We start from the raw sequence: 55,754 nt of genomic DNA on the forward strand, positions 1-55,754 counted from the left end.
TCCTGGGTGGTCTCAATCGGTCAGTGCAACGGTGAGTAGTTGTTGCAGTTTCTCACGTGGGGTGAGGGCGTTGAGAGTTTCGCGGGGTCGGTCGTTGAGGAGGTTCTGGACGTGGAGGATCTCGGCGTCGGTGATCTGGGCGAAGTCGGTGGGTTTTGGCCAGAAGTCGCGGATCAGGCCGTTGGTGTTCTCGTTGCTGCCTCGTTGCCACGGGCTGTGGGGGTCGCAGAAGTAGACCTGGGTGTGGGTGGCGAGGCTGAACGTGGGGTGCTCGGCCATCTCGGATCCTTGGTCCCAGGTGAGTGACTTCATCTGCATCTGCGCTGGCAGGGTGGCGGCCATGGCGATCAACGCGTCGACAACGGTGGTGCTGTCGTGTTGGTCGGGCAGCCGATGGAGCAGGACGAACCGTGAGGCGCGTTCGACCAAGGTGATGATGGCGGTCTGGTTGCGTGCTCCGAGGACCAAGTCACCCTCCCAGTGGCCCGGGATCGCTCGATCGGCTGCCTCGGCCGGTCGTGTGGAGATGTGATGACCCTGCAGCCATGGTCGTCCCGTCCGGGGCGGTAGCTTCGAGTGGGGGATGCGGTGGGTCCGTCCGGATCGCAGTGCCTTGTCGATCCTCAGTTCCTCGCGCAGGGAACCCCTGCCCTGGACGTAGAGGGCCTGGTAGATCGTCTCGTGGCTCACGGAACCATCTTTGCCATGCTGCGCCGCCAGACGGATCGACACCTGCCGGGGCGACCAGTGAGAGTTCAACCCCTCGACGACCCGTTGCCGCAGCACGGGATCGTCCAACCTTGACCGTTTCGGACGTCCCCGACGGCCCGCGGCCGCGGTCTCGGCAGCCTCAGCCCGATACCCGGTCGGTGTCGAGTTGCGGGCGATCTCTCGGCTGACCGTCGACGCCGACACCCCCAGCTGGCCGGCGATGCGCCGTAACGACCACCGCTGGACCAACCCGACATGGATCAACGTCCGATCCGCCAACGACAACCGGGCCCCGTGTGACGGCGCCGGGTGCGGCAGCACCGGCCGTACAACCTCGACCTCAACAACCAGACCGCCATGACGACCACGCTTCAGATCCATGCCAGCAGCATGCAACCAACCAGCAGCCGTCCCCGCGCTCACACCCACCTGATCCGCGGCCCTCTGCGCCGAGTACCCCGACGCCGCCAACCACAGCACCCACTCCCGCATCCACCCCGGGTAACCCGGATTCCCACGACGCATGCAACACCTCCGAACAACGTGTTGCACTGACACCCTGACTCCACCCTGAGGGCCGCATGTTTTGGTGAGAGTTTGCAATCAGTCGGTGGAGAACGGGTCGCGGTCAGTCGGCGGAGAACGGGTCGCGGTCAGCCGGTGGAGAACGGGTCGGCGGTCACTTCTGGTTCTTGAGGCGGTTCTGCTCGGCGAGCACCGACTGTTGCACCTGGCGCTCCCGCACCAGCCACTGTGGGGGAGCCGCCAGCAGGGCACCGATCTCGTCCGCGGTGAGAGCCTCGGTGATGCCCGAACGCGCCAGCCCCGAGTTCGAGACCCCCAACTTTTGGGCCACGACGTCGCGCGGGAAGGGGCCGTTGCGGCGCAGGTCCGTCAGCCACTGCGGCGGGTTGGCCCGCAACTCGTCGACCTCGGCGCGGGTGATCGGGGTCGTCCGGAACTCCTCGGGGGTGGCGGGCAGGTAGATGCCCAGCTTGGCCGCCGCGGTCGCCGGCTTCATCGTCTGACTCATGCGGCGCAGCCTAGACCGACTAGCCTCGGCGTGTGACCTCCGAGCCCACCGCCAGCCCCCGCGGCCCCCTGCGGATCGGCTTCGTGCCCGGGGTGACGCTGACCAAGTGGCGACGCATCTGGGACGAGCGCTTCCGCACCCCGCTCGAGATCATCGACCTCACCGAGCCCGACCAGCGCCGGGCCGTGGTGACCGGCGAGGTCGACCTGGCCTTCGTCCGGCTGCCGATCGACCGCGCGGGGCTGCACCTGATCCCCCTCTACGACGAGGACCCCGTGGTCTGGCTGAGCAAGGACCACCTGCTCGCCGAACTCCACGAACTGACCGCGGACGACCTCGCGGACGAGCGGGTGATCCACGACGCCGAACCCGCCTCGATCGAGCTGGCCACCTACTCGGCCGCCGTGCTGCGGGTGCCGCTCTCGGTCGCCCGCACCGGCAGCCGCAAAGACCTCGTGCACCGTCCGTTCGTCGGCGGCGAGCCCACCACCATCGGGTTGGCCTGGCTGACCAGCTCGGACGCCCCCCTCGTCGAGGAGTTCATCGGCGTGGTGCGGGGTCGCACGGCACAGAGTTCGCGCAGCCAGGCCGAACGGGAGTCTCGCCAGCCGGCGAAGGCGCCCGCCCAGACCCCGAAGCGCCCCGCGCACAAGGGCCAATCAGGGGCGAAGGGTCAGGCAAGCCCCAACGGTCAGGCAGGCAGGGGTCGGAACGTCAGACGAGGCGCAGGCCGACGCGGACGGTGATCGCCTCGCGCTGTCCGCCGACGTGCACGATGTCGTCACCGTCAACGGTCAGTTGGGTGCGGTGCTGACCCAGGGCCCGCCGGACGACGTCGAGCTTGTCGGAGAGGTCGAGCCACTCCACACCCTCGCCGATCGACCCCTCTCCGAACCGCTCCGAGTGACCGGACTGGAAGACCTCGGCCAGCGGCAGCCCGAGCCGCTTGCAGGCCAGCTCCACCGCCTCGCGGGCGGTGACGTGGTCGGGGTGGCCGTAGCCGCCGAGTTCGTCGTAGGTGACCACCAGCTGCGGATCGACGCTCTCGAGCCAGGCGGCGATGTCGGCCGAGACCTCGTCCAACGCTGACAGGCTGAACGCGTGCGCGGGGGAGTCGAGGGCCGGCCCGGCCACTGACGGGGTCACCCAGCGCATGCCCGAATCGGAGTAGCGGCGCTCCTCGAGACCGGCCGCGCGGGCGGCGCCCTGGCCCAGGAACTCGGCGCGCTCCACCCCGAGCGTGGCCAGGGCTCGTCCGAGTTCGCGTTCCCGCTCGGTGTCGAGTGCCTCGGCGTGGTGCAGGGCGTCGGCGTCCGAGACGTCGAAGGTGCCCGGCACGATCTCGCCCTGCTCACCGCGGGTGGCGGTGAGCACGCGCACGTCGACACCCTGTTCGCGCAGGTGGGCGATCAGGGCGCCGGTGGCGATGGTTTCGTCGTCGGGGTGGGCATGGACGAAGGCCACGCGGCTGACGCCATGGAAGAAGGTCGAGGTCACGGGCACTCCATCGGGGGTGGGGGCGGCTTGGCTGCGTCGCTGCAGGTCACGGTAGAGCTCGACCAGGGCGGCGGCGGTGTGGTTCCAGTCGAACCGTCGGGCGTGGATGGGGGCGACGGCGCTCATGCGCTCGTGCAGCCCGGGGGTGGTGAGCACGTGTGTGATGGCCTTGCCCCAGTCGGCCGGGTCGCGCGAGTCCATCAGTTGGCCGGTCTCGCCGTGCACGACGGCCTCGCGCAGTCCACCCGCGGCGGCCGCGATCACCGGAACCCCCGAGGCGGCGGCCTCGAGGGCGATCAGTCCGAAGGTCTCGGAGTGCGACGGCACCAGCATCAGCCGGGCGCCCCTGATCAGGGCGGCCAACTGGTCGCGGTCCTGGCCGCCGACGAATTCCACCTCGTCGGCCAGACCGAGGCGGTCGACGAGGGCGGCGAGGTCTCGTCCGTAGTCGGCGAAGTCGGCCGAGTAGTCACCGGCGATCACCAGCCGGGGGCGGATCCACTTCTCGACGTGGGCGAGGGCGCGCATCGCCAGATCGGGGCCCTTCAGGGGCTGCAGGCGGGCGGCGAAGATGGCGTACCCGTTGCCGCCGTCCGACTCCGCGTCGGCGGCGAGGCCGGGGAAGAACTGGTCGCGGTCGACGCCGGGGGCAATGATGTGCACCCGCTCGGCGCTGGCCCCGCAGCGCTGCACCACGGTGCCGGCCTCGGCGGCCGAGATGGCCACGACCGCGTCGGAGGTCTGCGCCGCGACCCGCTCACCGGGCACCCGCGCGGGTGACTCCGGGGGCTCACCGGACGACAGCGGCGACCCCGGCAGGGCGGCCACCGAGTGGAAACTCTGCACGTGGGGCACGCGCCAGGCGCGGGCCACGTCGAGGGCGGCCACGCCCGACATCCAGTGGTGGGAGTGCACGATGTCGGGGGCCTCGAGGGTGCGCAGACCCTCGCGGAACTCGTCAATGTGGGCGTCGATGGCCGACTTCGCCAGCGGCGCCAGCGGACCCGCCGGAAGGGTGATCAGGGTGATGGTGCCGGTTCCCGTCGCCGACTCCGCGGACGACTCCGAGGCCAGCTCTGAGGACGGCGTGACGTCTGAGGTGTCGGGGTCGTCCGGCGAGGTCTTGCGCGTCACCAGGGTGACGTCATGGTGCTGACGGGCCAGCGCGGTGGCGATGTTCCACTCGACCACGTTCATGCCGCCGGCGTCACCCGAACCGGGGATGGCCACCGGTGAGGTGTGCATCGAGACGAACAGAATCTTCACCCGTCGAGCCTAACCAGCGGCGTCTGGGGTGTCAGGACTCGTCCGCCGAGGGCACAATGCGCTGACTAAGCCCTGCAGCACCCGCACCACGACGTCGGCGGCTGCGGCACTCACCTTCTCGACCGTCGCCTCGTGATCGGCAGCGGCATCGACGCCGCACAGGTCGGAGATGCCGCGCACCGAGACGAAGCCGACCCCGAACGTGTGCGCCACCTGGGCGATCGCCGTGGCCTCCATTTCGACGGCCACCGTGCCCGGGAAGTCGCGCTGCACCGCCTCGATCCGGTGGCCGGCGACGAACACGTCGGCCGAGGCGTGGGGTCCGACCACCACCCCGGGCATGTCGCCGACGGCGGCCAGCGCCGCCGGATCACTGGGGAAGAACGCGGGCATGCCCGGCACCTGACCGAGCGCATACCCGAAGGCGACGGCGTCGGCCTGGTGGTAGCGGTGCTCGCTGCCGACGGCCACTTGCCCGATCTCGACGGCGCCCGCGAACCCTCCGGCCGACCCGACCGAGACCACCAGCGAGGTCTCGACCTGTTGCAGAGCCACTGTCGTCGCCACGGCGGCGTTCACCAGCCCGATGCCCGAGCGCACCAGCAGCACGTCGTGACCGGCCAGCGTCGCCGGCTGCAACCGGGCCCGACCCAGCTCGACGGCCTCGCCCGTCAGCGAGCCGCGGGCGACCAGCGGGGCGAACTCCGACTCCATGGCCGCCACGATGACGGCGCGCACGCTCGTCCGCTGCGACGACGCAGCACTCACGCCGTGACCTGCGACCACTCGGAACGCCGGGCGAGGAAGGCGGCGGCCGCGGCCTGGGCGCCCTCAAGGGTGTGGGAGGCGGCCCAGCCGCACTGCACCTCGTTGGCGGCAGGCACCTCGGTGGCGGCCACCACGTCTGACAGCGCCGCCGCCAGGGTGTCGAGGAAGCCGTCGAAGCCACCGCGGTCGTCCTGGTTGACGACCAGCACGTAGAACCCGGTCTGGCAGCCCATCGGCGAGACGTCGATCACGTTGTCGACATGGTCGCGGATCTTCTCGGCCAGCGTGTGCTCCAACGAGTGCACCGTCGGCATCTCGAGGTGCTCGCGGTTGGGTTGGGTGAAGCGCACGTCGTACTTCGTGAGCACGTCACCGCCGGGCAGGGGCTTGGTGTCCGCCACCCGCACGTACGGGGCGGCGACGGTGCGGTGGTCGAGGTTGAAGCTCTCGACGTTCATGCGTGCGGTCGCGGGCTGCTGCCCGGGATTCTGGGGTTCCGACATGGCCCCAGCCTAGGCTCCCGGCCCGTGGGCGGTCGCCTCCACGATCGGACGAAGCTCCAGCCACCACTGGTCGACGGGGCGACGGGTCTTCATGTCCATCACCTCGTGGAAGTGGGCGAGGTTGCCGGTCTCGATGCCCGCGCCGGTGAGGCCCACGTACAGGCCGTCGTGCTTGCCGGTCTCGAACTGACCCCGAATGACCGTGATCGCCCGGCTGACCAGGCGCACCGCCAGCAGCCGGTCGAACGGGGTCGGGTTGCCACCCTGCTGCAGGTGCCCGAGCACGGCCTGGCGCACGTCGAACAGCTCACCGCCGCCCTCCTCGAACAATCGGGTGAGGAAGTCGGTGGTGTAGTGGTCGTTCGCCCCCTCAGACCTGACCGCCAGGAACAGGCGTCGTCCGGTCGAGAAGGAGTCCTTCATCCATTCCAGGTCTCTCACCAGCATCTCGAGGGTGACGCCCTCCTCGTGCAGGTAGATGCGCTCGGCACCGCCCGCCAGTCCCCCGACGGCCGCCAGGTAGCCACACTGTCGTCCCATGGCCTCGACGACGAAACAGCGCTTGGTCGCGGTGCCCGACTGCTTGATGCGGTCGATCGACTCGGTGATCGCGTTCAGCGCGGTGTCGGCGCCGATGGCCAGCTCCGAGCCGGGCAGGTTGTTGTCGATGCTGGCCGGCACGCACACGATCGGAATGTTGAAGGCGGGGTAGCGGTCGCGCTCGTGGTTGAGCAGCCAGGCCCCCTCGTAGGCGTTGAAGCCGCCGACCACCAGCAGAGCCGAGATCTGGTGTTCCTCGATGGCGCGCGAGATCGAGTACAGGTGCTCGATCTCGGGCACGTCGCGCTTGGTGCCGAGATTGGCGCCGCCCTCGCCCATCCAGCCCTCGACGTCACCCCAGCCGAGTTCGGTGAGGTCGCCGTCGCGCAGCCCGTCGAACCCGTTGCGCACGCCCATCACCCGGAACCCGCGACTCAGCCCGAGCCGGACGGCCGCCTCGGCCGTGGTGTTCATGCCCGGCGCCAGACCCCCCGCGTGCAGCACCGCGATGCGCGGCCTGGTCGGTGACGACCACTCGACGCGCTCGGGATGGTTGAGTTCGTCGAAGATGTCGGCCATCTCGTGGAACGATCCGCCGCGCAGTGCCATCGCCTGGTCGAAGTCCTTGGCCGCGATGTGTTGGGGCACCTCGCGGGTGGTGCGCACCGCCTCGACCAGGTCGACCGGGGTCACCCGGTTGCCACGAATGCCGAGCACCGACCCGGGGTCGCCGGCTTGGGCGGCCAACACCTGGTGCACGGCCTTGTACCCCAGCCAGGTCGACGCCCACCGGTCGTAGGCACTCGGACGACCGCCCCGTTGCACATGGCCCAGGATCGTGACGCGGGCCTCCTCGTTCAACTTGTCCTTGATGACGTCGGCCACCCGCTGGGCGGTGATCGGGGTGCCGTCGCGGCCTTGGGCACCCTCGGCGACGATCACCATCGACTCGCGGCGACCCTGCTCGCGGCCTCGCTTGAGGGCGGTCGCCAGGCGATCCTCCCAGCCGTCGGCCGGTGGGTTCTCGGGGACGAAGACCCAGTCGCAGCCGCCGGCGATGGCCGCCATCAGGGCGAGGTAGCCGCAGTGTCGTCCCATCACCTCGACGACGAACCGACGCTGGTGGCTGGCCGAGGTCGACGACAGCGCGTCGAGCGCCTCGATGATGCGGTGCAGGGCGGAATCGGCGCCGATGGTCATGTCGGTGCCGACCAGGTCGTTGTCGATGGAGCCGACCAGCCCGGCGATCATCAGCGCGGGGTGGGCGTCGGCCTCGGTCTGGGTGATGCGCCCCTCGGTGACCAGTTCGGTGAGCAGGTCGGGCCATTCGCGGGCGAACAGGTCGGCACCCGACAGTGACCCGTCGCCGCCGATCACCACCAGCCGATCGATGCCGCGGTCAACCAGGTTGGCGGCGGCCTGCTTGCGGCCCCAGCGCTCCTTGAAGTCCAGGCTGCGGTAGGTGCCGATCACGGTGCCGCCCTTGTGCAGGATCGAGCCGACGTCGTCCCAGTCGAAGCGCTTGATGCCGTCGCCGCCCTCGATCATGCCCTGGTAGCCCTCGTAGATCGCGAACACCTCGGCGCCCAACGACAAGGCGGTGCGGACGACGGCCCGGACCGCTGCGTTCATGCCCTGGGCGTCGCCGCCGGAGGTGAGAATGCCGAGGCGGGGCACGCGGGTGGCCGATGGGGTCGGGGCTGGGGTCGCAGACACCCGTCCAGTCTCGCAGTCGGCCCGGGGGGCGGCCGTGGGTGGGCCAGAAGTTGTCTCGTGGGCCACCCAACAGAACCGGTCCACTCCTTGGAATCCCGACCCGCCCGCTACTAACTGAATGGCCGCTCTGTTTGAATGGGGTCAGGAATCATCGCCATCCTCCTGCGGGAGGCATCCAGTCAAGGAAGAGTGGACCCCATGAGCAATCTGTCCCTGCAGCTGTACACGATCCGTGAGGAGCTCGAGACCAATCGCGAGCAGGCCCTCGACGTGGTCGCCTCCACCGGCATCACCGAGGTCGAACCCTTCGGCATCACCGGTTTCCGTGAGTGGCTGCCCGAGGCCTTGGCCAAGCGTGGCCTGAAGGTCACCACCACCCACACCGACGTGCTGGGCGACTTCGACAACTCGGTCGCCGCACTCAAGGAGGTGGGCGGCACCACCCTCGTCCAGCCGTTCTTCGACCCGCAGAAGTGGACGACCCAGGAGGGCATCCAGGAGCTCGCCACTGCCCTGAACGCCGCCGCCAAGAAGGCCGCCGCCGAGGGCCTGAAGGTGGGCTACCACAACCACCACTTCGAGTTCTTCACCGACTTCGACGGCGTCAACTCCTACGACTACTTCGTGTCGCTGCTCGACCCCGAGGTCGTGCTCGAGGTCGACACCTACTGGGTGACCGTCGCCGGTCACGACGTGCTCGCCCTGCTCGAGCGTCTGGGCGACCGCGTGACCCACCTGCACGTCAAGGACGGGCCCGCACCGGTCACCACCGAGTTCTCGATGGAGAAGCACGCCGAGCAGCCCGCCAACCAGGTGCTCGGACAGGGCAAGATCGACCTCGACGCCTTGCTGAACGCCAACCCCGACAAGACGTGGGTGGTCGAGTTCGACAAGACTGACGGCGCCATCCTCGACGATGTCGTCGCGTCGATCAGCTACCTGCAGAACCGCTGATCGCGCTTCGCCCCAGCAGTACCCCCGAACACAGCATCACCCGCAAGCCAAGCACCACGAAGGACATTCATGACTGACACCACCGCCCCCGCCAAGAAGCTGCGCGTCGGCATCATCGGCCTGGGCTTCATCGCCCGCGGCAAGCACCTGCCGGGCCTCGCCTCGATCTCTGACGAGGTCGACATCATCGCCTTCTGCGACTTCGAGCAGGAGAAGTGCGACGAGTACATCGAGAAGTACGGCGTCGAGGGCAGCTACACCACCAACGACTGGAAGCAGGTCGTGGCCGACGAGACGCTGGACGTGATCCACGTCTGCACCTGGAACGTGAGCCACGCCGAGATCACCTGCGCCGCCCTCGAGGCCGGCAAGCACGTGCTCTGCGAGAAGCCGATGGCCATCTCGTCCGACGAGGCCAAGAAGATGGTCGAGACCGCCAAGAAGACCGGCAAGATCCTCTCGATCGGCTACCAGAACCGCTACCGCCCCGACGTGCAGATGGCCCGCAAGGCCGTGGACGATGGCCTGCTCGGCGACATCTACGTCGGCAAGGCGCACGCCATTCGCCGCCGCGGCGTGCCCACCTGGGGCGTGTTCACCGACGTCGAGAAGCAGGGCGGTGGCCCGCTGATCGACATCGGCACCCACGCGCTCGACCTGTCGCTGTGGCTGATGGACAACTACGAGGTCGACTCGGTCTCGGGCTCGGTCTTCCACAAGATCTCCGAGATTCCCTACGGCGATGCCGGTTCGGACTTCCCGCAGGACAACTTCTCGACCGAGGACTCGGCCTTCGGCTACATCAAGATGAAGAACGGCGCGATGATCTTCCTCGAGGCCGCGTGGGCGATCAACCTCGCCCACTCGCGCGAGGCTGCCGTCACCCTGGCCGGCACCAAGGGCGGCGTCGAGCTCGACCACGACGGTGGACCCTACGAGGCCACCATCAACAACGTGGTGGCCGGGCGCACCGTGCTCACCAAGAGCGACGCCGGGCGGTTCTTCTCGCCCGGGGCAGCCGCCGCCGGTGACGCAGAGAACGAGGCCAAGGCCTTCTACGGTGCCGTGCGGGGCGAGAGCGACCTGGTCGTCAAGCCCGAGCAGGCGCTCGTCGTGACCCAGATCCTCGAGGCCATCTACGCCTCGGCCAAGTCGGGCGAGCCCGTCAAGTTCTGAGTTCGGCACCGCGAGCCGGTCACTCCTGCGCCACCCGCGTGGCCAGTGGGTGACCGGCTCGCGGCATCACCGCCCTCGTCCACCCGCCTCACCACCCTTCGTCCCACACACACTTCGAGAGGAACGCACATGAAGCTGGGATTCCTGACCGCCTGCCTGCCGACCTGGTCGCTCGAGCAGATCGCCGACTACGCCGTCGAGCAGGGCTACCAGACCCTGGAGGTCGCCTGCTGGCCCGGCGGCCCCGCCACCCGTGACTTCGAGGCGTCGCACATCGACGTCTCGAACCTCGACGCCGAGGTCGAGCGGGTCAACAAGATTCGCGAGAAGACCGGGCTCGAGATCACCTCGCTGGCCTACTACGAGAACAACCTCAACGGTGACCTCGAGCGGCGTGGGCAGATTCGTGAGCACTTCAAGAAGGTCATCGACATGGCCGCCGCGCTCGACGTGAAGACGGCGGGCACCTTCATCGGCCGCGACATGGCCAAGTCGATCAACGAGAACCAGCGCGAGGCCGAGCGCGTGTTCCCCGAGATCACCGATCACGCCGGCGAGAAGGGCGTGAAGGTCGTCATCGAGAACTGCGTGATGGAGGGCTGGCACCCCGACGGCTACCCCGGCAACATCGCCTACTCGCCCGAGCTGTGGGAGTGGATGTGCAAGGAGCTGGGGCTGTTCCTCAACTGGGACCCCAGCCACCTGACCTGGATCGGCATCGACCCGGTCGAGACCATCGAGCCGTTCGCGGAGTACATCGTGCACGCCCAGGCCAAGGATCTCGAGCTGTTCCCGCGCAAGCGCAACGAGATGGGCTTCTACGGCACCATCAACAAGGGCGGCAACCCCTGGTACATGGGCTGGTGGCGCTACCGCGTGCCAGGCCGCGGCACCGTTGACTGGCCGAAGGTCGTCGACAAGCTCTACGAGGTGGGCTACACCGGCACCCTCTCGGTCGAGCACGAGGACCCGCTGTGGGGTGGTGATCCCGAGAAGAACATCGAAGGATTGCGGATCGCCTACAACCACCTGCGCCCGCTGATCGGCTCCATCGAGCCGAACCTGTCGCACCTGGCCTGAGCTGCCGGGTCGTCCGATCTGGCGCGGCTCGGGTCGTCCGATCAGGCCGGGTTGGTCGTCCGATCTGGCGCAAACTCCTAGGAAAACGTGCCGCCCCCAGGAAACTTCCTGAGGGCGGCACGTTTTCCTGCTGGTCTGTGGACGACGGCGTCGAGGCCGCGCGCCCGGACGAGCCGCTCCTCGCTCTCGCGCCAGCCGCCCCCTCGCTCTCCCATCTGCCGCCTCTTGCCGCGTTTGCACCATGCTGCACCGTGGGCAGATGCGAGCAGGGGCGGCAGATGCCAGCAGAGGCGGCAGCTGGGCCCTCGACCGGACCCTGGTGCGCGCGCCAAGGTGAACTTTGTCTGAACGGTGAGCGTCGGGGCTTCGGCTCGGATTGCGCGGAACCCGCACGGGGGCGCACCCTTCTGGTGTGACCGAAGTGTTCATCATTCTGGGAGCCGTGATCGTCGTCGCCCTCGCGTTCGACTTCACCAATGGGTTCCACGACACCGCGAACGCCATGGCGACCTCCATCGCCACCGGTGCCCTGAAGCCCAAGACCGCCGTCGGGCTGTCCGCGATCCTCAACCTGATCGGCGCCTTCCTGTCGATCCAGGTGGCCCTGACCGTCACCAAGGACGTGATCAGGATTCAGGACGACACCGGCGCCCCCCTCGCCATCGACCACACGGTGCTGCTGGGCGTGGTGTTGGCCGGCCTCGTCGGCGGGGTGCTGTGGAACCTGGTCACGTGGCTGCTGGGCATTCCCTCCTCGTCGTCCCACGCCCTCTTCGGCGGACTGATCGGCGCCACCATTGCCGGCTTGGGCACCTCGTCGGTCAAGTGGAGCGGCATCGTCGAGAAGGTGGCGATCCCGGCGATCGCGGCACCGGTGGTGGCCGGCCTGGTGGCGGCCTTGGCCACCTGGCTCGTCTACCGGATCGCCGCGAAGGTGCCCGACGGCACCCGCACCCGCGGCTTCCGCTGGGGCCAGATCGGGTCGGCCTCGCTGGTCTCGCTCGCGCATGGCACCAATGACGCCCAGAAGACGATGGGCGTGATCACCCTGGCCCTGATCGCGGCAGGTCAGTGGACCGTCGTGCAGGGCATTCCGTGGTGGGTGAAGGTGCTGTGCGCCGTCGCCATCGCCGCGGGCACCTGGTCGGGCGGGTGGCGGGTCATCCGCACCCTCGGCAAGGGCTTGGTCGAGATCGACTCCCCGCAGGGCATGGCCGCCGAAACCGCCTCGGCCGCGATCATCCTGTCGTCGTCGCACGCCGGCATGTCGCTGTCGACCACGCACGTGGCCACCGGGTCGATCCTGGGCTCGGGGGTCGGCAAGCCCGGCGCCCAGGTGCGCTGGGGTGTGGCCGGCCGCATGCTGGTGGCCTGGCTGATCACGCTGCCCGCCGCGGCCGCCGTCGGCGCGGTCTGCGAGTTGCTGGTGCGCTTCCTGCCCGGCCTGGCCGGCGAGGGTGCGGTGCTCGTGCTGCTGGCCGCGGCCGTCGTGCTGATCCTGCTGCGGGCCCGCAAGAACCCGATCCACCACGCCAACGTGAACGACGAGTGGGACGGTGGCCTGACCCCGGCCGAACTCGAGCAGACCCAGACCCAGAACGAGAAGGTGCCGGCATGACCCCCCTCGAACTGCACGCCGCCACGCTGGTGCGCGAACTGGCCACGGTGATGGTGGTGGCCCTCGCCCTCGGCGCCGGCATCCCGGCGATCTTCGCCGCCGGCATGCGCGCCACGACCATGGGGCGCACCGTCAGCGCCGACGGCCACTCCGAGACCGGCACGATGTCGGTCAGCGGCCGCGTGCTCAGCACGCTGTGCTTCGCGGTGGTGGCCCTCGCCGTGCTCTGCGGCGTCGCCTTCATCGTCGCCGGCAAGCAGATCATGAAGGCGTTCTGAGTCATGGGCGACTCGATCATCTCGAAGGTGGTGGGCTGGCTGACCGCCGGCTATCCCCAGGGCGTTCCGGCGCAGGACATGCTGCCGCTGCTCGAGGTGCTGCGGCGTCGCCTGACGCCCGGCGAGGTCGACGACGTCGCCCAGAGACTGGCCGAGGCCCAGGTGGTGCCCGTGACCGCCGAGCAGATCCGCGAGATGGTGCTCACCGTCGTCCGCGAACAGCCCTCGGACGACGACGTGCACCGGGTGGCGTCGCACCTGGCACTGGGTGGGTGGCCGTTGGCCACCGCCGACTTCGGACGACCCGAGGCCTGAGCGCCCCCAAACCCCATCGCCCACCGAGGCCCTGGGGCGGGTCAGTCGACCCCGTTCTCGAGGTCGGCCGCGAGGATCTCGTTGAGCAGGGCTCGGGTGCGCGTCTGCAACGACCGCAGGTGCTTGCCGCGCTCGCGCCGGTTCATGGTCTCGACGAGCGGCAGCTTCGCGCGGATCTGAGTGGCGCGGGCCTGCCACCCGGCCGCCTGAGCCTCCCGGACGAGCCTGGCGCCCTTCCCCTGCTGGGCGTCGGTGGCGTAGCGGTCGATCTCGTCGAGCTGGGCCCGCAGCGCGGCGACGGGGGAGCGTTTCTTGCCGGCGTCCTGCAGGTTGGTGACCATCGTGCGCACCTGGTCGGAGATCCGGTCGTCCTTGTTGAGGGCCTCCCAGACCTCGCCGGCGGCCTTGGTGGCCACGATGATCACGCTGGCCAGGGCGCCGATCTTGGCGGTGTCCAGCTTGTTGCTCTGCTTGTCGCCCGTGTTGTCGGCCATGGCGTCACTGTACGCAGCCGACGGGCGTGCACGGTGGGTTGGGGAGGCATGACAGTGACTCTCTGAACCCTTGACCCCCTTGAGCGGCGGCCCGAGAGTTGGTGCTGACCGACGAGGAGCCTGATGTCAGCCGAACCACGAACCACGCCCCAGCCCAGCACCCCCCAGCCCAGCACAGCCGAGACCGGCGCGCTGGCGCCGCTGCGTCGTCCGCTGTTCGCGCTGCTCTGGGCAGGCGTGCTGATCTCGGGCTTCGGCAGCTGGATGCAGAACGTCGGCGCCCAGTGGACCTTCGTCAACGCCCCGAACGCGGCGGTGATCGTCTCGATCGTGCAGGCGGCCACCCCCCTGCCGATGCTTCTGCTGGCGCTGCCGGGCGGAGTGCTGGCCGACAGCTTCGACCGCCGACACATCCTGATCGTGACCCAGATCTACTTCGCCCTGGTCTCGACCACGATCGCGGTGCTGTCGTTCGGCAACCAGCTCACGGCCGTCACGCTGATCGCCCTCACCCTCGCCGTCGGTGCCGGCATGGCGCTGCAGTTGCCGACCTGGTCGGCGCTCATCCCCGAGGTGCTGCCGCGCGAGGAACTGCGCGCCGCGGCCCGCCTCGACATGGTGTCGGTGAACCTCTCGCGCGCCGCCGGCCCGGCCGTCGCCGGGCTGGTGATCGCTGGCCTCGGCGTCTCGTGGACCTTCCTCTTGAACGCCTTCTCGGTGATCCCGATGCTGCTGGTCGTGGCTCTGTGGCGTCGTTCCCGCGCGCAGCGCTCGGGCCAGCGCGAGCGCTTCCTGCCCGCGCTGCTGACCGGGTCGCGGTACGTGCGACACGATCCGGTGGTGCGCCGCATCCTGGTGCGGCTGGGGCTGTTCGTCGTGCCCGCCACCTCGATCTGGGCGCTGCTGGCCATCATCGCGACCCGCCGGTTGGGGCTCGGTGCCGGCGGCTACGGGCTGCTCTACACCGCGTTCGGGCTGGGCCCAGTGGCGGGTGCGCTGGTGATCCCGCGGGTGCGCCGACTGGTGTCGACCAACGCCCTGTTGGTGATCACGGGCCTGCTCTACGCCGTCTGTCTGGCCGGCGTGGTGTGGGTGCCCGGCATCGTCGCGGCTGCACCGCTGCTGATGGTGGTCGGGGCTGGCTGGATGGCCGCCACCTCGACGTTCATCGCCGAACTGCAGCTGGTGTTGCCCGCCTGGGTCAGGGCCTGCGCGATCGGCATCTACATGATGACCTTCACCGGCTCTCAGGCCGTGGCCGCGCCGGTGTGGGGTCTGGTCGCCCAGCGCTTCGAGGTGCAGTGGGCGATCGTGGCAGCCGCCGCCACCGTGGCCCTCACCACGCTGATCGGCATGATCTGGCTGCCGCTGCCCGACACCTCACACCGCGACCCCTCGCCCGTCAAGTACTGGGGCGACGCCCGCCTGGTGCTGGCCGACGACCCGGGTCAGGGGGCCGTGATGGTGGTCTGCGAGTACACCATCGCCGCCGAGAACGAGACCGCCTGGCTCGAGGCGATGGAGCCGATGCGCCGCAGTCGCCTGCGCTCGGGCGCCTTCCGGTGGGACCTGTTCCGCGTCGCCGAGCATCCGGGGGTCTTCCACGAGGTCTTCGAGGTCTCCAGCTGGGCCGAACACGTGCTGCAGCACGAGGGTGGACGACTCACCCGCGACGACCAGCGCATCGAGGAGCGGGCGCTGGGGTTCTCGCACCCACCGGTCGTCACCCGTCACCTGGTGCCGCCCTCACCCGCATCACCGGTCGAGTCCTAGACTTCGGCGAATGGATCGTCCCACCCTGCACCTGACCGTCGGTCTGCCCGGCACGGGCAAGACCACTCTCGCCCGGCACATCGCGGACGAGACCGGTGCCCTGCGCCTCACCCCCGATGAATGGATGCGGCCCCTGTTCGGGGTCTCCGACGTCGACGGCAAGCGCGACGTGCTCGAGGGACGCCTGATCTGGACCGGCTTCCAGGCCCTGCGCGGCGGTCTCTCGACGATCCTCGACTTCGGCTGTTGGTCGCCCGAGGAGCGCTGGGCGATCCGTGACCTGGCCCGGCTCGCGGGGGCCGACTTCCGGCTGCACCACCTCACCCTTCCCGAGTACGAGCGCCGCGCCCGCTGCGACCAACGCTGGCTCGAGACCCCGCACGAGACCTTCGAGATGACCGCGGCCGACCACGACCTCTACGCGACCCAGTGCATTCCCCCGAGTGCGGACGAGCTCGCCGGTCACCCCATGCCCGCACCGGCCGACGGGCACGAGTCGTGGGCGGCCTGGGCCTCGTCCCGCTGGCCGGGTCTGCCGCGACTCGACCTGTCGACGGAGACCAAAAGCCGCTGACGAGCTGGCCCCGCCTGTGCCACAGTGGGCCCATGAGTAGCGACGAGAAGCCGATCGATCCCAAGGAAGCGATGCGGCGGGCCCTGGAGAAGAAGAACCAGGCCTCGCACGCCTCGGCCGCGGCCGGCCCGAACGCCGACCAGAAGCTCGCCGGGGGTCCGCACGGTCAGGCCGGCGGCAAGCGCGTGTTCCGACGCAAGTCGGGCGGCTGATGCCGGCCTCCAGCCCCGATCAGGAACAGTTCGACCGACTCGCCGCGCGCCTCGATGACCTCGAGGCGCGCGGTGGTGCTCTGCCCCACCCCGAGGCCGAGGACGTGCGCCGGCACGGGGCGGTGGGCGACGGCGCCACCGACGACACCGAGGCCGTCGAGGCGGCCTGCCGGGCGGCGGGTCGCGATGGCACGGTCTTCTTCGGGCGGGGCCGGTTCCTGGTCACGCGACGCATCGTGCTTCCCCTGGGGCAGCAGTGGCAGGGGCCCGGCATCGCCGAAACGGGGCCGGGTGAGGTGCCCACCCACGCCATCCTCACCCGCGTGCCCGACGGCCCGGCCATCGAGGCGTCGTACAACACGGTCTTCCGCTCGCTGCGCATCGAGGGCGATGGCACCGGCCACGGCATGGTGCTGCGTGGATCGGTGCGGTTCGACGAGGTCAGCCTGCAGGGCTACGACCTGGCGATCAGTTGCGACAAGCTCTGGTACGGCCATCTGCAGGGGTTGCGGCTGTACCGCAACCGCGTCGGCCTGCGCGTCGACATCGCCTACAACCTCACCCTGATCGCGCCGCGCATCAACTGCAGCGACGTCGACGGTGTTCCCGGGGTGGGCATCGAGCTCGCCCACAACGTCGACCTGAAGATCTTCGGTGGCGCGATCGAGGCCTACCGGGTGGGCATCCGCACCGGCAATCAGGACTCGGTGCACCTGCACTCGGTCTACTTCGAGTCGAACGCCCCCCGGCCCGAGGCGCTCGGCGACGACGGCGCGGTCGGGGTGCAGCTGAGCGGCACCCGGTCGACCACCGTCACGGCTCTGGGCTGTTACGTCTATCTCACCCACCATGCGGCCTGGATCGACGCCGACGTTGTCGACACCACCGGCAGCCTGGTGGCGATGGGGAACACGTTCAAGGGCGGCAACCCGCGCGGTGACAGGCGCAACCTGGCCTATCGCTGGGCGAACGGGTCGGCGATGCGGGTGTCGTTGACCGGTGACCAGTGGACGCAGGTGCAGCACAAGGACAACGCCAGTTACCTCGCCCCGGGGTCGGCGCTGCCGCTGCACGCCCAGGTCTCGCCGCCACCCGGGTCGCGGGCCACCGACCCTGTCAACCAGGTGCGGGCGCTGGCCTCACCCTTCGTCCGGACGATGGCGAGGGTCGGGCGACGGGTCGCCAACCGGCTCAGCCGGTGACCTTGACCAGCCAGCCGCGGGTGTCGGGCACTCGTCCGTACTGCAGGTCGAGCAGGTGCTGACGCAGCTCGGCGGTCACGCGGCCGACCGAGCCGTCGCCGACGGTGAGGTCGTCCCCGTCGGGTGAGGAGAACCCCGTGATGGGGGTGACGACCGCGGCGGTGCCGCACGCGAACACCTCGGTGATGGTGCCGTCGAGCAGGCGGGTGCGCACCTCGGCGAACTCGATGGGCCGCTCGCTGCGCCGCAACCCGTGCTCGGCGGCCAGTTCGAGCAGCGAGTCGCGGGTCACCCCTTCGAGGATGGTGCCGCTGGTGGCCGGGGTGAGCAGTTCGCCGTCGGAGGTGACGAACATGATGTTCATCGTGCCGCACTCCTCGACCCAGCGATGCTCGGCGCCGTCGAGCCAGAGCACCTGGCCGCAGCCGTGCTCGGCGGCCTCGTCCGCGGCCCGCAGCGAGGCCGCGTAGTTGCCGCCGCACTTGGCCGCCCCCGTGCCGCCAATGGCGGCGCGCGAGTAGGTGGGGGTCACCCACAGCTTCAGCGGCTGGGAGTAGTAGGCGCCGGCCGGGGTGGCGAGCACGCAGTAGGTGTACTGCTTGGCGGCGCGCACACCGATCAGCCGCTCGGTGCCGAACATGAACGGACGAAGGTAGAGGTTCTGCTCGCCGTCGGGTGCGGGCACCCAGTCGCGGTCGAGATCGACGACGGTCTGCAGCGAGGCGAGGAAGTCGTCGACGGCCAGCGGCGGCATCGCCAGTCGTTCGGCGGAACGCTGGAAGCGGCGGGCGTTCAGCTCGGGCCGGAACAGCCAGACCGAGCCGTCGTCGTGGCGGTAGGCCTTGAGCCCCTCGAAGATCTCCTGGCCGTAGTGCAGGGCAGCCGTCGACGGGTGCAGCTGCAGGGGGCCCTGGGCGACCACTTCGAGCTGGTGCCAGCCACGATCGCTCGACCACTGGGCCAGCGCCATGTGGTCGGTGAAGTGTTCGCCGAAGGTGGGCGCAGCCAGAATCTCGTCCCGGGCCTCGGGGGCGGTGGGAGAGGGGTGCTCGGCGACGACGAAGGAGCTCATGCGTGCAGGCTATTCCCGCCCGTCGCGCTCGTGACGGTCGGTTCGCACCGTGAGCGAAGTCCGGGCCGGGTTGTGTTGCCGCTCCAATCCTGAGAAACTCTAAGGGTTGTGAGGGTGGTGGGCTGCGGCCCGCGTGCTCTCCACTGTCATCCGGCCCCTGTCGTCTCGTCTGTGTGATCGCGAGTTGGGGCCCGTCCACCTGGAGGGAAGTTCGTGCGTTCTGCACTGATCGGCCTCGTCGGCGCCGTCATCTTCGGTTTCGGCGGCTGGCTGCCCGCTCCCCCCAGCGCGCTCCCGGTAGCCCCCTCGCTGACGTCGACCGCCGTCGACGGTATTCCCGATCCGTGCATCGCCAAGCACCCGTGGCCCGCCAGCGCGACACCGGTCGCCACCCGTCGGGCGATGGAGAAGGCGTTCGGCCTGCAGCTGTCGGGGTCGGGGTGGACGAACCCGGGCTCTCGTCCGTTGGTGAAGATCGTCTGGGAGACCCTGGACGCCCTCAACTGCACCACCTACCTGGACGACCTGCGGCGGAACGCGAAGCAGCCCGTGATCAAGATCCACGCCGGCCCGACCCGCAGCTGGGCCTGGGGCGACTGGGGGCTCACCAACCCCGGCAAGCTGACCTTCGACTTCGCCAAGTGGCAGTCCGCCTACCCCGCTGACAAGGGACGACTCGTGCGCATCGTGGTGCACGAGCTCGGCCACATGCACCAGATGGGTGCCAGCCGCGACCAGGCCAGCTTCCGTGGCCTCTACCAGCGCAACGGGGGCTTCTCGAAGTACGGCTCGTACTCGATGTCGGAGACGATGAGCGAGGTCATCGGCTACTACGTGGCCCGCTGCGCCCTCGAGAACCCCTACGACCAGGCCGGTCCCCAGGAGCGCGCCTACTACCAGTGGGCCCGCGAGACCATCTTCAACGGGGTCGAGTTCGGCCCGGCGGTGGGGCAGAAGCCCTCCTGCTGAGCCGCGGCGTCGACTGCCTGCGAGGTTGCCTGAAATCCGTCGGCGACCCCTTGACAGCGCACCACCGGATGGGTTGAATGCCCTCCCATTGTCGATACGACTATGGGAAACGCGCCCGTTGCCCACCGGAGCGCGGGTTGTTCGGTTTGGTCACGAATTGGTCACGGACAAACCCTTGCCAGCGACCCTGTGGCGTGGTTGGCTGATGGAGCAGTGCAACTCCAAGGCGGGTCCTGCCGCAACGGCGCGGGGACCGCACGACAACCTAGGGAGGCCACGGTGACCACCGTTCAGATGAGTTCGTGGGTTGAAATGGCTCGTTGCCGGGGTGCGGAGGATGACCTCTTCCCCGAAGGCAAGCAGCAGAAGCGTGCGGCAGCCGTGTGCGTGGGGTGCCCCGTGCGGGCCAACTGCCTCGCCGAAGCGTTGGACCACCGCATCGAGTGGGGCATCTGGGGCGGCATGACCGAGCGTGAGCGGCGCGCCCTGCTGCGTCAGCGTCCCGACGTGAAGAACTGGCACGAGGTGCTGGTCGAGGCGCCCCAGCACCAGGCCGAGGCCAGCTGAGCTCACACTGCTGAGCCCCACCACTACAGTGGGGCGCATGGCCACGATCGTCTTCCTGCACGCCCACCCCGACGACGAGGCCTCGGGCACCGCGGGAACAATGGCTCGTGCCACCCAATTGGGCCACCGCGTGGTCTGGATCTGCGCCACCAACGGCGAACACGGCACCGCCCCCGAGGGCTGCACCACGCCGCAGGAAGTGGCCGCCCACCGTCGCCTCGAGGCCGAACAGAGCCAGCGGGTGCTGGGCATCGACCGGCTGGTCTGGTTGGGCTACACCGACTCGGGCATGACCGGGTGGGAACAGAACGACGACGAGACCAGCTTCGCCCGAGCCAACCCGACCGAGGCCGGTCGTCGGGTCGCCGACGTGTTGGACGAGGAGGATGCCGACGTGCTCGTCGGCTACGACTGGCACGGCAACTACGGCCACCCCGACCACGTGATGGTGCACACCGTGATGAACCAGGCCGCCGCCCAGGCGGCGCGCCACCCGCGGGTGCTGCAGACCACCAGCAACCGCGACCGCCAGCGCAGCATGATCGACGAGGCGAAGGCGGCCGGGTTCGACATCGACTTCGACCCCGACGGCCCCGCCGACGACGGCAACCCGATGGGGACCCCGGCGGCCGAGCTGCAGTGGGAGGTCGACGTGACCACCCACATCGAGCAGAAGCGACAGGCGCTGCAGGCCCACGGCTCGCAGTCCGACGTGCAGATGCTGCTGTCGTTTCCCGAACCGGGCTTCACCCAGTCGTTCGGGTACGAGTACTTCATCGAGGAAGGCCTTGATCAGCCGATGACCACGGGCTGGCCCTTCTGATGTCCGAGGGGATCGGCGGGCTCACGTCGATCGAGCCCGCGGGCACGTCGCGGCGCCGTCGACGGCCTGCCAGCCACCGACGGACGCCGATCGCTCCCGAGGTGCAGCCGTTGCCGATCTGGCAGATCGTCGTGCGGGTGGTGATCGTGCTGGCGGTGGCCATGGCGGTCTCGAGCCTGTGCCTGTGGCTGGGGATCACCTACACGGGCGGTGCGGATGCCGCGGAGGGGGCCGTGAACGCCGGCACGCTGACGCAGTTCGTCTTGGCCACGGCGGGCGCGTTGTTCGGGAGTTTCGTGCTGCCGGCCCTGATCACCGTGCTGGCGGCCCGCTTCCACATGCGCAGGTCCAGACGAACGGCGTGGCTCGTGGCCAGCGTGCTCTACCTGGCCCTCACTCTGCTGACGGTGCTCGCTGGCCTGGTGGCGCTGGGCAGCGGGTTGATCGGCCAGGGCTTGAGGCTGGCGCTGCCGGGGCTGCTGGCAGTCGCCGTGCTCACGATTCCGCCGGCACCATGGCTGGTGCGCCCGGTTCGCCGGGCCGGTGGCAGTCGCCCGTCGCGCGGCTGAAAGCTGCCGGGTCAGGGCCCCGGTCTGCACGGCAGGGCTCAGGCGGCCCGGCGTCGTCCGCGGGCGAGCAGCCACCAGAACAGGCCACCCGCCGCGAGCACCGGCACCCCGAGCACCAACACCCCACCGAGCACGCGCCCGGGAGTGGTGTCGCGCTGCCAGATGACCTCCTGGTGAGGAGCGTCAGGAGTCTGCTCGAACAGGTAGTCACCGGTGATCCGGTCGGGGTCGAGCGTCGCCTCGAACGCCGTCAGGTACACCCGCGGCGACCCCTTCGCCGTGGAGTCGCCGAGACCGGAGGTTCGTCCGACGACGGCGGGGTCGACCTCACCGGCGAACACGGTGCGCAGCGGGTTCGCGGACGACGCCTCGGTGGCGACCTTCACCTGGAACGGCGCGGCCACGAACAGCCGCACGGGCTGCCACCGACTGGCGTGCTGGCTCAGCGCCATCGGGTAGACGATCTGCTGGGTGGGGAAGCTCATGCGCAGCGGCGGCAGGCTGCCGCTGAAGGCGCCGGATGCCTCGGGCAGCAGTTCGACGGCCTGGATCGTCCAGCCTTGGTCGAGGTAGCGCTGGAAGGTGGGCAGTTGCTCGTCGGCGGTCGGGAAGTCGTGCTCCTGCAGCCATTGCGTCACCGATGAGGCGTCGGTGCCGCTCAGGGTCGACACCCGGAAGTGGCCGACCTCGGTGGTGGTGACCTGCACCTTCGAGCCGCTCGGGGGAGCCCCCGCGGCGGCCCGATCGCCGTCGTCCCAGGGCAGTCGGGGAGTCCAGTCGAGACGCGTGCGGGTGACCGGACGAATGGCCGCGCTCAGTTTGTCGACATCGACGCTGCCCAGCGCGAGGGTGGTCGACGGCGGAGTCGGCATGATCCAGGCGGCGCGGTCGGTCGGCCGCGCCAACCGCAGCAACAGGTCGACCTGCTCGGTGGTTCCGTCGAAGGTGATCAGCGACTGTTCGCCGTCGACCTCGGCACCGGGGGCGGCCCCACAGGCGCAGGCGCGGGCGGTCAGCGGCGAGGCGAGGCTGCCGAGCAGGGCGAGCGCCACTGCAGCGACAAGGGTGAGCAGGCGTCGCGGAAACATGCCCCCACGGTAGGGCGCTTCGGGGTCGCGGACGAGGCCCGAGCTGGCCGCTCGGGCGAACTCAGAAGAGGCCGTCCGGCGGGGGCGGCGGGGCGTAGGCCGGGTCGACCCCGCGGAACAGCTTCGAGATCGACCGGCCCTCGTTGATGCGGCGGATGGCGCCCGCGAACAGGGGCGCGACGCTGCGCACCTCGAGCGCATCCCAGTTGTCGGGGCTGGGCACGGTGTTGGTGGTGACCACCTCGGTGATCATCGGGTGGTTCGAGAGCCGTTCCACCGCCTTGCCCGCGAACAGCCCGTGCGTGCAGGCCACACTCGCCTCGGTGGCGCCGAAGTCGGCGAGCCGATCCATCAGTTCGACGATCGACCCGCCGGTGGCGATCTCGTCGTCGAGCACGATGGCCTTCTTGCCCGCCACGTCGCCGACGATCGAGTCGATCACCACCTTGTCGTCCGCGACCCGTCGCTTCGAACCGGCGGCCACCGGCAGGTTCAGCAACCGCGCGAACTGGGTGGCCGTCTTGGCGTTGCCGAGGTCGGGGGAGACGACGATGTGGTCCGACAGGTCCTTGCCGCGGTAGTGGTCGGCCAGCACGCCGATCGCGGTCAGGTGGTCGACCGGGCACGAGAAGAAACCGTGCACCTGCGGGGCGTGCAGGGCCATGGTGAGCACGCGGCTGACGCCGGCGGTGACCAGCATGTCGGCGACCAGCCGGCCGCCCAGCGAGATGCGTGAGGCGTCCTTCTTGTCGGAGCGGGCGTAGGCGTAGTGCGGCATCACGGCGGTGATCTGGTTGGCCGAGGCGCCGCGGGCGGCGTCGATCATCATCAGCAGTTCCATCAGGTGTTCCTGGGTCGGAGGCACCAGCGGCTGAATGATGTAGACGTCCTTCTTGCGGCAGTTCGCCAACAACTGGGCCTGCAGGCAGTCGTTCGAGAAACGACTGATGGTGGCCCGGCTCAGGGGTACGTCGAGGCACTCGGCAATCTCGGACGCCAAGCCCTGGTGGGCAGAGCCGGAGAACAGGACGACGTCTTTCATGCCCACCCCTGTGGTTGAGTCGTGTGGCCGGTGCTGGCTGCGATGGGCACAGACTAGTCGCCCGAGCGCGGTGTCGAGGCGTCAACCAATCGGACGACGGGCCCGGGCGGCATCGTCCGTGGCCACGGGCCTAGGCTGAGGTCATGACTCAAGCCGTTGCTGACGCCACTGTCTCGCCCGCCACCAAGCGTCTGCGGGTCGCCGCGATTGCCGCCCTCGTGCTCGTGGGGCTGCAGGTCGTGCTGGGCGGCGCGCTGGCCGCGCAGATCACCGCCATCGAAATCGTGCACGCCATCGTGGCCTACACGCTGTTCCTGGTCACCATCGTGATGGCGGTGCTGGCCTGGGGTCACGCGAAGGCCGTGGGCCGCAAGGGGGTCTTCTTCCACGGCGTGGCGATCCCGGTGTTGATGGTGGTGCAGATCGGGCTGGGCTCGATGGAGGTCACCATCGTCCACATGATTCTCGGCCTGGCGATCGCGGTGGCGATCGGCGCGCTCTACGCCATGGTCGCCAAGGTTCCCGGCGAGCCCGACCCCGAGGACGAGGTCGACCTGATCGAGGAGTGACGACCCGCTCAGAAGCCGATCCAGCCGCGCACCCGGGTCGTCCACTCGGGTGACTGCGGCATCGGCTGCTCGTCGAACCGGGTGACCGGGGCGGCTCCGCGCACCGACGACACGAACCAGGCGGCGTCGGCGGCGCACACCTGCTCGGGGGTCTGCAGCACCAGTTCGGTCGCCACCCCCTCGGCCTCGGCCGCCTCGAACAGCACCGCCTGGGTGATGGAGGCGAGCACCCCGGTGCCCTCGATCGGGGTGCTGCGCAGCACCGGACGATCGTCCGCGACCCCGTGCAGGGTGATCAGCGCCGCATTCGGACCCTCGAGCACGTACCCGTCGGTGCTGGTCAGCAGCACCTCGTCGCACCCGCGGCGGGCCGCCTCCCGCTTGACGGCCATGTTGACGCCGTAACTGAGGGTCTTCACCCCGCCCAGCAGCCAGCGGGCGTCTCGGTGGGAGTAGGCGGACGACCCCCGCGACAGCAGGGTGACGCCGATGCCGTGGCGCAACCGCAGGGCACCCTCGCTGATCGGGGTGATGGTCAGCGCCTGCGTCGGCGCCGAACCGAAGGACTCCTGGCCGCGGGTCCACATCATCTTGACGATGGCCTCACCGGGAACGGTCCAGGCCGTGACGGCCTCGTCGATCAGGGCCCGCCAGGTGGGTTCGTCGAGGGGGTCGCCGTCCATGCCGGCGATGCTGCGCGCGAACCGGGCCAGATGGCGGTCGAGGTGGTCGACGGTCGAGGTGCCGTCGGGGGCGGTGACCAACCGAGTGGCGTCGAAGACCCCGTCGCCGCGGGTGAAGCCGAGGTCATCGACGGTGATGACCTCGGCGTCTCGGTCGCCGGGGAGCGGCGCGAGGTGGGGAGGGGTCGCTCCCGAGACGATGCCTCGTCCGACGATGCTGACCAGTTGAGCTGGGCTGACCAGGTGGGCTGCCATGACGACAGCCTATGACCGCTCAGCTGGCGCGCGCCGCGACCTCTTCGACGAGGTGCAGGTTGACCAGCCGGTCGACCGTGTCGTGCCAGCCGGTGAGGTAGTCCTGACGGCCGGCGGGCGAGGGCTCGGTCATGGTGTGGGTGATCCGCACGGCGGTCTTGCGGCCGCGTGGGGTGAACGTGACCCGAACGTGGTCGGTGACGGGCGGGCCGTCGTCCTCCCAGATCCAGCTGAACTCGAGCGCCCCGAACTTCTCGACCACGATGTAGTCACCGTGCACCCCGATGCCGGCCGCGGCGCTGGCGAAGCGGTAGCGGTGGAACGGGCGCGGGTCGATCTGGTAGGTGGTGTCGCGCAGGTGCGGCCACCACCACTGTGACAAGCCGTCCTCGGTCGTGCACAGGGTCCACAGGTCCTGGACCGACAGAGGAACGACAACTTCGATGACCATCGGATCAGTCATGACAGGCCCCCTTCGGCTGGTCTCCAGTCTCGTCGCTGGCGGGCGCTGGATCAAGGGGTGCGAGGGACTGCGGGTGTGAATTTCGAGACGTCCACGGCCTGTCGGCTTGCGGAACCGCTTCTTGCAGCGCTGCAATTCGGCGGCTTTGGGTGGGTCGGGTTTCCTGGCTCTCTGGCGCGCCGGCCCGTATCTGCCCACCTTTCGTGCATCTGCCGCCTCTGCAAAGGTGGCAGATGCACGCAAGGTGGGCAGATGGCAGCAACGTGGGCAGTCGGCAGGGCGGAGGGGCGGCCATACAGACGTGCGAGACCCCCGGACGACGGCGGTCGTCCGGGGGTCTCGTGGTGATCCCGCGAGGCGGGAAGGGGTCAGGCGGCCTGCTTGATGGCCGAGACCTCGAGCTCGAGGGTGATGTCGTCGCTGACCAGCACGCCACCGGTCTCGAGGGCGGCGTTCCAGGTCAGGCCGAAGTCCTTGCGGCTGATCTTGGTCGAGCCCTCGAAGCCGATGCGCTCGTTGCCGAAGGGGTCGGTGGCGGCGCCGGTGAACTCGAAGGGGATGGTGATCGAGCGGGTCTCGCCCTTGACGGTGAGGTCACCGGTCACGACCAGGTCGTTGCCCTCGATGGCCACGTTGGTCGAGGAGAAGGTCAGGGTGGGGTGGTTCTCGACGTCGAGGAAGTCGGCGCTCTTCACGTGACCGTCGCGGCCCTCGTTGCGCGAGTCGAACGAGGCGGCCTGGATGGTGACGTTGATCGAGGCGCTGGCCGGGTTCTGGCCGTCACCCGAGGCGGTGCCCTCGAACTCGTCGAACGAGCCGCGCACCTTGGTGACCATCGCGTGGCGGGTCACGAAGCCGATGCGGCTGTGGGCGGGGTCGAGAACGAAGGTGCCGTTGAGGTCGGTGAGAGCGGTCATGGGGTTCTCCTTGGGAGGTGGGTGGTCGTGACGTTGGAGGGTTGTTCAAGTTTCAACTACCCGAACACAGCCTAGAACGCCGACGGCGCCCGAGTTTGTTCCCGGGTGAAAAAACTTCTTCAGGTTCGGAGGTGCCGATGAGCGGTCCACCGGCTGACCAGCGGGGTTGAGGGAATGTCGCCGCGGTTGGTTACCCTCGTAGCTCCCATGACTGATCTCCCCGGGCTCTCGGAGCCGACGCCACCCGACCGCGGGGCAGGAGTGTCGTCCGGGGCGAGCACCCCCGCGACGGGCGGGCCGGGCGCTGGTGGGGTCGGGCAGGCGTCCGACTTCGACCACCTGTCGCCGGCCTTCCCCGGGCGCGCCCCGTGGGGCACCGCCAACCGCCTGCGTGCCTGGCAGGCCGAGGCCCTGGGGCAGTACCTCGAGACCAAGCCGCGCGACTTCCTCGCGGTCGCCACCCCCGGCGCCGGCAAGACCACCTTCGCCCTGCGCGTGGCCGCCGAACTTCTGCACGACCGCACCGTCGAGCGGGTGATCGTCGTCTGCCCGACCGAGCACCTGAAGGTGCAGTGGGCCGACGCAGCCGCGCGCGCCGGCATCCAGCTCGACCCGGGCATGGGTGGCTCGTCCCGTCGCGGGCGCAGCAAGCAGTACGTGGGCCTGACGGTCACCTACGCGGGAGTCGCCGCCAACATGTTCGGCTTCCAGGCGCGCGTGGCGAACTTCCGCACCCTGGTGATTCTGGACGAGGTGCACCACGCGGGCGACGCCCTCAGTTGGGGTGACGCCATTCGCGACGCGTTCAAGCTGGCCCGCCACCGGCTGATGCTGACGGGCACCCCGTTCCGGTCGGACGACAACCAGATTCCGTTCGTCACCTACGAGCCCGAGGCCGACGGAGGGCTGCGGTCGCGCGCCGACTACACCTATGGCTACGCCGATGCCCTGCGCGACCACGTGGTTCGTCCAGTGGTGTTCATGAACTACGGCGGGCCGATGCGCTGGCGCACGAAATCGGGCGAGGAGATCGAGGCCAACCTGTCGGAGGCCCTCACCAAAGACCTGACGGGCCACGCCTGGCGCACGGCCCTCGACCCGGCCGGCGAGTGGATCCAGTCGGTGTTGGCGGCCGCCGACCACCGACTCACCGAGGTGCGTCGCCACGTGCCTGATGCGGGCGGCCTGGTGATCTGCACCAATCAGACGGTGGCCCGCGCCTACGCGCGCATTCTCGAAGGCATCACGGGCATGAAGCCCACCGTGGTGCTCTCGGACACGCCGGGGTCGTCCGCGAAGATCGACGACTTCTCGGCCTCCGAGGAGCGCTGGCTGGTGGCGGTGCGCATGGTCTCCGAGGGGGTCGACGTGCCGCGGCTGGCGGTGGGGGTCTACGCCACCTCGACCTCGACGCCGCTGTTCTTCGCCCAGGCGGTCGGGCGCTTCGTCCGGGCACGGCGCCGCGGCGAACTGGCCACCGTGTTCCTGCCCACGGTGCCGATCATCCTCGCCCACGCGACCATGCTCGAGCGGCAGCGCGACCACGTGCTGGGGCGCAAGACCCGCGACGAGGACGGGTTGTGGGACGAGTCGCTGGTCGAGCAGGCCAACCAGTCCGAATCGGCCTCGGACGACCTGCTCGGCCAGTTCGAGGCGCTGCAGTCGCGGGCCGCGTTCGACCACGTGCTGTTCGACACCCAGCAGTACGGCTTCGTGGCGGACGAGGGCGACACCATGACCGGGGTGACGGCCGAGGAGCGCGACTACCTGGGGTTGCCCGGGCTGCTGGAACCCGATCAGGAGATGGCGGTGCTGCTCGCCGAGCGCCAGCGTCGTCATCTGGCCCGCCGCCAGCGGCAGGAGAAGCGCGAGAAGGTGCCCGACGAGGTCTCGCTGCACCGGGCGTTGGCCACCCGGCGCAAGGAGCTGAACACGCTGGTCAGCGCGTTCGCGCGCCAGTCCGGACGACCCCACTCCCACGTGCACGCCGACCTGCGGCGGGAGTGCGGCGGGCCACCGCTGGCCAAGGCGACCACCGAGCAGGTGGAGGCCAGGATCGAGCGCGTGAAGAAGTGGTTCGCGGCCTGAGCGTCAGACCGACAGGCGCACCGTGGTGGCGTTGGACTCGCCGGCCATCGTGAAGGCCAGCTGGAACCCGCCGTAGCGGCTCACCTGGGCGGGGTCCTCCGACCAGAAGAACAGGCGCAGGCCCGTGGTCGTGGGCAGATCGTACTGCTCGAGCAGCAGCATGATCTCCGGTCCCGCGGCCCAGGTGAGCATCACGTTCTGGGCGCCGGTCGGCAGCAGCAGTCCGTAATGGTTGCGGCCCCCGATCGGCTCGGTGGAGGCCATCACCTCTGATCCGACCACCGTCTGGGTGGGCGTGCCGAGGGCCCAGGACCCGTGGCGCAGGGACGATCGGGCGCTCAGGTCCCACCACTCCCAGCCCTCGGCCACCATCATGAACCCGAGGTTGCCGGTGACCCGGTACAGGGTGCCGACGGCCGGCAGGCCCGAGGTCGGCCAGCCTCGGGCCCCCGCGTCGCCCGACGACCCCTGAGCTGGGCTGGGGTCGGGGTCGCCGCTGTTGGGCGGGGGTGCAGTGGGGGCATCGGCGGAGGAGTTGATGGTGGGGCCGCCGCTCGGGGTTTCGAGGGGGGTGGTGACGGGTCCTGCCGGGACGGCCGGCTGGCCGGAGAGCTGCTGCCAGAGGGTGACCCCCGCGGTGCCGAGGGCGGCCACGCCGAGGGTGCCGCCGGCCAGCGTGAGCACGTCGCGGCGGGTCTTGCGGCCCTGTGCCGCGCGGACGACGACGTCGGGGTCGAAGGGCTCGGGTTCGTCCAGTCGCGCGAAGCGTTCGCGCAGGTCGGTGTCGCTCATCGGAGGACTCCTTCGGTGGTGGTGACGGGTGAGGCGAGGGTGCGCAGCCGGTCAAGGGCGCGGGAGCAGGTCGACTTCACGGTGCCGCGCGGAATCCCCAGGGCGGTGGCGGTGTCGGCCTCGGAGAGGTCTTCGAGGTAGCGCAGCACGATGACGGCGCGTTCCTTGGCGGTGAGCCCGGTGAGCAGGTGTTGCACCCAGAGCTGGTCGTCGACGGCACCGGTGCCCGAGGGGGACGAGGGCTGATCCGCGGATCGGTCCTCGTCCGGCAGTGGTTGCTCGGTGATCCGGCGGCGTCGGTGGCGGTCGATGGTCAGGTTGACCAGCACGGTGCGGGTCCAGGCCATCGGGTCGGGGTTGTCGAGCCTGCCCCAGTGCAGCCAGGTGCGCTCGAGCGCCTCCTGCACGAGGTCGTCGGCCAACCCGTGATCGGCGGTCAGGGTGCGCGCGATCAGGCGTAGTCGTCCCGAGCGGGTGCGCACGAAGTGCGCGTACTCGTCGAGCGAGGGTCGTGCCATGGTGGCTCTCCCGGGAAGGTGGTGGATGGGACACCCGTGAATACGTCGATCATGGTGGGCGCGGTTCGCTCGGATCCGGAAAATGTCGCAGGTGCCGCCTAGGGTCGACGTCATGACCGATCAGCACACCCGCCCCTCCCGGGACATCGATCCGTTCACCGTCATCGACACCGAGGGTGCCCGCTTCGCCGCGGTGCTCGCCGGCTGCGACCTCGACGCGCCGGTGCCCACCTGCCCGGGGTGGAGTGGCCGCGACCTGCTCAAACACGTCATCGAGGTGCACGACTTCTGGGCCGCCGTGGTCGGTGACGGCCTGATGGGTGACGCCGTCGGTGATTACGAAGACAAGCGTGCCCCGATCGACGGAGACGCCGATGAGTTGCTGCGCCAGCGCGAGGAGGCCACCGGACGACTGGTCGCCGCCCTGCGCAAGCGGCAGCCGGACGAGGAGGCCTGGAGCTGGTTCGAGCCCGATCAGACGGTCGACTTCTCGCGCCGCATGCAGACCCAGGAGATCACGCTGCACCGGGTCGACGCCGAACTCACGGCGGGGGTCGAGCTCTCGCCGATCGCGGACGACGTGGCCGCCGCCGGTGTCGATCACGTGCTCGACGTGATGTTGGAATGGGTGCCCGATTCGGCCGAGATCACTCCCACCGGGGTGATCGAACTGCGCGCCACCGACACCGGTGAATCATGGCTGCTGGAGCTGTACCGCTGGAACGGAACCGCCTGGGGTTCTGAGTTCCGCGACCAGATCGGTGGACGAAGGGCCCCCGCCGGCGCCGAGCCCGTGGCCCTGGTGGCGGGCCCGGTGCAGCAGCTCGACCTGACGATCTGGTCGCGCCCGAGCGAGGTGGAGCAGTCCGGGGACGAAGCCGCCCTCGCCGAGCTGCGGGCCTTGCTGGAGTTCGGCATCCAGTGACGACCCGCGCGGCTGGGGGTCAGCTGCCGGCCAGGGCCGCCACGATCGAGACCACCAGAATGAACACCGGGATGCCGATCACCAGGCCGAGCAGCAGGCCCAGCCCCTTCTTCTTCTGAGGTTCGTGGCCGATGTTGCCGGTGGTGAACTGGTGGAACGGTGCGGCGTAGTACACCGGCACGTGCTCACCCGGGCCAACCTGCAGGTCGAGCTCGGCCTGGCCGTAGGCGCGCATCCAGTGACCCACCACCGAGATGTGGTGGGGGCCCGAAGGCACGGGAATGGTGTTCAGGCCGTAGCGGGCATTGACCCGATGGCCATCGATGGTCAGCGTCGGCACCACCATGCTCGAGGTGAACGCGTTGCCCTGCATCGTGAACTCGATGAAGCCCTGGTCGGTGGGGGCCATGGACTGCTGGGGAGGCTGATTCGCGTACTGCCCCTGCGGGTACTGGGCCTGCGGGTACTGGGTTTGCGGGTACTGGGTTTGCGGGTACTGGGTTTGCGGGTACTGGGCCTGGCCGTACTGCTGGGGCTGCCCATACTGGGTCTGCTGGCCGTACTGCTGAGCCTGCTGCCCGGGCTGGGACTGCTGGCCGTACTGCTGGTTCGGGTCGGGCTGTCCCCACCCCTGCTGCTGGTTCGTCACAGCTGAACCCTATTCCCTGAGCCGGTTCGCCCCGTCTGCGCCTGTGGATGATCTCGACACGGCCGCAGGCGGACTACTCGATCAGCGATGGCTGGGGGCGCCGATCAGAACGTCGAGGTGTCGATCACGTAGCGGTAGCGCACCTGCGACGCCACCACCTTGTCGTAGGCCTCGGTGATCTGCTCGCCCGAGATCACCTCGACCCGCGGGGCCAGCCCGTGCTCGGCGCAGAAGTCCAGCATCTCCTGGGTCTCGGCGATGCCGCCGATGTTCGAACCCGCGATGATCTTGTTCCCGTTGCAGAGCGCACCGAAGGCGACCTTGACCGGTTCCTCGGGCAGACCGACGTTCACCAGCGCCCCGCCCACCTTGAGCATCGGCAGCAGGTCGGCGACCGTGTCGGCGTTCGAAACCGTGGTCAGCACGACGTCGAAGCGCGCCTTGAGGGCGTCCTTGGTGGCCGGGTCGCTCATCGCGAAGTAGTCCTTGGCGCCGAACGCGAGGCCGTCGGCCTGCTTGCTCATGGTCTGGCTGATCACCGTCACGTCGGCGCCCAGGGCCGCGGCGATCTGCACGCCCATGTGCCCGAGACCACCCATGCCCACCACGGCAACCTTCGTGCCCGGGCCGGCGCCCCAGCGCTTGAGGGGGGAGTAGGTGGTGATGCCCGCGCACATCAGCGGGGCGGCGGCCTCGAACGGAATCTCGTCCGGAATGCGGCAGACGTAGTTCTGCTCGACGGTGATGCCCTGCGAGTACCCGCCGTCGGTCTTCTTGCCGTCGCGGCCGGTGTCGCCGTAGGTCCAGACGGTGGGTCGATCGGTGGACGAACAGAACTGCTCCTGGCCGCCGACGCAGTACTCGCACTCGCCGCACGAGTCGACGAAGCAGCCCACGCCGACCTTGTCGCCGACCTGGAACTTCGTCACCTCGGAGCCGATCTGGGTGACGATGCCGGCCAGCTCGTGGCCAGGCACGAGCGGGAAGTCGACCGGGCCCCACTCCTCGCGCACGGTGTGGATGTCGGAGTGACAGATGCCCGCGTACTTCACCTCGAAGAAGACCTCGGTGGGGCCGGGCTCGCGGCGCTCGATGGTGACCTTCTCGAAGATCCCGTCCTTCGACGGCGCGGCGTAAGCAAGAACCTGTGGCATGGCTCCATCCAAGCAGCCCCGTCAACTCGAGACCCGGCGCCCCCACGCCAATCGGGGCAGCCAGGAGGCCCGTTGGGATCTTTTCGATCACAAACCCCCGCGTGGCTGCCCCAGTTGGCGCGCGCAGGCTGCCTGCGCGAGCTCACCATCGGGCCCGCCGGTTCACTAGGGTCAATCCCATGCGCGTTGGATTCAGCTCATACAGCCTCCACCAGTACGTCGGCAGCGGACGCATGACCCTGCCCGAAGCCATCGAATGGTCGAAGGAGGCGGGCGCGGACCACATCGAGATCGCGGCCGGCTTCGCCAGCGACAACCCGCTGTGCGACCTCTCCGACCTGCCCAACAACCGCCCGCTGGTCGATGCCATCAAGGCGACCCTCGAGAAGACCGGCCTGCCGATCGCCCAGATCGCCATCCCGGCCACCTTCTGGACCAAGCCGGAGACCTCCGATGCCCAGGCGCCCGGGGCCGGCTCCCAGGCCAGCTCGGCCACCGGCATCGAGGCCGAGCTCGAGCGGGTCAAGGCATACCTCGACCTCTGCGAGGAGCTCGGTGTCGGTCTGCTGCGCCACGACGTCAGCCACGGCAACCACCCCGGCGACGACCTGCCGCTGTTCGAGCAGGCCCTGCCGGTGATCGCCGAGCACTCCAAGACGATCGCCCAGTACGCAGCCACCAAGGGTGTGCGCACCTCCATCGAGAACCACGGCTTCTTCGTGCAGGGTTCCGAGCGCGTGCGCCGCGTCATCCACGCCGTCGACGAGCCCAACTTCGGCACCACCCTCGACGTCGGCAACTTCCTGTGCCTCGACGAGAACCCCGTCGTGGCCGCCAGAAACAACATCGCCTACGCCACCATCGTCCACTTCAAGGACTTCTACATCCGCGCAACCAACCCGGGCTTCGGCTTCTTCGGCACCCGCGGCGGCCAGTTCCTGCGCGGGGCCATCGTCGGTCAGGGCGACATCGACATGCCCGCCGTCGCCAAGGTCGTCAAGGAGTCCGGTTACGACGGCGACATCACCATCGAGTTCGAGGGCATCGAAGACGCCCTGCCCGCCTGCAAGGCCGCCCTCGAGAACACCCGTCGACTGCTGGACGAGGCCTGAGCCGGGCCTCGGCCCTCGTCCGACATCACGCCACACCACACCGGAAGGACATTCATGAGCAAGGTCGGAATCGGCGTCATCGGCGCCGGCAACATCTCGGAGTCGCACGTCGGCGCCTACCAGCAGCGTGACGACGTCGAGCTCGTCGCCATCGCCGACCAGGTGGCCGAGCGCGCCGCCGAGAAGGCGACGCTGCACGGGTTCGCGCACAGCTACGGCTCGGTCGAGGAACTGCTGGCCCGCGACGACATCGACGCGGTCAGCATCTGCACCTGGAACAACTCGCACGCCTCGATCGCCATGCAGGCGCTGCGGGCCGGCAAGCACGTGCTCGGCGAGAAGCCGCTGTGCAAGACCGTCGACGAGGCCCTGGAGCTCGAGAAGGTGGTGGCCGAGACCGGCAAGCACTTCGAGCTGGGCCAGGTGCGTCGCTACGGCCAGAACGCCACCGTGCTGAAGAAGTTCATCGACTCCGGCGACCTCGGCGACATCCACTACGCGAAGGCCTCGATGCTGCGCCGCGCCGGCAACCCCGGTGGCTGGTTCGCCGACCCCGAGCGGTCGGGCGGTGGCCCGCTGATCGACATCGGCGTGCACTGCATCGACCTGGCGTGGTGGCTGATGGGCAAGCCGAAGGTGGCCTCGATCAGCGCCAACTCGTACTCCTCGATCGGCAACCGCGCCAACATCACCTCGCTCGACCGTTGGCTGGCCTCCGACTACGACCCGGCCGTGAACGGGGTGGAAGACCTGGTCAACGCCGTCATCCGCTTCGAGAACGGTGCCTCGATCGTCACCGACGTGTCGTACTCGCTGCACATCCCGCAGGAGACGATGCTGGTGGCCGTCTACGGCGACAAGGGCGGCGCCGAGCTGGAGCCCCGACTGAAGCTCGTCACCGAGAAGTACGACACCATCCTCAACGTCGACCCGCAGATCCAGAGCCCGAGCTTCGACTTCGCGTCGTTCTCGAAGGAGATCGCGCACTTCGTCGACCTGGTCAAGGGCGAGGCCGAGCCGTTCGTCCCGGTTGCCGACGGCGTCGAGATGATCCGCATCCTGAGGGGTATCTACGAGTCGGCCGAGGCCGGCAAGGAGATCACCATCCAGCGCTGACCCCAGGGCTGGCTGCACGATCGACCACGCCCTGTGCACGATCGTGCAGCCCGCCAGTGGGTGGGTGCACTTCCGCCCCCGGCGACCGCGATCCACCTCCGCGGCGGCGCCCGACGAACTAGGGTCGAGCACACGAGTTCGACTTCTGGTCGGGCTCCAGTTCTCGGGCGGTCGCAGGAGGGTTCAGTGAAGAAGCTCAGCGCTGATGTCGTCGTGATCGGCGGCGGGGCCACCGGGGCGGGCGTCGTCCGCGATGCCGCTCTGCGCGGCTATTCGGCCATCCTGCTGGACAAGGCCGACCTCGGCCAGGGCACCACCGGCCGCTACCACGGGCTGCTCCACTCCGGCGGACGTTACGTCGTGTCCGACCCCCACTCGGCCACCGAGTGCGCCGAGGAGAACGCGATCATCACCCGCATCCAACCCCACTGCGTCGAGGCGACCGGTGGGTTGTTCGTCGTCGGCCCGGACGACGACCCGTCCTACGCCGAGCAGTTCCTCCCCGCGGCGCAGGCCACCCGGGTGCCCGCCGCCGAGATCTCCATCGCCGAGGCGCTGCGCCGCGAGCCGCGCCTGAACCCGCGCATGCAGCGTGTCTTCGAGGTGACCGATGCCTCGGTCGACGGTTGGCAGATGGTGTGGGGGGCCGCCCGCGACGCCGTGCGCCACGGTGCCCGCGTGCTCACCTACCACCGCGTGGTCGACATTCTCACCGCCGACGGCAAGGTCACCGCCGTGAGGGCGCTCGACGAGAAGACCGGCGACGAGGTCACCATCGAGTGCGGTTTCGTGCTGAACACCGGCGGGCCGTGGGCCGGCAAGATCGCCCACCTGGCCGGCTGTGAGGACGTCGAGGTGGTGCCCGGTCGCGGCATCATGATCGCGATGAACCACCGGCTGGTGAACACCGTGGTCAACCGCTGCATCTACCCCGCCGACGGCGACATTCTCGTGCCCGTGCACACCGTCAGCATCATCGGCACCACCGATGTGCGTGCCGACGACCCCGACCGCCTCGAGATCCCCCGCGACGAGGTGCAGCAGATGCTCGACGCCGGCGAGGTGCTCGTGCCGGGGTTCCGCCAGGCCAGGGCGGTGCACGCGTGGGCGGGGGCTCGTCCGCTGTTCAACGACCCCAAGGCCCACGCGAGTGACACCCGGCACATGACCCGCGGCATGAGCATTCTGCGCCACGACGAACGCGATGGCCTGCAGGGCATGATCTCGATCATTGGCGGCAAGCTGACCACCTACCGGCTGATGGCCGAGCGCATGGTCGACGCGATGTGCGAGCAGTTGGGTGATGACCGCCCGTGCACGACCGCGACCACGGCGCTCGACGACAGCGACACCAAGACCTACCTGGTGACCCACCGGCTCGAGGAACGCGAGCACGAACGGTCGAACCACGCGCATTCCCATGCCGAACTGCCCGCCACCTGCGATGACGACCGCGCCGACCTCGACGACCAGATCGTCTGCGAGTGCGAGTTGATGACTCGCGGCATGATCACCCAGCTGATGGCCGAGCAGCCGACCGCCAACTTCGACGACCTGCGCCGGCAGCTGCGACTGGGCATGGGGCCTTGTCAGGGCGGGTTCTGCTCGATGCGGGCCACCGGCATCGCGGTGGAGGAGAAGATGGTCGACATCTCGCGGGCGACCGCGCTGATGCGCCGATTCCTCGCCAACCGCTGGATCGGTCTGTGGCCGATCATGTATGGCGACCAGGTGCGTCAGACCAGCCTCGACAACTGGATCTTCCACGGCATGTTCGACCTCGAGCACCTGCCGGCCGACGAACAGGAGGTCGTGTGATGGCGCGCATCGTCGTGGTCGGGTCGGGGTTCGCCGGCCTGTACGCCGCCTGCACCCTCGACCGAGCCGGGCACCAGGTGACCGTCGTCACCCAGGGCCTGGGGGGCATGCAGCTCAGCCAGGGCACGCTCGACGTGCTGGGTTATCGACTCGCGGACGACGGCACCAGTGAGCGCGTGGCCGATCCGTTGGCCGCCGTCGACGAGCTGCCCGAGTCCCACCCTTACCGCGTGATCGGTGCCGACGCCGTCGAGCGCGGCATCTCCGAGTTCCTCGGGCTGGCCGGCGGCGACTGGGTGGGGGACGGGCACCGTCCGACGTACCTGCCGACCGCGGTCGGGGCGTGGCGGCCGACGGCTCTGGCGCCGGCCTCGATGGCCGCCGGGGCCGCCGAGCCGGGCAAGCACCTGCACCTGGTCGGGCTGCGACAGCTGAAGGACTTCCATGCGCAGTTGATCGCCACCAACCTGCCGCGCACCCGGCTGGCCGACCTGGGCGTCGGCGAGGGCGCGGTCACCACCTCGTGGAGTTCGATGGACTTCCTGGCCCGGGCCGGCGAGATCGATTCATCGCCGGTGGTGTACGCGCGGGCTGTGGACGACCCGACCGTGCTGTCGCGGTTCGCCGACCGGCTGGCCACCCACGTGCGTGACCAGCAGGTGCCCGCCGAGGCGGTGGTGGGCCTGCCGGCCATCCTCGGTCTCGAGCGCCACCGCGAGGTCGTGGCCACCCTGGAGAACAAGCTGGGGCGGCGCGTCTTCGAGATCTGCATGCAGCCGCCGTCGGTGCCCGGCATGCGCCTGAACCAGGCCCTGATGCGCACCTTCAAGGCCGGTCACGGTCGCTGGCTGCTGGGGTCGTCCGTCGTCGGGGTGAGAACGGACGACGGCCGCGTCACCCACGTGACCGTCGGGGTCGCTGGCGGCAGCCGCGATCTGGCCTGCGACCACGTCGTCTTCGCTCCGGGTGGCTTCGAATCGGGATCGCTCGAGCTCGACTCGTACAACGAAGTGCGCGAGACCGCGCTGGGGCTGCCGGTGCACGCTGCCGGCGGAGTCGGCCCCGTGGAGCCGATCGAGAAGTTGGTGCACGGCGACTACTGGGGCCCGCCGCAGCAGTTGTTCGCGGTCGGGCTGCGCACCGATGAGTCGATGCGCCCTGTCGACCACGACGGACGAGTCGTCTGGCAGAACCTGCATGCGGCGGGGTCGATCCTGGCGGGCGCGACCCGCTGGGAGGAGAAGTCGGGTGAGGGGATCGCCCTGGGTTCGGCCAGGCGAGCGGTCGACGCGATCTTGGCCCAGGATGAAGGCGCCCCTGCGGGGGTGCAGGGGGTCGTCCCCCGCGATGAAAGGCAGCACTGATGGCTCACGAACATGACCAGCTGAACCGGGCCAGCCTTGACCACTGCGTCAAGTGCACCATCTGCGAGACCCAGTGCCCGGTGGCGCGGGTCACCCCGCTGTTCCCCGGGCCCAAGTTCGTGGGCCCGCAGGCCGAGCGGTTCCGCGACGGCGAGTCGGTCGACCACTCCATCGACTACTGCTCGAGCTGCGGCATCTGCACCCAGGCGTGCCCGCAGGGGGTGAAGATCGCCGAGTTGAACACCCAGGCGCGCGCGGTGATGAAGGAGGAGCACATGCCGCTGCGCGACCGGCTGATCGCGCAGACCACGCTGATGGGGGCGATGATGAACCCCGTCGCACCGCTGGCCAATGCGGCGCTGGGGAATGGGCTCGTCCGTGGGGTGATCCAGGCGACGTTCAAGGTGGCCAAGGATGCCCCCATGCCGCCGGCCCAACGGCAGACGCTGGCCCAGTGGCTGCGCAAGCGCAAGGCGCCGACGACCCCGGTCACCCGCGGCACGGTGGTCTTCTTCCACGGCTGCGCCGGCGGCTACTTCGAGGTGCAGACGTCGAAGGCGGCCATCGAGGTGCTCGAGCACCTGGGCTACGAGGTGCTGGTGCCCAAGCAGGGGTGCTGCGGTCTGGCGCAGCAGTCCAACGGACTCTTCGACGGGGCCAGGCGGTCGGTGATGGCGCTGTGCGACGACCTGCTGGCGGCCGGGGAGTTGACCATCGTGTCGGCCTCCGGGTCGTGCACGGGCATGCTCAAGCACGAGGCCCACACGATTCTGGGCATCGATGACCCGCGGCTGGCCACGGTCGGCACTCGCATCCGTGACATCTCGGAGTTCCTGCTGGAGTTGTACGACGCCGGCGAGCTCGACCCGGCCCAGTTCCGCGAGACGACGGTGACGCTGCCGTACCACCAGCCCTGCCAGGTGAAGTCGCAGGGCATGGGCATGCCTGCCAAGTCACTGATGCAGTTGATTCCGGGCGTCACGGTCGCGGAGTCGGGTCAGCCCTGCTGCGGCATCGCCGGCACCTACGGGTTGAAGGCCGAGAAGTATGCGATCGCCCAGGAGGTGGGTCGTCCGGTGTTCGAGATGGTGAAGGCGACCAACACCGAGCTGGCCACGTGTGACACCGAGACCTGCCGCTGGCAGATTCGCAAGGGGTCGGGTGTGAACACGGTGCACCCGATCGAGGTCGTGCACCACGCTCTGGGGTTGGGCACGCTGGCCGGTCTGTGAACCCGGACGGCGCCGGGCGTGGGTACCGGAGGGGTTCAGGGCAGCTGCTTCTGCAGGTCCTGGACGGCGGCCGCGAGCGGCTCGATGGGGACGCCTCGCCCCTCGACGGTGATGGCTCCGCCGTCGGAGGTCGGGAAGGCGCAGGTCAGCGTGTCTGAGATCAGGGCCCGCCCGCAGATGACGGTGCCGTAGTTCAGGGTCCACTTCATCTCGGACGCGAACAGCGCCTTGCCGGCGGGCGCCGGCGCCCACTGCACCATCAGCGTGCCCAGCGAGCCGTCGGAATAGACGACGGGCGCCTTCTCCGAGAACAGTTCAGGTTCCTCCGGCAGTACCGTCCAACCGCCGACCAGTTCCGAGGGGCGCGGCTGCTGGTCGGCCTGCTTCGCGGGGAACGACACCGGGGTGGCCGAGGTGTCGTACTCCGGTTCCTTGATCGGGGTGGGGGTTCCGGTCAGCGGTGGTGGGGCGGTGAGGGGTGGCTGCGCGAGCGGGGCCTCGCCTCGTCCGACCATCAGATTGGTGCCCACGACCAGTCCGGCGGCGAGCAGCGCGACGCAGCCCACCAGGACGACCCAGCGCACGCGCGAGGGGCCGCCCGGGCGGGCTGGGGTCGGGTCGGACGAGGGAGCCGTCATGCGGGCAGCTGGTCGTAGACGGCGTTGGCGACCTTGGCGATCTCGTTGACCTCGACGCGGGAGGTGAAGTACCGGAAGTAGGTGTCGTCGGAGTTCTTGACCAGGCAGTAGTTCAGGCTGGTGCTGAGCTTGCCGCACTCGGCGACGCCCACCGTGACCCGGTCGTTGAGGCGGTTGACGTTGCGCTTGTAGGCGCCGTTGTCGCGGGTCAGGTTCACCAACACGTAGCCGGACGAGCCGTCGCGGTAGGTGTAGCTGCCGCTGGAGCCGAAGGTGTCCTGGGTGCCCGCGAACGTGTAGCCGGCGGCGCTCTTGGGGATCGGCTTGCCGACCGCGGCCTTCGGCGGTCCGCCCTCGGCGGTGGTCTTGTTGTTGTCGCGACCGAGGAACGAGACCATGCCGGCGACGACCGCGATGATCACCACCAGACCGACGACCCCGCCGATCAGCAGCGGGGCGGGCCCGCGACGCCGGGTGGTGGTGCCGGAGAACTGGTAGGGCTGCCCGTAGGCCTGTTGACCGTACGCCTGCTGTCCGTAGGGCTGTTGACCCGGAGGCTGTTGGCCGTATCCCTGCTGGCCGTACCCCTGTGGGGCGGGGGGCTGCTGACCGTACGGCTGCTGCCCGTAGCCCGCTTGTTCGTAGCCCTGTTGTCCGTAGGGCTGCTGGGTGGGGGGCTGCTGACCGTAGGGCTGCTGACCATAGCCTTGCTGCCCGTACCCCTGCTGGTCGTAGCCCTGCTGCCCGTACCCCGGCTGAGCCACCCCCGGCGGGGGCGCCGCCGAAGCCTGCCCCTGGGGTTGCTGAGGCGCCCCGAAGCGCTGCTGGCTGCCCGTGTAGTCGGGGGCCTGCTCCGAGGGGCGGCCGAGGGCGGCGCTCGACTCGTCCTGAGCGGGGTCGTTCAACCACGAGGGGGTGTTCCAGTCGCGCGACTGAGGATCGTTCATGGGCCTCTCCTTTGCACTCAGCCTAGGCGGTGGCGGTTCCACCAGAGCGGACGATCCGACGCGTCCCTGCCGGTGACGGCTCCCGCCGGGGCGTCGGCTCATCGGCGGCGGCTCATCGGCGCCGGCTCATCGGCGGCGCGGCAACACTCGTCCGGCCACCACCGCGACGGCGGCCACGGCCAGCACGATCCACACCCACCCCCGCGCCACCCACGTGGGTGACACCTGGCTGACCCCGGCGACCACCCCGATGGCCGCGAGACAGGCCACCAGATAGAGCGCGGCGGCTCGTCCGAGGGGGGCGAGTGCCGCGCGGCGAACGGTCTGGTGCGAGGGTCCGGTGGCCGCCCAGGCCGACGCCTGGTGCACCAGCGCCAGCCCGATCGCGACGGCGGCGGCCTGCCACCACGGAGCGTGCCAGCCGCCGATCAGCCACCACAACAGCACGATCACGACGAAGACGGCGGGCAGGCCGGTGTCGGGTTTGATGGCCGAAGCCACGAGCGCCACCGCGGCCAAGGCGAACAGCAGCGGCGAGATGAAGACGTCGAGCCAGTTCTGGGTCAGCAGGCAGACGCCGGTGCCAGCGACGAGCAGCACGAGCCGGAGCAGCCATTGGAACGGCGAGGTACGGGCGGCCACCTGCAGCCAGCGGGCGATGACATCGGCGAGATCGTTCATCGACCGCCCGCCCCTCGTCCGGCTCCCGCTTGGGCGGCGCCTCGTCCGCCCGCGAGTCGCGGTGCCGAACGCGCATGCTCCATGGCGAGCAGCACGCTGCCCAGGCTGGCCGTTCCGCGCCAGGGCACCACCGGGATGCCGAGTCGTTCGATGCCCTCGACCACCACCTCGCGCTGCATGCGCCTCAACACCCAGGCCTCGCCCAGGAAGTTGCGGGCATCGCGCAGACCGCGCAGCGCGCCCAGGCCGGCCGGGTCGCCCAGGCCGGCGGGCAGGGTGTCGACCACGATCACCTCGCCGCCCAGCTGCCGCACCCGCACGAGCTGGTCGACGATGCGGTCGTCCAACAGCGGGCTGCAGAAGAACACGATCGTGCCCGAACGCACCCGCATCACCGAACGCAACGCCACGTGGTCGGGCACGTCGCGCAGGGCCCGCGAGAGCACGTCGATCATGATCCGGATCTGCCGGGGGCCGGTGCCGCTGCGCACGTGGCCGACCCGTCGTCCGAGGTCGTGCAGGGCGACCCGGTCGCCGAAACCGACGTAGTGCTGCGCGATCGCGGCGACGGCGCGCACGGTGGCGTCGAGGCTCGACGACTGGCCGCGCGGGTCGGTGAGGTCACGCAGCGTGTCGACCACGACGAGCACGTCGGTGTCGCGTTCGGTGAAGGTGCTGGTGACGTGCAGCCGCTGGGTGCGCGACGTGACCCGCCAGTTGATCCGGCGCAGCCGGTCGCCGGGCCGGTACTCGCGAATGTCGGCCAGTTGGGTGCCGTCGCCGCGCACGGACGAGGTGTGTGCCCCCGTCAGTCCGATCGGACGAGCCACCCCGCTGGCCCCCTCCAGGGTGGCGGCGGCGGGGCGGACGAGCACGTGGGCCGGCTCGGTCGGCAGGGCCGCGCGCCAGGATCCCGACTCGTCCGTCACCTGAACCCCCGGGCGCTCGGTGGTGTGGCGGCCCCAGCGCAGCGGTTCGAGCCCGACCGTCACCAGACCGGAGCCCTCGTCGTCGGGGGCGGGGGAGTCGAGCACGGCGCCGTAGGTGGGGTCCCAGGCGGAGTCGACCATGCCCGGCCACTGCACGCCGATCAGGTGACCGCGGGTGTGCGGGGTGACGGCGATGCCCAGGTCGACGCCCTCGCCCTCGGCCATCGACACCCGTTCGGGAGTGGTGGCAGCGGTCGGCGCGGGAACGTCTGCGCCCGGACGACGCCACCACCCCCAGGCCGCGTGCACCAGCAGGGGAACCACCAGGATCACCAGATCGGGGCGACGCAGCAGAGCCGCCACCAGCAGCACCACCAGCGAGATGCCGGCGGCGCGGGTGAAGGCGTTGGTCGGCTCGAACACGGCTCGGGCCGACGATGACCTGCGGGAGGGCGGCATGGGACTCGTCCGTCAGCGGCGCAGGTCGGAGGCGTCGGGCACCGGCACCTCGTTGACCACGTTCGCGACGATTCCCTCGGGGGTCACATTGTTCAGCCACAGCTCGGGACGCACGCTCACGCGGTGACCGAGGGCGGGGCCGGCGAGGGCCTTCACGTCTTCGGGAATCACGTAGTCGCGGCCGTCGAGCAGCGCCTGGGCGCGGGCCACGGTGACCAAGGCGAGCGACCCGCGGGGCGAGGCACCGACCAGGCTCGACTCGTGCCGGCGGGTGGCGGCGGCCAGCGCGACGGCGTAGCGGCCGACCGACTCGGCGACGTGCACCTCTTCGACGGCCGCCTGCACGGCCAGCAGTCCCTCGGCGTCGAGCACGGCGTCGACCGACTGGTCTTCGGTCTTGCGGGCGATGCGACGACTGAGCACCTCCCACTCCTCGTCGACGGTGGGGTGGCCGAAGCTGAGTCGCAGCAGGAAGCGGTCGAGTTGGGCCTCGGGCAGGGGATAGGTGCCCTCGTGTTCGATCGGGTTGGCGGTGGCCAGCACGTGGAACGGCCGGGGCAGCGCGAAGGTGTGGCCCTCGACGGTGACCTGGTGTTCCTGCATGGCCTCGAGCAGCGCCGACTGGGTCTTCGGGGGGGTGCGGTTGATCTCGTCCGCGAGCAACAGGCCGGTGAAGATGGGGCCCTCGCGGAAGTCGAACTGCGCCGTGTTCTGGTTGAACAGGTAGCTGCCGGTCAGGTCGGAGGGCAGCAGGTCGGGCGTGAACTGCGCGCGGGTGAAGTGCAGTCCGAGGGCCTGGGCCAGCGAGCGCGCGGCCAGGGTCTTGCCGAGACCGGGCAGGTCTTCCAGCAGCACGTGCCCGCCTGCGAGCACCCCCGCCAGCACCTGGGTGAGCTGGGCCCGCTTGCCGACTACGGCACGTTCGACCTGGTCGAGCACGCGGTGCGCGGCCTCGGTGGCCTGGGCGAGCGGCATCGCGGTGACGGCCTGGGTGCTGGTGCTGGTGGTGCTGCCGGTGCTGGTGGTGGTGCTCACAGGTCGCTGATCTCCTTGAGGTGGCGGTGCAGGGTGGCGCGGTTCAGGGCGCGGGGAGTGACGCCGGGCGCCGGGTAGAGCTGGGCGAACAGGGCGGGGCTGAGCACGGCCCGGGCGGTGGGTTCCGGGTCGTCGGGGTCGGCCCCGTGCGAGCGGACGAGGCGGTGCTCGGCCACGGCCGCCATCGTCGCCGAGAGCTGGTGGCTCGTGAAGTCTCGTCCGGGTTGAGCCGACGACATCAGATCGGCGAGCCGCTTGGTGGTGAGGTCTGCCTGGCTGCGGGGGGCGACCACGTCGGCCTGGTGGTGCACCCAGATGGGGGTCCAGGCCGGATCGTCGCCGCGGCGCATCACCCAGACGAGCACGCCGACGGTGATCGCGATGACGGCGCAGGGAATGGGGTTGAGGCGCGCACCCACCGCGGGGCCCGCGACCACCATCACGGCCGTCACCAGCAGGGCGGCGCCCACGTGCTTGGCGAGGGAGAAGACCTCCGCCGCGGGGTCGGATGTTCCGGTGTGTGCGCCCGTCGAGGGCACCCGCCCCCGCAGCCACGCCAGTCGTGGGCTGGTGCGGCTCATCGGACTCCAGTCGGTGGTGCGGGTGGTTGGTGTGGTGGGGCTGGTGGGGCGGGCGGCGGTGCCCACCCTTGTCACGATACACACGGCCGGCCCGCCAGCCGCGTGGGCGGGGCTACTCCGAGATCGGGGCGGACGACGCCGGCGCCGCGTTCAGCGCGTCGCGCAGCCGCTCGAGGCACGCGATGGCGCGCTCGCGCTCGTCCTCACCGCGGGAATGGGTCGAGAACATGGCCGCACGGTAGAGCCCGGCCAACTCGTGCAGCGCCTCGCGCGGTGCCGCCGTGCTCGCCATCAGGTCGACCACGAACTCGGTGGCCGTCTGCTCCGGGCGACGGGGCAGGCCCGCCTGCTCGGCGATGCCCTCCAGGCGCCGCCAACATTCCAGGATCGCGTGGTCGACATCGCCCCCCAGCCGCAGCCGCTCGAGGCTGTCGTCGAACGAGGCGAGCACCTCCTCCTCGTCCGGCTCGGGGGGGATGATCACCTCGGATCGCGCGGCGGTCGCCTTGTGCAGGCGGGTGCCGCGCAGGCGGGAGGTGACCAGGCGCACCAAGATGCCGATCACGACCAGCACGACCAGTGCGATCAGGAAGGGCACCACGTCGCGCACCCAGGTGGGTGCCGACATCGGGCTGCGGTTGCTCGGGAACGAGGGTGTACCGATCGGGGTGGGCATGGTGGCCGGCGGCGGCGGGGTGTAGGGGGGCGGGGTGCGGGGTTCCGCGGGCAACAGTTCGCCGAGTCGCCCCAGCCCCGAGGTCGACGCGAGCGTCACCAGCACGAGCAGGGCCACCACGATGCCCCCGACGGCGGCCAGGCGGCCCCAGCCCCCACGGCCGGGACGCCCACCGGTGCCCGGCTCGTCCTGCGCGTCATTGCTCACCCGACCACCCTAGCCACACCCACCTCGCGGGAATTCCGATGACCAGCCGGGCGGCCGCTCAGTACAGTGCCCCGGTGGGCTACATCGACCTGGCGGGCATCGACTTCTCCCTCCCCGACGGACGGGTGTTGCTGAGCGACATCTCGTTCCGCGTGGGCGAGGGTGCCATCGTCGCGCTCGTCGGCCCCAACGGAGCCGGCAAGACCACCCTGCTGCGCATCGTGCAGGGCGATCTCGACCCCGACGACGGGGTGATCTCGCGATCGGGGTCGGTGGGTGTCATGCGCCAGTTCATCGGCCAGATCAGGGACGAGACCACCGTCCGCGATCTGCTGCTCTCGCTGTCGCCGGCCCGGGTGCGCGCCGCCTCCGAGCAGGTCGACCGGCTCGAACTGCAGCTGATGGACGACGACTCCGAACCCGTGCAGCTGGCCTACGCGACGGCGCTGGCCGAGTACGCCGATGCCGGCGGCTACGACGCCGAGGTGATCTTCGACGCCTGCTGCACCGCCGCGCTCGGGGTCGGCTACGACCGGGCCCGCTGGCGCGAGGTCTCGACGCTGTCGGGCGGCGAGCAGAAGCGGTTGGCGCTCGAGGTGCTGCTGCGCGGCAACGACGAGGTGCTGCTGCTCGACGAGCCCGACAACTACCTCGATGTGCCCGGCAAGCAGTGGCTCGAGGAGCAACTGCGGGCCACCCAGAAGACGGTGCTGCTGGTCAGTCACGATCGTGAATTGCTCGCCAACGCCTCGACCAAGGTGGCCGCCCTTGAACTGGGAGCGGCAGGCAACACCCTGTGGGTGCACGGCCACTCGTTCGGCAGTTTTCACGAGGCCCGGGCCGAACGGTTCGCCCGCCTCGAGGAACTGCGTCGCCGCTGGGACGAGGAGCACGCCAAGCTCAAGCAGCTGGTGCTGACCATGAAGATTCGTGCCGCCAGCAACGACGCCAACGCGTCGCGGTACGCCGCGGCCGTCACCCGGCTGGCCAAGTTCGAGGAGGCCGGCCCGCCCACGGCGGTGCCGATCAAGCAGAACGTCTCGATGCGGCTGGCCGGCGGCCGCACCGCGAAGCGGGCCGTCGTCTGCGAAGACCTCGAGCTGACCGGGCTGATGAAGCCGTTCTCGACCGAGATCTGGTACGGCGACCGCGTCGGGGTGCTGGGGTCGAACGGCTCGGGCAAGTCACACTTCCTGCGGCTGCTGGCCCGCGGCGGATCGCTGCCGGATTCGTCCAACACGGCCGTCGACCACGAGCAGATCGCCCCCGTCGCCCACACCGGCGTCGCCCGGCTGGGGCAGCGGGTTCGTCCGGGCTGGTTCGCGCAGACCAACCGCAAACCGGAACTGATGGGGCGCACGCTGCTCGAGATCCTGCACCGCGGGGACGATCACCGCGGCGGTCTGGTGCGCGAGGAGGCGGCGCGCAAGCTCGATCGCTACGAGCTGGCGCAGGCGGCCGAGCAGCCCTACGAGACCCTGTCGGGTGGTCAACAGGCGCGGCTGCAGATCCTGCTGCTCGAGTTGGGTGGCGCCACCATGCTGCTGTTGGACGAGCCCACCGACAACCTCGACATCGAGTCGGCGGAGGCGCTCGAGCACGGTCTGGCGTCGTTCGAGGGAACGGTGCTGGCGGTCACCCACGACCGCTGGTTCGCGCGCGGGTTCGACCGGTTCCTGGTGTTCGGGTCGGACGGGCGGGTGTTCGAGTCCGAGACGCCGGTGTGGGACGAGAAGCGCGTGGTGCGGGCCCGCTGACGTCCCTGGCCGGGCGGTTCGCTGGTCTCAGGAGAGTCCGGTGACGATGCCCTGCACCAGGGCGGCGATGTCGGTGGCGTTCGTGCTCGACGAGAAGAACGACATGTAGGTGTCGTCGGCGCCCTGCAGGAAGCAGTAGTCGAGGTTGTTGTTCGGGTTGGTGCCACAGATCGCCACCCCGATCTTCGTGGGGTTGTCGACGCGCTGGGTCTCCTGCTGGAAGTCGCTGGCGTCGCCCGCCTCGAAGCGCATCGAGACCGTTCCAGAGGCCGTGTTTCGTCCGTAGTAGCCGTCGAAGTCGTCGCCGAGGGTGGGGTCGTCGGAGCGGAGGCCCCACTCGTTGTCGAGCACGGACGTGGGCAACTTCTTGCCGCGCAGGGCCACCAGCCCGGCCGAGTTCTGGGTGGTGGGTTCGTCCGAACTGGGCGGCGAGGTGGGCGTCTGGGAGGTCGGGTTCTGGGAGGTCGGGTCGTCCGACGTGGGCGGTGCGGGCGACGTGGGGTTGGCGGCGCTGGTGGACCCGCTGGTGGAGTTGGTCGGGGGGTTCGGCCCGGGCTCACCCTTCAGCTGCTGCAGGCCGAGGGCGACCATCAGCACGATGCCGATCACCAGACAGGGGGCGGTGAAGATCACCACCTGCTTGCTGCGCTGCATGTTCTTCTGCATCGTCGTCACCTCCTCTTCCCACAGGATCGCTGCCAGTTGCTGGCGTCCACGCTAGTCGACGCCGGGGTTGGGGGCCTCGGTTCCCACCTAGGCTGACCCCATGACCCCCGCCTCCATTCGTCGCGACGTGGTCACGGTCTTCGCCGTCTACGCGCTCAACGGCGTGCTGATCGGCAGTTGGACGAGCCGCATCCCCGCCCTCAAGGAGCATCTCGCCGTCGATCTGGGCACCCTCGGGTTGGTGTTCCTGTGCCTCGGCCTGGGGTCGCTGGTCTCGATGCCGCTCACCGGGTTCGTGCTGAAGAGGCTCACGCCGCGGCAGGTCTCGATGATCTGCGTGGTGGCGGCCGCCACCATCTTCTCGGTGCTCACGCAGGTGGTCGGGGTGTGGGCGTTCGCGGGTCTCTACGCGCTGGCGGGTTTCTTCTACGGCGCCTGGGACGTGACCATCAACGTGCAGGGTGCTGCCGTCGAGCATGCGTCGGGTCGCACGATCATGCCGGCGCTGCACGGCACCTGGGGCGGCGGCATGCTGATCGGCGCCGCCACGGGCACTCTCGTCACCCGGCTCGGCGTCGGCCTCGCACCCCACATTCTGGTGATGCTGCCGCTGGTGGCGGTGCTCACGGTGGCGGTGGTGTGGACCTGGTCGGACTACCGCGAGCACACCGCCGCCCGCCACGCCGACACCCCGCACACCTCGGCCCGCGGCATCATCGCCCCGGTCGTGCTGATCGGCATCATGATGCTCTGCTCGACCATCGGTGAGGGCTCGGCCGCCGACTGGATCGCGCTGCAGCTCATCGAGGAGAAGGGCCAGACCGCCTCGGTGGGGGCCGGCGCCTACACCGTCTACGCGCTCTTCCTCACCCTGTCGCGGCTCGCGGGCTCGCTGGTCATCGCCACCTTCGGACGAGTCAACGCCATCCGCATCTCGGGCTTCTGCACGGCGGCGGGCGTCGCGTTGATGATCGTCGCCCCGCACGTGGCGGTGAGTTTCGTCGGCGCCGCGCTGTGGGGGGCAGGGCTCGCGGTCGTCTTCCCGGCAGGCATCTCGGCGGCCAGCGAGATCGGCGGCCGGCACAGCGACCACGCCATCGCGATCGCGTCGACGATGGCCTACGGCGGCTTCCTGATCGGGCCGGCCCTGCTGGGCGTGATCGCGCACCGGTGGGATCTGAGCACCGCCTTCGTGGTGCCGATGGTGCTGGCGTTGGGCTTCGCCGCCCTCGCCTTCGCCGCCCGGGAGCGGCGGGCGTCGTCCGTCGTGGAGACTCGTCCGTCGTGAAGGCTGGGACGAACTAGAAGTCGAAGTCGCCGAAGTCGATGTTCGACACGAAGTCGCCGACGCCGCCGGCGAAGTCGCCCAGGCCGCCCGCGAGGTCGCCGATGTCGGCCATGCCGCCGCCGAGCAGGTCGAGCCCGCCGCCGTCGAACAGGTCGGCGAAACCACCGTCGCCGAGCATCGCCATGCCGCCGAACAGCAGGTTGTCACCGCCGAGCAGGTCGAACCAGATCAGCCCCTCGAGAATGTCGAAGCCGTCGGTCTGCAGACCCAGTTCGCGCACCTCGCCGAAGACCTTCGACCAGTGGTCGGCCACGCCGAAGACGATCGCGTAGGGCAGGTAGCGGCTGAAGATGCCGGCCGCCTCCTCGACCTTGAACTGGCTGGCCTCGGCCGTGGCCAGGTACTTCTTGAACCCCAGCGCCTGGATCTGGGCGGCGGTGCCGAGCGCGGTGCGGGGAACGCGCGGCTTGAGTCGGGCGCGCAGGAACAGCGAGGAGCCGACCACCAGACCGGCACTGATCAGCGTCCACACCGAGGGGTTGGCCAGCACCATCAGCGCCGAGAAGCCGATGGCCGCGACGAACCCGATCGTGCCGAGGCAGCCGAAGCCCTTCGCGTCGGGCGACTTCTCGTACCAGCCGTTGCCGACGGTCTGGGCGTAGAGCGAATCGCGCAACCCCCGGATGTCGTGGCCGCGGGCGCGCACCCACTCGCTCATCAGCACCGATGGGGTGTCGTTGTCTGATGCGGCCTGGGCGAGGCCGAGCAGGCGGTTCAGCTGGGTGGGGGTCTGCCAGGAGGCCGTGAACAGGCTCTGCATCAGCGCCTGCTCGAAGTCCGAGAGTCGATCCGCCGGCGCCGGCACCACCCTGGTCACCCGCCAGTCGCGCGCCTTCTTGGTGGGGTCATCGGTGCGGCGCTGATCGGTGTCGACGGCCTCGATGTGCACGTGCCCGCGCACGGCCAGGTCAACGATCGTGGCCGTCAGATCGCGCATCTCGGCCTTGCCGTCGACGATGGTGCCCACCAGGCCCGGCCGCGCCCCGCGGGGTGGGGAGAAGGCCACCGCCACCTCGCCCGAGTACTCGCGTGATCGTCCGCTCACCTTTTCAACGGACGACGGTGCTCCCGCCAGCGGCACCATGCCGGGAACGAGCCCGGAGTAGATGCGGTCGCGGTAGAAGCGGTTGGCCACGGCGCCCACGCCGAACAGCACCGCCGAGATCAGGACGGAGATGACGAGGAAGCCGAGGTCGATGTTCTCCACGCCTCCATTCTGTCCGATCGCGCCAATCGCGGGTCGCTGGGTCCCTTTCCGCCGCTCCTCCCCGATCAGTGGCGGCGCGACCGAACTGAACGGGCGTTCATTGTGACGGCGCACGCGTGAGAGAATCCGGTGGTGTCCGTCGTCACCCCACAGCTTCACGCGCAGCACCCCCAAGACCGCCCGGTGCTCCGCCGTGCCCGGTGGGCGGTGTCGGCGGTGTTCTTCGTCAACGGCGCCTCGATGTGCATGGTGCTGCCGCGCTATCCGGAACTGGTCGACAAGCTCGAGCTGAGCAATGCCGCGTTCGGTCTGGCCATCGGGCTGGGTCCGATCGGCGGCCTGTTGGCCGGACTGACCGCCGCCTCGCTGATGAAGCGCTTCGGCACGGCACGGCTCTCGGTCGCGCTGCAGGTGATGGCCAGCCTGTTCCACCTGTCGATCTACGCGTCGGGCTCGTGGGCGTGGCTGCTGGGGTCGCTGCTGTTCGCCAGCGCCTGCGATGCCGTCACCGACATCTCGATGAACGCCCACGGCATGCGGGTCGAGCGCCGCTACCGGCGGTCCATCATGAACAGCTACCACGGCTGGTGGTCGATGGGTGCCGTGGCCGGTGGACTGTTCGGGGCCGTGGGTGCGCAGGTGGGCCTGCCGCTGCTGTGGCAGGGAGCGATCGGGTTCGTGCTGTACGCCTCGATCGCCCTGGCCGCGCTGCGCCATCACTTGCCGGGGCACGATTCGTCCGAACGTCAGGTCTCGTCGCCCAGCCCGGTCTCGGCCGGCGAGGTGCTCTCGGAGCACCACACTCCCGCTCAGGGACGAGTCGGCACGGCCGCACGGCAGGCGATGCTGACCGTCGTCGCGCTCGGTTTCGTGCTCGTGTTCACGGGGTCGATCGAGGACGCCGGCAGTTCCTGGGGCGCCCTGTTCATGAACGCCACCTTCGACGTGAGCCCGTTCGTCGCCGGGCTGCCGTTCATCGCCATGCAGGCCGCGCAGATGGCCGGACGATTCCTCGGTGACGGCATGGTCGACCGGTTCGGCGATCGGTTGACCGCCCGCATCGGGTCGTTGCTGGCCGTGCTGGGCATGTGTCTGGCGCTGCTGCTGCCGCATCCGGTGACCGCCGTCGTCGGCTTCGCGCTGGCGGGCTGGGGCATCGCCACCCTCTTCCCGGCGGCCTATCGGGCGGCCGACGAGATTCGCGGTCTGCCGCACGGGCTGGGCGTGACCGTGGTCGGATGGCTCGCCCGCCTCGGGTTCTTCCTGTCACCCCCGCTGGTGGGGTGGCTGGCCGACCAGCTCACCCTGGTGCGCGCGCTGTGGCTGGTGCCGGTCTATGCCCTGGGGATCCTGGCGCTGTCGCGCGTGCTCGACCCGCGCAAGGACCGCCACCTGGCCGAGCAGCCCAGCGTCGAGTCCGACCCCCACCACCCTCAGCCGGAACGCGCGTGACCGACCCCGCCCCCATCGATGCCCGCCTGGTCGATGCGCGCTTGGCCGATCCCGTGACCGCCGCCCGGCACGTGCTCGGCGGGGTGCTCTCGACCTTCCGCGACGGTCGGCTGGTTGCCGTGCGGATCACCGAGGTCGAGGCCTATCGCGGCTCGGACGATCCTGCCGCCCACACCTACCGAGGCGAGACGGCCCGCAACCGCACCATGTTCGGCCCCGCGGGACACCTCTACGTCTACCGTCACCTGGGCCTGCACCACTGCGTGAACCTGGTCTGCGGGCCGGCCGGAGTCGGTCACGGGCTGTTGCTGCGCGCCGGTCAGGTGGTGGCCGGCGACGACGTCGCCTGGGACCGGCGCCTCGCCACCGGCGTCTGCCGCAGCCCTCGCGACCTGGCGCGCGGACCCGCCCGCCTGACGGTGGCGCTGGCGATCGTCCATGCCGACGACGGGGTGGCATGGCACCCGGGCCCCGCCGACGACGCCCACCCGTTCGGCTGGCAGTGGCCGGCTCGCCCGGCCGACGACCGGGCCATCGCCAGCGGTCCGAGGATCGGGGTGCCGGCGGCGGGCGCCGACCTGCCCTGGCGGTTCTGGTTGCGGGACGACGAGTGCGTCTCGGGGACGTCCGCGCAGAACCAGACCCGCTGACTCGGTGCTCGTTGACCGTGGTGCCCCTCGGCTGGCGGCTCAGACCCAACGACAACGGAGTTGGCGAGCACACCCCGCCGAGCACCAATGAACCACCCCCCCGAAATCGGTCCTGACACCGCTTCTTAGCGTGGAATCACCGTCAACGACTGGAGTGAGGGATGACCACGATCGAGGGTGCAACCGGCTTCGCAGGCGCGTTCGAGACGCCGACCGCCGACCAGTGGCACGACGCGGTGCTGAAGGTGCTCAACCGCGGTCGCCCCGAGGGCAAACAGCTCGACTGGGAGGCCGGCCATGGCCGCCTCGTCACCCACACCATCGACGGTCTGCGCATCGAGCCGCTGTTCACCCGCGGTGATCACGATCCCGACCTGGGCTTCCCCGGTGCCGCGCCTTTCACCCGCGGCACCACCGTGCGGTCCGGTGCCATGGACGCCTGGGACATCCGGGCCCTGCACGACGACCCCGACCCCGTCGTCACCCGTCGGGCCATCGTGGACGACCTCGAGCACGGCGTCACCTCGATCTGGCTGCGCGTCGACCCCGACGCCGTCGCCGCCGACGACGTGAAGTCGGTGCTGGCCGACGTGCTGCTCGACCTGGCCAAGCTCGACGTCTCGTCGACCACCGACCAGTACGCGGCCGCCGACGCGCTGCTGGCCGTCTTCGAGGGCTCCGACCACGACCACTCCGAGCTGTCGCTCAACCTGGGCCTCGACCCGTTGGGCCACACCGCCCTCACCGGCGAGCCCGCCGACCTGTCCCGGCTCGCCGACTACGTGCGCCGCCTCGACGGCTACGCCAAGAGCCGCGCCATCATCGTCGACGCCAACCTGTTCTCGAACCTCGGTGCCGGCGACGTGCACGAGGTGGCGTGGGCGGTCGCCAGCGCCGTCGAGTACGTGCGGGCGCTGCTGGCCGCGGGGTTGACCGCCGACCAGGCCTTCGACGCCATCACCTTCCGCGTGACCGCCGGCACCGACCAGTTCGCCACCATCGCCCGGCTGCGCGCCCTGCGCACCGTGTGGAACCGGGTCGGCGAGGTCTTCGGGGTCTCCGAGGAACACCGCGGGGCCCGCCAGCACGCCGTCACCTCCCGCCGGCAGTTGACCCGCGACGACCCCTACGTGAACATGCTCCGCGGCACCATCCAGTGCTTCGGGGCGGCCGTCGGCGGCGCCGAGGCCATCACCGTGCTGCCCTTCGACAGCGTGCTGGGGCTGCCCACCGCGTTCTCGCGGCGCGTGGCCCGCAACACCCAGGTGGTGCTCGCCGAGGAGTCGAACATCGGCCGGGTCAACGACCCCGCCGGCGGGTCCTGGTACGTCGAGAGCCTCACCGCGCAGCTGGCCGAGGCCGCCTGGGCCGAGTTCCAGCGGGTCGAGGCCGCCGGTGGCATGGCCGCCGCGCTCGGCGACGACGTGCACACCGGGCTGGTGGCCACCACGCTGGCCGAGCTCAACGAGAAGCGCGCGAAGGCCCTGGCCACCCGCGCCCAGCCGATCACCGGCGTCTCGATGTTCCCCCAGGCCGTCGAGCCGGTCGTCGAGCGCCAGCCCCGACCCGACGCCCCGCCTTCCGGCGGGCTCGGGCTCGTCCGCGACTCGGAGGTCTTCGAGCAGCTGCGCGACCGCGCGGCAGTCTCGAAGCCCACGGTCTTCCTGGCCTGCCTGGGCAGCCGCCGCGACTTCGGCGCCCGCGAGGGCTTCACCCAGCCACTGCTGCACGTCGCCGGCATCGCCACCCCGACAGGCGAGGGCACCACGGACGACGTGGTCGCCGCCTTCAGCGACTCCGGTGCGACGACGGCGGTGGTCTGCTCCAGCGCGAAGGTCTACGCCGAGCACGCCGTCGAGGCCGCCACCAAGCTCAAGCAGGCCGGCGCCCAGCGGGTCTTCCTGGCGGGCAACCTCAAGGAGATCGGCGACGGCGACGCCAGCGTCTTCGACGGCACGGTGGCCATGGGCATGGACGTCGTCGCCTTCCTCACCTCAGTGCTGGATCCCACCGATCCGGCCACGCCCGACCAGACGGGAGCAGAGCAGTGACCACCTCCGACCAGATTCGGTTCGACCAGGTGCCCTTCGCGGGCGGGGGACAGCCCTCGTCCGACGCCGCGAAGCGGTTCGAGGAGCTCCTGGCCGCCACCGGCAGCCACGACGCGTGGCTGACCCCCGAGCAGATCGAGGTCGCGACCCTCTACGGGCGCGAGGTGTACGCCGACATGGACCACCTCAACACCTACCCGGGGCTGCCGCCGTTCTTGCGCGGCCCCTACGCCACCATGTACACCTCGCAGCCCTGGACGATCCGGCAGTACGCCGGGTTCTCGACCGCCGAGGAGTCCAACGCCTTCTACCGCCGCAACCTGGCGGCCGGCCAGAAGGGCCTGTCGGTGGCGTTCGACCTGGCCACCCACCGCGGCTACGACTCCGACCACCCGCGCGTGGCCGGTGACGTCGGCATGGCGGGCGTGGCGATCGACTCGATCCTCGACATGCGCCAGCTGTTCGACGGCATCCCGCTCGACCAGATGTCGGTGTCGATGACCATGAACGGCGCGGTGCTGCCGGTGCTGGCCCTCTACGTGGTGGCCGCCGAGGAGCAGGGCGTGGGCCCCGACCAGTTGGCCGGAACGATTCAGAACGACATTCTGAAGGAGTTCATGGTCCGCAACACCTACATCTACCCGCCAGCCCCGTCGATGCGGATCATCTCGGACATCTTCGCGTTCACCAGCGCGAACATGCCCAAGTGGAACTCGATCTCGATCTCCGGCTACCACATGCAGGAGGCCGGGGCGACGGCCGACATCGAGATGGCCTACACGCTGGCCGACGGCGTCGACTACATCCGCGCCGGCGAGTCGGTGGGGCTGGGCGTCGACCAGTTCGCCCCCCGGTTGAGCTTCTTCTGGGCCATCGGCATGAACTTCTTCATGGAGGTCGCCAAGCTGCGCGCCGCGCGCATGCTCTGGGCACGCCTGGTGAAGCAGTTCGGGCCGTCCAACCCCAAGTCGATGA

The 55,754-nt window shown here is 69.9% G+C and carries 55 protein-coding genes (1 of these 55 running past the window's edge); 29 read left to right on the top strand and 26 right to left on the bottom strand.

The window, feature by feature from the left end:
- Positions 1-12: 12 nt before the first annotated feature.
- Complete coding sequence (locus ACSDQ9_RS03700) at positions 13-1,092, bottom strand: IS30 family transposase (protein ID WP_435143774.1); 1,080 nt, start codon at positions 1,090-1,092, stop codon at positions 13-15.
- A gap of 298 nt (positions 1,093-1,390) precedes the next feature.
- Positions 1,391-1,744: a DUF5997 family protein gene (locus tag ACSDQ9_RS03705; protein WP_435143777.1), complete on the bottom strand. Its 354-nt coding sequence runs from the start codon at positions 1,742-1,744 to the stop codon at positions 1,391-1,393.
- Between the two features lie 32 nt (positions 1,745-1,776).
- Here ACSDQ9_RS03705 and ACSDQ9_RS03710 point away from each other — a divergent pair, with 32 nt between their 5' ends.
- Positions 1,777-2,490 (top strand): LysR substrate-binding domain-containing protein, encoded by a 714-nt coding sequence (locus tag ACSDQ9_RS03710; protein ID WP_435143779.1) that lies wholly within the window; start codon positions 1,777-1,779, stop codon positions 2,488-2,490.
- Here ACSDQ9_RS03710 and ACSDQ9_RS03715 read toward each other — a convergent pair.
- From ACSDQ9_RS03715 to ACSDQ9_RS03730, 4 genes are read right to left on the bottom strand one after another with little or no spacing between them, the layout of a single operon-like run.
- Entirely contained in the window at positions 2,459-4,507 is a 2,049-nt protein-coding gene (locus ACSDQ9_RS03715) for a glycosyltransferase (protein ID WP_435143782.1), read from the bottom strand. The genes ACSDQ9_RS03710 and ACSDQ9_RS03715 overlap by 32 nt on opposite strands.
- A gap of 9 nt (positions 4,508-4,516) precedes the next feature.
- Positions 4,517-5,275 carry a 5'-methylthioadenosine/S-adenosylhomocysteine nucleosidase gene (gene mtnN, locus ACSDQ9_RS03720; protein ID WP_435143784.1) on the bottom strand — a complete coding sequence of 253 codons (759 nt, stop codon included), beginning with the start codon at positions 5,273-5,275 and terminating at the stop codon, positions 4,517-4,519.
- Positions 5,272-5,778, bottom strand: coding sequence for an S-ribosylhomocysteine lyase (locus ACSDQ9_RS03725; protein WP_435143787.1), 507 nt, complete (start codon positions 5,776-5,778; stop codon positions 5,272-5,274). The genes mtnN and ACSDQ9_RS03725 overlap by 4 nt, the downstream gene beginning before the upstream one ends.
- Before the next feature lie 9 nt (positions 5,779-5,787).
- The gene (locus ACSDQ9_RS03730; RefSeq protein WP_435143789.1) at positions 5,788-8,034 is read right to left on the bottom strand and encodes a 6-phosphofructokinase; all 2,247 of its coding nucleotides are present in this window, start codon (positions 8,032-8,034) and stop codon (positions 5,788-5,790) included.
- Between the two features lie 198 nt (positions 8,035-8,232).
- Between ACSDQ9_RS03730 and ACSDQ9_RS03735 the strand changes: the two genes are divergently transcribed.
- The 6 genes from ACSDQ9_RS03735 (at position 8,233) to ACSDQ9_RS03760 (ending at position 13,455) form a co-directional block, all read left to right on the top strand.
- Positions 8,233-8,988 carry a sugar phosphate isomerase/epimerase family protein gene (locus tag ACSDQ9_RS03735; RefSeq protein WP_435143792.1) on the top strand — a complete coding sequence of 252 codons (756 nt, stop codon included), beginning with the start codon at positions 8,233-8,235 and terminating at the stop codon, positions 8,986-8,988.
- A gap of 69 nt (positions 8,989-9,057) precedes the next feature.
- Positions 9,058-10,164 carry a Gfo/Idh/MocA family protein gene (locus ACSDQ9_RS03740; protein WP_435143795.1) on the top strand — a complete coding sequence of 369 codons (1,107 nt, stop codon included), beginning with the start codon at positions 9,058-9,060 and terminating at the stop codon, positions 10,162-10,164.
- Positions 10,165-10,293: 129 nt separating this feature from the next.
- Positions 10,294-11,244: a sugar phosphate isomerase/epimerase family protein gene (locus tag ACSDQ9_RS03745; protein ID WP_435143798.1), complete on the top strand. Its 951-nt coding sequence runs from the start codon at positions 10,294-10,296 to the stop codon at positions 11,242-11,244.
- A gap of 412 nt (positions 11,245-11,656) precedes the next feature.
- Positions 11,657-12,862, top strand: coding sequence for an inorganic phosphate transporter (locus tag ACSDQ9_RS03750; RefSeq protein ID WP_435143800.1), 1,206 nt, complete (start codon positions 11,657-11,659; stop codon positions 12,860-12,862).
- Entirely contained in the window at positions 12,859-13,140 is a 282-nt protein-coding gene (locus tag ACSDQ9_RS03755) for a hypothetical protein (protein ID WP_435143802.1), read from the top strand. Before ACSDQ9_RS03750 ends, ACSDQ9_RS03755 begins: the two co-directional genes overlap by 4 nt.
- Positions 13,141-13,143: 3 nt before the next feature.
- The gene (locus tag ACSDQ9_RS03760; RefSeq protein WP_435143804.1) at positions 13,144-13,455 is read left to right on the top strand and encodes a DUF3349 domain-containing protein; all 312 of its coding nucleotides are present in this window, start codon (positions 13,144-13,146) and stop codon (positions 13,453-13,455) included.
- A 41-nt stretch (positions 13,456-13,496) separates the two neighbouring features.
- Here the strand turns inward: ACSDQ9_RS03760 and ACSDQ9_RS03765 are convergent, their stop codons facing one another.
- Positions 13,497-13,949: a hypothetical protein gene (locus tag ACSDQ9_RS03765; RefSeq protein ID WP_435143807.1), complete on the bottom strand. Its 453-nt coding sequence runs from the start codon at positions 13,947-13,949 to the stop codon at positions 13,497-13,499.
- A gap of 123 nt (positions 13,950-14,072) precedes the next feature.
- Here ACSDQ9_RS03765 and ACSDQ9_RS03770 point away from each other — a divergent pair, with 123 nt between their 5' ends.
- The 4 genes from ACSDQ9_RS03770 to ACSDQ9_RS03785 are packed head-to-tail and all read left to right on the top strand — an operon-like array spanning position 14,073 to position 17,710.
- Complete coding sequence (locus tag ACSDQ9_RS03770) at positions 14,073-15,722, top strand: MFS transporter (RefSeq protein ID WP_435143810.1); 1,650 nt, start codon at positions 14,073-14,075, stop codon at positions 15,720-15,722.
- 10 nt (positions 15,723-15,732) lie between these two features.
- Entirely contained in the window at positions 15,733-16,296 is a 564-nt protein-coding gene (locus tag ACSDQ9_RS03775; RefSeq protein ID WP_435143813.1) for an AAA family ATPase, read from the top strand.
- Positions 16,297-16,328: 32 nt separating this feature from the next.
- Positions 16,329-16,508, top strand: coding sequence for a DUF5302 domain-containing protein (locus ACSDQ9_RS03780; protein WP_435143815.1), 180 nt, complete (start codon positions 16,329-16,331; stop codon positions 16,506-16,508).
- Positions 16,508-17,710: a glycosyl hydrolase family 28-related protein gene (locus ACSDQ9_RS03785; RefSeq protein WP_435143818.1), complete on the top strand. Its 1,203-nt coding sequence runs from the start codon at positions 16,508-16,510 to the stop codon at positions 17,708-17,710. The genes ACSDQ9_RS03780 and ACSDQ9_RS03785 overlap by 1 nt, the downstream gene beginning before the upstream one ends.
- Here the strand turns inward: ACSDQ9_RS03785 and ACSDQ9_RS03790 are convergent.
- Positions 17,700-18,782, bottom strand: coding sequence for a branched-chain amino acid aminotransferase (locus ACSDQ9_RS03790; RefSeq protein WP_435143821.1), 1,083 nt, complete (start codon positions 18,780-18,782; stop codon positions 17,700-17,702). The two genes, ACSDQ9_RS03785 and ACSDQ9_RS03790, sit on opposite strands and share 11 nt — an antisense overlap.
- Before the next feature lie 213 nt (positions 18,783-18,995).
- On the opposite strand from ACSDQ9_RS03790, the gene ACSDQ9_RS03795 reads away from it, so the two are divergent.
- From ACSDQ9_RS03795 to ACSDQ9_RS03810, 4 genes are all read left to right on the top strand, one after another.
- Entirely contained in the window at positions 18,996-19,751 is a 756-nt protein-coding gene (locus ACSDQ9_RS03795) for a hypothetical protein (RefSeq protein WP_435143823.1), read from the top strand.
- Positions 19,752-20,045: 294 nt separating this feature from the next.
- Positions 20,046-20,318, top strand: coding sequence for a WhiB family transcriptional regulator (locus ACSDQ9_RS03800; protein WP_435144906.1), 273 nt, complete (start codon positions 20,046-20,048; stop codon positions 20,316-20,318).
- Positions 20,319-20,355: 37 nt separating this feature from the next.
- A complete protein-coding gene (locus ACSDQ9_RS03805; RefSeq protein ID WP_435143826.1) occupies positions 20,356-21,141 on the top strand; it encodes a PIG-L deacetylase family protein in 786 nt (261 codons plus the stop codon).
- Positions 21,141-21,710 (top strand): hypothetical protein, encoded by a 570-nt coding sequence (locus tag ACSDQ9_RS03810; protein ID WP_435143828.1) that lies wholly within the window; start codon positions 21,141-21,143, stop codon positions 21,708-21,710. The genes ACSDQ9_RS03805 and ACSDQ9_RS03810 overlap by 1 nt, the downstream gene beginning before the upstream one ends.
- 38 nt (positions 21,711-21,748) lie before the next feature.
- Here the strand turns inward: ACSDQ9_RS03810 and ACSDQ9_RS03815 are convergent, their stop codons facing one another.
- On the bottom strand, positions 21,749-22,798 hold the full coding sequence (locus ACSDQ9_RS03815) for a DUF2330 domain-containing protein (RefSeq protein WP_435143830.1): 1,050 nt from the start codon (positions 22,796-22,798) through the stop codon (positions 21,749-21,751).
- A 61-nt stretch (positions 22,799-22,859) separates the two neighbouring features.
- Complete coding sequence (locus tag ACSDQ9_RS03820) at positions 22,860-23,840, bottom strand: ribose-phosphate diphosphokinase (RefSeq protein WP_435143832.1); 981 nt, start codon at positions 23,838-23,840, stop codon at positions 22,860-22,862.
- Between the two features lie 143 nt (positions 23,841-23,983).
- Between ACSDQ9_RS03820 and ACSDQ9_RS03825 the strand changes: the two genes are divergently transcribed.
- Positions 23,984-24,409 carry a COX15/CtaA family protein gene (locus ACSDQ9_RS03825; protein ID WP_435143835.1) on the top strand — a complete coding sequence of 142 codons (426 nt, stop codon included), beginning with the start codon at positions 23,984-23,986 and terminating at the stop codon, positions 24,407-24,409.
- A gap of 8 nt (positions 24,410-24,417) precedes the next feature.
- Here the strand turns inward: ACSDQ9_RS03825 and ACSDQ9_RS03830 are convergent, their stop codons facing one another.
- The 3 genes from ACSDQ9_RS03830 to ACSDQ9_RS03840 all read right to left on the bottom strand — a co-directional run bounded on the left by ACSDQ9_RS03830 (position 24,418) and on the right by ACSDQ9_RS03840 (position 26,727).
- On the bottom strand, positions 24,418-25,347 hold the full coding sequence (locus ACSDQ9_RS03830; RefSeq protein WP_435143837.1) for an aminotransferase class IV: 930 nt from the start codon (positions 25,345-25,347) through the stop codon (positions 24,418-24,420).
- A gap of 19 nt (positions 25,348-25,366) precedes the next feature.
- Complete coding sequence (locus tag ACSDQ9_RS03835) at positions 25,367-25,810, bottom strand: SRPBCC family protein (RefSeq protein WP_435143839.1); 444 nt, start codon at positions 25,808-25,810, stop codon at positions 25,367-25,369.
- 368 nt (positions 25,811-26,178) lie between these two features.
- A complete protein-coding gene (locus ACSDQ9_RS03840; RefSeq protein WP_435143841.1) occupies positions 26,179-26,727 on the bottom strand; it encodes a YceI family protein in 549 nt (182 codons plus the stop codon).
- A 207-nt stretch (positions 26,728-26,934) separates the two neighbouring features.
- Here ACSDQ9_RS03840 and ACSDQ9_RS03845 point away from each other — a divergent pair, with 207 nt between their 5' ends.
- A complete protein-coding gene (locus tag ACSDQ9_RS03845; RefSeq protein WP_435143844.1) occupies positions 26,935-28,815 on the top strand; it encodes a DEAD/DEAH box helicase in 1,881 nt (626 codons plus the stop codon).
- 3 nt (positions 28,816-28,818) lie between these two features.
- Here the strand turns inward: ACSDQ9_RS03845 and ACSDQ9_RS03850 are convergent, their stop codons facing one another.
- A complete protein-coding gene (locus ACSDQ9_RS03850; protein ID WP_435143847.1) occupies positions 28,819-29,607 on the bottom strand; it encodes a hypothetical protein in 789 nt (262 codons plus the stop codon).
- The gene (locus ACSDQ9_RS03855; RefSeq protein WP_435143850.1) at positions 29,604-30,125 is read right to left on the bottom strand and encodes a SigE family RNA polymerase sigma factor; all 522 of its coding nucleotides are present in this window, start codon (positions 30,123-30,125) and stop codon (positions 29,604-29,606) included. The genes ACSDQ9_RS03850 and ACSDQ9_RS03855 overlap by 4 nt, the downstream gene beginning before the upstream one ends.
- A gap of 112 nt (positions 30,126-30,237) precedes the next feature.
- Here ACSDQ9_RS03855 and ACSDQ9_RS03860 point away from each other — a divergent pair, with 112 nt between their 5' ends.
- Positions 30,238-31,050 carry a maleylpyruvate isomerase family mycothiol-dependent enzyme gene (locus ACSDQ9_RS03860; RefSeq protein ID WP_435143853.1) on the top strand — a complete coding sequence of 271 codons (813 nt, stop codon included), beginning with the start codon at positions 30,238-30,240 and terminating at the stop codon, positions 31,048-31,050.
- Positions 31,051-31,069: 19 nt separating this feature from the next.
- Here ACSDQ9_RS03860 and ACSDQ9_RS03865 read toward each other — a convergent pair whose 3' ends face one another.
- Positions 31,070-31,699 carry a hypothetical protein gene (locus tag ACSDQ9_RS03865; protein WP_435143856.1) on the bottom strand — a complete coding sequence of 210 codons (630 nt, stop codon included), beginning with the start codon at positions 31,697-31,699 and terminating at the stop codon, positions 31,070-31,072.
- Between the two features lie 104 nt (positions 31,700-31,803).
- On the bottom strand, positions 31,804-32,853 hold the full coding sequence (locus ACSDQ9_RS03870) for an NAD(P)-dependent alcohol dehydrogenase (protein ID WP_435143859.1): 1,050 nt from the start codon (positions 32,851-32,853) through the stop codon (positions 31,804-31,806).
- A gap of 179 nt (positions 32,854-33,032) precedes the next feature.
- Between ACSDQ9_RS03870 and ACSDQ9_RS03875 the strand changes: the two genes are divergently transcribed.
- The 5 genes from ACSDQ9_RS03875 to ACSDQ9_RS03895 all read left to right on the top strand — a co-directional run bounded on the left by ACSDQ9_RS03875 (position 33,033) and on the right by ACSDQ9_RS03895 (position 39,495).
- The gene (locus ACSDQ9_RS03875) at positions 33,033-33,965 is read left to right on the top strand and encodes a sugar phosphate isomerase/epimerase family protein (protein WP_435143861.1); all 933 of its coding nucleotides are present in this window, start codon (positions 33,033-33,035) and stop codon (positions 33,963-33,965) included.
- A 54-nt stretch (positions 33,966-34,019) separates the two neighbouring features.
- A complete protein-coding gene (locus ACSDQ9_RS03880) occupies positions 34,020-35,081 on the top strand; it encodes a Gfo/Idh/MocA family protein (RefSeq protein ID WP_435143864.1) in 1,062 nt (353 codons plus the stop codon).
- Positions 35,082-35,267: 186 nt separating this feature from the next.
- Entirely contained in the window at positions 35,268-36,899 is a 1,632-nt protein-coding gene (glpA, locus tag ACSDQ9_RS03885) for an anaerobic glycerol-3-phosphate dehydrogenase subunit GlpA (protein WP_435143867.1), read from the top strand.
- On the top strand, positions 36,899-38,263 hold the full coding sequence (gene glpB, locus ACSDQ9_RS03890; protein WP_435143870.1) for a glycerol-3-phosphate dehydrogenase subunit GlpB: 1,365 nt from the start codon (positions 36,899-36,901) through the stop codon (positions 38,261-38,263). Before glpA ends, glpB begins: the two co-directional genes overlap by 1 nt.
- Positions 38,263-39,495, top strand: a complete 1,233-nt coding sequence (locus tag ACSDQ9_RS03895; RefSeq protein WP_435143872.1) for an anaerobic glycerol-3-phosphate dehydrogenase subunit C — start codon at positions 38,263-38,265, stop codon at positions 39,493-39,495. The genes glpB and ACSDQ9_RS03895 overlap by 1 nt, the downstream gene beginning before the upstream one ends.
- A 35-nt stretch (positions 39,496-39,530) precedes the next feature.
- Here the strand turns inward: ACSDQ9_RS03895 and ACSDQ9_RS03900 are convergent, their stop codons facing one another.
- The 7 genes from ACSDQ9_RS03900 to ACSDQ9_RS03930 form a co-directional block, all read right to left on the bottom strand.
- Positions 39,531-40,133, bottom strand: a complete 603-nt coding sequence (locus tag ACSDQ9_RS03900; RefSeq protein WP_435143874.1) for a hypothetical protein — start codon at positions 40,131-40,133, stop codon at positions 39,531-39,533.
- Complete coding sequence (locus ACSDQ9_RS03905; RefSeq protein ID WP_435143877.1) at positions 40,130-41,080, bottom strand: hypothetical protein; 951 nt, start codon at positions 41,078-41,080, stop codon at positions 40,130-40,132. The genes ACSDQ9_RS03900 and ACSDQ9_RS03905 overlap by 4 nt, the downstream gene beginning before the upstream one ends.
- Before the next feature lie 126 nt (positions 41,081-41,206).
- On the bottom strand, positions 41,207-41,761 hold the full coding sequence (locus ACSDQ9_RS03910; RefSeq protein ID WP_435143879.1) for a hypothetical protein: 555 nt from the start codon (positions 41,759-41,761) through the stop codon (positions 41,207-41,209).
- Positions 41,758-43,149, bottom strand: coding sequence for a DUF58 domain-containing protein (locus ACSDQ9_RS03915; protein ID WP_435143882.1), 1,392 nt, complete (start codon positions 43,147-43,149; stop codon positions 41,758-41,760). Before ACSDQ9_RS03915 ends, ACSDQ9_RS03910 begins: the two co-directional genes overlap by 4 nt.
- A gap of 12 nt (positions 43,150-43,161) precedes the next feature.
- Positions 43,162-44,184 carry an AAA family ATPase gene (locus ACSDQ9_RS03920; protein WP_435143885.1) on the bottom strand — a complete coding sequence of 341 codons (1,023 nt, stop codon included), beginning with the start codon at positions 44,182-44,184 and terminating at the stop codon, positions 43,162-43,164.
- On the bottom strand, positions 44,181-44,831 hold the full coding sequence (locus tag ACSDQ9_RS03925; RefSeq protein WP_435143888.1) for a hypothetical protein: 651 nt from the start codon (positions 44,829-44,831) through the stop codon (positions 44,181-44,183). Before ACSDQ9_RS03925 ends, ACSDQ9_RS03920 begins: the two co-directional genes overlap by 4 nt.
- Positions 44,832-44,877: 46 nt before the next feature.
- A complete protein-coding gene (locus ACSDQ9_RS03930; protein ID WP_435143891.1) occupies positions 44,878-45,648 on the bottom strand; it encodes a DUF4129 domain-containing protein in 771 nt (256 codons plus the stop codon).
- A 74-nt stretch (positions 45,649-45,722) separates the two neighbouring features.
- Between ACSDQ9_RS03930 and ACSDQ9_RS03935 the strand changes: the two genes are divergently transcribed.
- Positions 45,723-47,405, top strand: a complete 1,683-nt coding sequence (locus ACSDQ9_RS03935) for an ABC-F family ATP-binding cassette domain-containing protein (protein WP_435143894.1) — start codon at positions 45,723-45,725, stop codon at positions 47,403-47,405.
- Positions 47,406-47,432: 27 nt separating this feature from the next.
- On the opposite strand, the gene ACSDQ9_RS03940 is transcribed toward ACSDQ9_RS03935, so the two are convergent.
- Positions 47,433-48,071 (bottom strand): hypothetical protein, encoded by a 639-nt coding sequence (locus ACSDQ9_RS03940; protein ID WP_435143897.1) that lies wholly within the window; start codon positions 48,069-48,071, stop codon positions 47,433-47,435.
- A gap of 100 nt (positions 48,072-48,171) precedes the next feature.
- Here ACSDQ9_RS03940 and ACSDQ9_RS03945 point away from each other — a divergent pair, with 100 nt between their 5' ends.
- The gene (locus ACSDQ9_RS03945; RefSeq protein WP_435143899.1) at positions 48,172-49,359 is read left to right on the top strand and encodes an MFS transporter; all 1,188 of its coding nucleotides are present in this window, start codon (positions 48,172-48,174) and stop codon (positions 49,357-49,359) included.
- A 13-nt stretch (positions 49,360-49,372) separates the two neighbouring features.
- Here the strand turns inward: ACSDQ9_RS03945 and ACSDQ9_RS03950 are convergent, their stop codons facing one another.
- A complete protein-coding gene (locus ACSDQ9_RS03950; protein WP_435143902.1) occupies positions 49,373-50,626 on the bottom strand; it encodes a DUF2207 domain-containing protein in 1,254 nt (417 codons plus the stop codon).
- Between the two features lie 132 nt (positions 50,627-50,758).
- Here ACSDQ9_RS03950 and ACSDQ9_RS03955 point away from each other — a divergent pair, with 132 nt between their 5' ends.
- The 4 genes from ACSDQ9_RS03955 to scpA form a co-directional block, all read left to right on the top strand.
- The gene (locus ACSDQ9_RS03955) at positions 50,759-52,078 is read left to right on the top strand and encodes an MFS transporter (protein WP_435143905.1); all 1,320 of its coding nucleotides are present in this window, start codon (positions 50,759-50,761) and stop codon (positions 52,076-52,078) included.
- Positions 52,075-52,728, top strand: a complete 654-nt coding sequence (locus ACSDQ9_RS03960; protein WP_435143908.1) for a DNA-3-methyladenine glycosylase — start codon at positions 52,075-52,077, stop codon at positions 52,726-52,728. Before ACSDQ9_RS03955 ends, ACSDQ9_RS03960 begins: the two co-directional genes overlap by 4 nt.
- Positions 52,729-52,889: 161 nt before the next feature.
- Positions 52,890-54,779: a methylmalonyl-CoA mutase small subunit gene (mutA, locus tag ACSDQ9_RS03965; protein ID WP_435143909.1), complete on the top strand. Its 1,890-nt coding sequence runs from the start codon at positions 52,890-52,892 to the stop codon at positions 54,777-54,779.
- Positions 54,776-55,754 carry the 5' end (the start) of a methylmalonyl-CoA mutase gene (scpA, locus tag ACSDQ9_RS03970; RefSeq protein ID WP_435143912.1) on the top strand. Its footprint extends 1,223 nt past the window's final position, so the window shows 979 of its 2,202 coding nt (coding positions 1-979); it begins with the start codon at positions 54,776-54,778; the stop codon falls past the right edge of the window. The genes mutA and scpA overlap by 4 nt, the downstream gene beginning before the upstream one ends.

It is taken from the genome of Aestuariimicrobium soli, from assembly GCF_051192575.1.
Classification (GTDB): Bacteria; Actinomycetota; Actinomycetes; order Propionibacteriales; family Propionibacteriaceae; genus Aestuariimicrobium; species Aestuariimicrobium soli.

Bases quoted from the DNA above. Each gene is read 5' to 3' on its own strand.
- ACSDQ9_RS03700 (WP_435143774.1), bottom strand. From the start codon at position 1,092: ATGGATCTGAAGCGTGGTCGTCATGGCGGTCTGGTTGTTGAGGTCGAG.
- ACSDQ9_RS03705 (WP_435143777.1), bottom strand. From the start codon at position 1,744: ATGAGTCAGACGATGAAGCCGGCGACCGCGGCGGCCAAGCTGGGCATC.
- ACSDQ9_RS03725 (WP_435143787.1), bottom strand. From the start codon at position 5,778: ATGTCGGAACCCCAGAATCCCGGGCAGCAGCCCGCGACCGCACGCATG.
- ACSDQ9_RS03735 (WP_435143792.1), top strand. From the start codon at position 8,233: ATGAGCAATCTGTCCCTGCAGCTGTACACGATCCGTGAGGAGCTCGAG.
- ACSDQ9_RS03740 (WP_435143795.1), top strand. From the start codon at position 9,058: ATGACTGACACCACCGCCCCCGCCAAGAAGCTGCGCGTCGGCATCATC.
- ACSDQ9_RS03745 (WP_435143798.1), top strand. From the start codon at position 10,294: ATGAAGCTGGGATTCCTGACCGCCTGCCTGCCGACCTGGTCGCTCGAG.
- ACSDQ9_RS03755 (WP_435143802.1), top strand. From the start codon at position 12,859: ATGACCCCCCTCGAACTGCACGCCGCCACGCTGGTGCGCGAACTGGCC.
- ACSDQ9_RS03760 (WP_435143804.1), top strand. From the start codon at position 13,144: ATGGGCGACTCGATCATCTCGAAGGTGGTGGGCTGGCTGACCGCCGGC.
- ACSDQ9_RS03765 (WP_435143807.1), bottom strand. From the start codon at position 13,949: ATGGCCGACAACACGGGCGACAAGCAGAGCAACAAGCTGGACACCGCC.
- ACSDQ9_RS03770 (WP_435143810.1), top strand. From the start codon at position 14,073: ATGTCAGCCGAACCACGAACCACGCCCCAGCCCAGCACCCCCCAGCCC.
- ACSDQ9_RS03775 (WP_435143813.1), top strand. From the start codon at position 15,733: ATGGATCGTCCCACCCTGCACCTGACCGTCGGTCTGCCCGGCACGGGC.
- ACSDQ9_RS03780 (WP_435143815.1), top strand. From the start codon at position 16,329: ATGAGTAGCGACGAGAAGCCGATCGATCCCAAGGAAGCGATGCGGCGG.
- ACSDQ9_RS03785 (WP_435143818.1), top strand. From the start codon at position 16,508: ATGCCGGCCTCCAGCCCCGATCAGGAACAGTTCGACCGACTCGCCGCG.
- ACSDQ9_RS03790 (WP_435143821.1), bottom strand. From the start codon at position 18,782: ATGAGCTCCTTCGTCGTCGCCGAGCACCCCTCTCCCACCGCCCCCGAG.
- ACSDQ9_RS03800 (WP_435144906.1), top strand. From the start codon at position 20,046: ATGAGTTCGTGGGTTGAAATGGCTCGTTGCCGGGGTGCGGAGGATGAC.
- ACSDQ9_RS03805 (WP_435143826.1), top strand. From the start codon at position 20,356: ATGGCCACGATCGTCTTCCTGCACGCCCACCCCGACGACGAGGCCTCG.
- ACSDQ9_RS03810 (WP_435143828.1), top strand. From the start codon at position 21,141: ATGTCCGAGGGGATCGGCGGGCTCACGTCGATCGAGCCCGCGGGCACG.
- ACSDQ9_RS03815 (WP_435143830.1), bottom strand. From the start codon at position 22,798: ATGTTTCCGCGACGCCTGCTCACCCTTGTCGCTGCAGTGGCGCTCGCC.
- ACSDQ9_RS03820 (WP_435143832.1), bottom strand. From the start codon at position 23,840: ATGAAAGACGTCGTCCTGTTCTCCGGCTCTGCCCACCAGGGCTTGGCG.
- ACSDQ9_RS03825 (WP_435143835.1), top strand. From the start codon at position 23,984: ATGACTCAAGCCGTTGCTGACGCCACTGTCTCGCCCGCCACCAAGCGT.
- ACSDQ9_RS03830 (WP_435143837.1), bottom strand. From the start codon at position 25,347: ATGGCAGCCCACCTGGTCAGCCCAGCTCAACTGGTCAGCATCGTCGGA.
- ACSDQ9_RS03835 (WP_435143839.1), bottom strand. From the start codon at position 25,810: ATGACTGATCCGATGGTCATCGAAGTTGTCGTTCCTCTGTCGGTCCAG.
- ACSDQ9_RS03840 (WP_435143841.1), bottom strand. From the start codon at position 26,727: ATGACCGCTCTCACCGACCTCAACGGCACCTTCGTTCTCGACCCCGCC.
- ACSDQ9_RS03845 (WP_435143844.1), top strand. From the start codon at position 26,935: ATGACTGATCTCCCCGGGCTCTCGGAGCCGACGCCACCCGACCGCGGG.
- ACSDQ9_RS03850 (WP_435143847.1), bottom strand. From the start codon at position 29,607: ATGAGCGACACCGACCTGCGCGAACGCTTCGCGCGACTGGACGAACCC.
- ACSDQ9_RS03855 (WP_435143850.1), bottom strand. From the start codon at position 30,125: ATGGCACGACCCTCGCTCGACGAGTACGCGCACTTCGTGCGCACCCGC.
- ACSDQ9_RS03860 (WP_435143853.1), top strand. From the start codon at position 30,238: ATGACCGATCAGCACACCCGCCCCTCCCGGGACATCGATCCGTTCACC.
- ACSDQ9_RS03870 (WP_435143859.1), bottom strand. From the start codon at position 32,853: ATGCCACAGGTTCTTGCTTACGCCGCGCCGTCGAAGGACGGGATCTTC.
- ACSDQ9_RS03875 (WP_435143861.1), top strand. From the start codon at position 33,033: ATGCGCGTTGGATTCAGCTCATACAGCCTCCACCAGTACGTCGGCAGC.
- ACSDQ9_RS03880 (WP_435143864.1), top strand. From the start codon at position 34,020: ATGAGCAAGGTCGGAATCGGCGTCATCGGCGCCGGCAACATCTCGGAG.
- glpB (WP_435143870.1), top strand. From the start codon at position 36,899: ATGGCGCGCATCGTCGTGGTCGGGTCGGGGTTCGCCGGCCTGTACGCC.
- ACSDQ9_RS03895 (WP_435143872.1), top strand. From the start codon at position 38,263: ATGGCTCACGAACATGACCAGCTGAACCGGGCCAGCCTTGACCACTGC.
- ACSDQ9_RS03900 (WP_435143874.1), bottom strand. From the start codon at position 40,133: ATGACGGCTCCCTCGTCCGACCCGACCCCAGCCCGCCCGGGCGGCCCC.
- ACSDQ9_RS03905 (WP_435143877.1), bottom strand. From the start codon at position 41,080: ATGAACGATCCTCAGTCGCGCGACTGGAACACCCCCTCGTGGTTGAAC.
- ACSDQ9_RS03910 (WP_435143879.1), bottom strand. From the start codon at position 41,761: ATGAACGATCTCGCCGATGTCATCGCCCGCTGGCTGCAGGTGGCCGCC.
- ACSDQ9_RS03915 (WP_435143882.1), bottom strand. From the start codon at position 43,149: ATGCCGCCCTCCCGCAGGTCATCGTCGGCCCGAGCCGTGTTCGAGCCG.
- ACSDQ9_RS03940 (WP_435143897.1), bottom strand. From the start codon at position 48,071: ATGCAGAAGAACATGCAGCGCAGCAAGCAGGTGGTGATCTTCACCGCC.
- ACSDQ9_RS03945 (WP_435143899.1), top strand. From the start codon at position 48,172: ATGACCCCCGCCTCCATTCGTCGCGACGTGGTCACGGTCTTCGCCGTC.
- mutA (WP_435143909.1), top strand. From the start codon at position 52,890: ATGACCACGATCGAGGGTGCAACCGGCTTCGCAGGCGCGTTCGAGACG.